The sequence below is a fragment of the Rahnella rivi genome, assembly GCF_019049655.1.
In the GTDB taxonomy this organism is placed as follows: domain Bacteria; phylum Pseudomonadota; class Gammaproteobacteria; order Enterobacterales; family Enterobacteriaceae; genus Rahnella; species Rahnella rivi.
The window spans coordinates 173,015-230,685 of the sequence record NZ_JAFMOX010000060.1 but is presented as its reverse complement, the minus strand read 5'-3'; the positions used below and the strand labels follow the sequence as shown (position 1 = coordinate 230,685).

The 57,671-nt window shown below is 53.5% G+C and carries 52 protein-coding genes and 3 tRNA genes; 26 read left to right on the top strand and 29 right to left on the bottom strand.

All coding sequences use genetic code 11. The annotated features are described in order from the left end of the window. The first annotated feature begins 76 nt into the window (after positions 1-76). Together J1779_RS14085 and J1779_RS14080 are read left to right on the top strand one after the other, a co-directional pair. Entirely contained in the window at positions 77-1,021 is a 945-nt protein-coding gene (locus J1779_RS14085) for a LysR family transcriptional regulator (protein ID WP_122094854.1), read from the top strand. Between the two features lie 191 nt (positions 1,022-1,212). Continuing rightward, positions 1,213-3,006 (top strand): chitinase, encoded by a 1,794-nt coding sequence (locus J1779_RS14080; protein ID WP_217204030.1) that lies wholly within the window; start codon positions 1,213-1,215, stop codon positions 3,004-3,006. Positions 3,007-3,079: 73 nt separating this feature from the next. On the opposite strand, the gene nac is transcribed toward J1779_RS14080, so the two are convergent. Continuing rightward, positions 3,080-4,006, bottom strand: coding sequence for a nitrogen assimilation transcriptional regulator NAC (gene nac / locus J1779_RS14075; RefSeq protein ID WP_217204029.1), 927 nt, complete (start codon positions 4,004-4,006; stop codon positions 3,080-3,082). A gap of 469 nt (positions 4,007-4,475) precedes the next feature. Between nac and J1779_RS14070 the strand changes: the two genes are divergently transcribed. Together J1779_RS14070 and shiA are read left to right on the top strand one after the other, a co-directional pair. After that, positions 4,476-4,551 (top strand) — tRNA-Asn (locus tag J1779_RS14070). A gap of 243 nt (positions 4,552-4,794) precedes the next feature. Then, positions 4,795-6,114: a shikimate transporter gene (shiA, locus tag J1779_RS14065; protein WP_136376860.1), complete on the top strand. Its 1,320-nt coding sequence runs from the start codon at positions 4,795-4,797 to the stop codon at positions 6,112-6,114. Between the two features lie 65 nt (positions 6,115-6,179). On the opposite strand, the gene J1779_RS14060 is transcribed toward shiA, so the two are convergent. Beyond that, positions 6,180-6,821, bottom strand: coding sequence for a glutathione S-transferase family protein (locus tag J1779_RS14060; RefSeq protein WP_217204028.1), 642 nt, complete (start codon positions 6,819-6,821; stop codon positions 6,180-6,182). 91 nt (positions 6,822-6,912) lie between these two features. Here J1779_RS14060 and J1779_RS14055 point away from each other — a divergent pair, with 91 nt between their 5' ends. From J1779_RS14055 to J1779_RS14045, 3 genes are all read left to right on the top strand, one after another. After that, positions 6,913-8,397, top strand: coding sequence for an AMP nucleosidase (locus J1779_RS14055; protein ID WP_256370263.1), 1,485 nt, complete (start codon positions 6,913-6,915; stop codon positions 8,395-8,397). Between the two features lie 114 nt (positions 8,398-8,511). Beyond that, positions 8,512-9,942 carry an EmmdR/YeeO family multidrug/toxin efflux MATE transporter gene (locus J1779_RS14050; RefSeq protein ID WP_056769414.1) on the top strand — a complete coding sequence of 477 codons (1,431 nt, stop codon included), beginning with the start codon at positions 8,512-8,514 and terminating at the stop codon, positions 9,940-9,942. 321 nt (positions 9,943-10,263) lie between these two features. Further along, complete coding sequence (locus tag J1779_RS14045) at positions 10,264-10,974, top strand: YopT-type cysteine protease domain-containing protein (RefSeq protein WP_217204027.1); 711 nt, start codon at positions 10,264-10,266, stop codon at positions 10,972-10,974. Between the two features lie 78 nt (positions 10,975-11,052). Here J1779_RS14045 and J1779_RS14040 read toward each other — a convergent pair whose 3' ends face one another. After that, positions 11,053-11,535, bottom strand: coding sequence for a DUF805 domain-containing protein (locus tag J1779_RS14040; protein WP_217204026.1), 483 nt, complete (start codon positions 11,533-11,535; stop codon positions 11,053-11,055). Positions 11,536-11,586: 51 nt separating this feature from the next. Next, positions 11,587-12,657, bottom strand: coding sequence for a LacI family DNA-binding transcriptional regulator (locus tag J1779_RS14035; protein WP_056769409.1), 1,071 nt, complete (start codon positions 12,655-12,657; stop codon positions 11,587-11,589). Between the two features lie 280 nt (positions 12,658-12,937). Here J1779_RS14035 and J1779_RS14030 point away from each other — a divergent pair, with 280 nt between their 5' ends. Next, complete coding sequence (locus tag J1779_RS14030; protein ID WP_056769407.1) at positions 12,938-14,194, top strand: maltoporin; 1,257 nt, start codon at positions 12,938-12,940, stop codon at positions 14,192-14,194. A 262-nt stretch (positions 14,195-14,456) separates the two neighbouring features. Here the strand turns inward: J1779_RS14030 and J1779_RS14025 are convergent, their stop codons facing one another. From J1779_RS14025 to J1779_RS14000, 6 genes are all read right to left on the bottom strand, one after another. Beyond that, positions 14,457-14,774, bottom strand: coding sequence for a PTS sugar transporter subunit IIB (locus J1779_RS14025; RefSeq protein WP_217204039.1), 318 nt, complete (start codon positions 14,772-14,774; stop codon positions 14,457-14,459). A gap of 74 nt (positions 14,775-14,848) precedes the next feature. Continuing rightward, the gene (locus J1779_RS14020) at positions 14,849-16,912 is read right to left on the bottom strand and encodes a beta-galactosidase (protein WP_217204025.1); all 2,064 of its coding nucleotides are present in this window, start codon (positions 16,910-16,912) and stop codon (positions 14,849-14,851) included. A 67-nt stretch (positions 16,913-16,979) separates the two neighbouring features. Next, the gene (locus tag J1779_RS14015; RefSeq protein ID WP_238485166.1) at positions 16,980-18,131 is read right to left on the bottom strand and encodes a glycoside hydrolase family 53 protein; all 1,152 of its coding nucleotides are present in this window, start codon (positions 18,129-18,131) and stop codon (positions 16,980-16,982) included. Positions 18,132-18,195: 64 nt separating this feature from the next. Further along, on the bottom strand, positions 18,196-19,047 hold the full coding sequence (locus tag J1779_RS14010; protein WP_122094837.1) for a sugar ABC transporter permease: 852 nt from the start codon (positions 19,045-19,047) through the stop codon (positions 18,196-18,198). 14 nt (positions 19,048-19,061) lie between these two features. Beyond that, positions 19,062-20,363: a carbohydrate ABC transporter permease gene (locus tag J1779_RS14005; RefSeq protein ID WP_056769398.1), complete on the bottom strand. Its 1,302-nt coding sequence runs from the start codon at positions 20,361-20,363 to the stop codon at positions 19,062-19,064. A gap of 78 nt (positions 20,364-20,441) precedes the next feature. Continuing rightward, entirely contained in the window at positions 20,442-21,668 is a 1,227-nt protein-coding gene (locus J1779_RS14000; protein ID WP_056769396.1) for an extracellular solute-binding protein, read from the bottom strand. A gap of 275 nt (positions 21,669-21,943) precedes the next feature. Between J1779_RS14000 and J1779_RS13995 the strand changes: the two genes are divergently transcribed. Continuing rightward, positions 21,944-23,047: an ABC transporter ATP-binding protein gene (locus tag J1779_RS13995; protein ID WP_136376448.1), complete on the top strand. Its 1,104-nt coding sequence runs from the start codon at positions 21,944-21,946 to the stop codon at positions 23,045-23,047. Positions 23,048-23,118: 71 nt separating this feature from the next. Here the strand turns inward: J1779_RS13995 and J1779_RS13990 are convergent, their stop codons facing one another. Together J1779_RS13990 and J1779_RS13985 are read right to left on the bottom strand one after the other, a co-directional pair. After that, positions 23,119-23,451 (bottom strand): DUF496 family protein, encoded by a 333-nt coding sequence (locus J1779_RS13990; protein WP_013574907.1) that lies wholly within the window; start codon positions 23,449-23,451, stop codon positions 23,119-23,121. Positions 23,452-23,630: 179 nt separating this feature from the next. Further along, positions 23,631-24,728 (bottom strand): FUSC family protein, encoded by a 1,098-nt coding sequence (locus tag J1779_RS13985; RefSeq protein WP_056769392.1) that lies wholly within the window; start codon positions 24,726-24,728, stop codon positions 23,631-23,633. A 225-nt stretch (positions 24,729-24,953) separates the two neighbouring features. Here J1779_RS13985 and sbcB point away from each other — a divergent pair, with 225 nt between their 5' ends. Next, on the top strand, positions 24,954-26,381 hold the full coding sequence (sbcB, locus tag J1779_RS13980; RefSeq protein WP_217204038.1) for an exodeoxyribonuclease I: 1,428 nt from the start codon (positions 24,954-24,956) through the stop codon (positions 26,379-26,381). A 721-nt stretch (positions 26,382-27,102) separates the two neighbouring features. Here sbcB and J1779_RS13975 read toward each other — a convergent pair. Together J1779_RS13975 and J1779_RS13970 are read right to left on the bottom strand one after the other, a co-directional pair. Then, on the bottom strand, positions 27,103-28,479 hold the full coding sequence (locus J1779_RS13975; protein WP_056769390.1) for an APC family permease: 1,377 nt from the start codon (positions 28,477-28,479) through the stop codon (positions 27,103-27,105). 504 nt (positions 28,480-28,983) lie between these two features. Further along, complete coding sequence (locus J1779_RS13970; RefSeq protein ID WP_217204037.1) at positions 28,984-30,408, bottom strand: glutamine synthetase family protein; 1,425 nt, start codon at positions 30,406-30,408, stop codon at positions 28,984-28,986. A gap of 369 nt (positions 30,409-30,777) precedes the next feature. Between J1779_RS13970 and puuD the strand changes: the two genes are divergently transcribed. From puuD to J1779_RS13955, 3 genes are read left to right on the top strand one after another with little or no spacing between them, the layout of a single operon-like run. Further along, the gene (gene puuD, locus J1779_RS13965; protein WP_056769388.1) at positions 30,778-31,581 is read left to right on the top strand and encodes a gamma-glutamyl-gamma-aminobutyrate hydrolase; all 804 of its coding nucleotides are present in this window, start codon (positions 30,778-30,780) and stop codon (positions 31,579-31,581) included. A gap of 4 nt (positions 31,582-31,585) precedes the next feature. After that, complete coding sequence (puuR, locus tag J1779_RS13960) at positions 31,586-32,143, top strand: HTH-type transcriptional regulator PuuR (protein ID WP_217204023.1); 558 nt, start codon at positions 31,586-31,588, stop codon at positions 32,141-32,143. Between the two features lie 50 nt (positions 32,144-32,193). Further along, entirely contained in the window at positions 32,194-33,507 is a 1,314-nt protein-coding gene (locus J1779_RS13955; protein WP_217204022.1) for an NAD(P)/FAD-dependent oxidoreductase, read from the top strand. A 35-nt stretch (positions 33,508-33,542) separates the two neighbouring features. Here J1779_RS13955 and J1779_RS13950 read toward each other — a convergent pair whose 3' ends face one another. After that, on the bottom strand, positions 33,543-33,737 hold the full coding sequence (locus J1779_RS13950) for a hypothetical protein (protein ID WP_056769381.1): 195 nt from the start codon (positions 33,735-33,737) through the stop codon (positions 33,543-33,545). A 194-nt stretch (positions 33,738-33,931) separates the two neighbouring features. Between J1779_RS13950 and J1779_RS13945 the strand changes: the two genes are divergently transcribed. Continuing rightward, entirely contained in the window at positions 33,932-35,659 is a 1,728-nt protein-coding gene (locus tag J1779_RS13945; RefSeq protein WP_056769379.1) for a potassium/proton antiporter, read from the top strand. Between the two features lie 74 nt (positions 35,660-35,733). Here the strand turns inward: J1779_RS13945 and osmE are convergent, their stop codons facing one another. Further along, positions 35,734-36,066, bottom strand: coding sequence for an osmotically-inducible lipoprotein OsmE (osmE, locus tag J1779_RS13940; protein ID WP_056769377.1), 333 nt, complete (start codon positions 36,064-36,066; stop codon positions 35,734-35,736). Positions 36,067-36,303: 237 nt separating this feature from the next. Here osmE and J1779_RS13935 point away from each other — a divergent pair, with 237 nt between their 5' ends. After that, positions 36,304-36,903, top strand: a complete 600-nt coding sequence (locus J1779_RS13935) for a cupin (protein ID WP_217204021.1) — start codon at positions 36,304-36,306, stop codon at positions 36,901-36,903. A 24-nt stretch (positions 36,904-36,927) separates the two neighbouring features. Here the strand turns inward: J1779_RS13935 and J1779_RS13930 are convergent, their stop codons facing one another. Continuing rightward, positions 36,928-38,556 (bottom strand): methyl-accepting chemotaxis protein, encoded by a 1,629-nt coding sequence (locus tag J1779_RS13930; protein WP_217204020.1) that lies wholly within the window; start codon positions 38,554-38,556, stop codon positions 36,928-36,930. Here J1779_RS13930 and J1779_RS13925 point away from each other — a divergent pair. After that, positions 38,489-38,686 carry a hypothetical protein gene (locus tag J1779_RS13925; RefSeq protein ID WP_217204040.1) on the top strand — a complete coding sequence of 66 codons (198 nt, stop codon included), beginning with the start codon at positions 38,489-38,491 and terminating at the stop codon, positions 38,684-38,686. The genes J1779_RS13930 and J1779_RS13925 overlap by 68 nt on opposite strands. Here the strand turns inward: J1779_RS13925 and J1779_RS13920 are convergent. The 5 genes from J1779_RS13920 to J1779_RS13900 form a co-directional block, all read right to left on the bottom strand. Further along, complete coding sequence (locus J1779_RS13920; protein ID WP_217204019.1) at positions 38,664-39,164, bottom strand: GNAT family N-acetyltransferase; 501 nt, start codon at positions 39,162-39,164, stop codon at positions 38,664-38,666. The two genes, J1779_RS13925 and J1779_RS13920, sit on opposite strands and share 23 nt — an antisense overlap. An 83-nt stretch (positions 39,165-39,247) precedes the next feature. Beyond that, entirely contained in the window at positions 39,248-40,318 is a 1,071-nt protein-coding gene (locus J1779_RS13915; protein ID WP_217204018.1) for an ABC transporter ATP-binding protein, read from the bottom strand. Next, complete coding sequence (locus J1779_RS13910; RefSeq protein ID WP_183847580.1) at positions 40,311-42,080, bottom strand: ABC transporter permease; 1,770 nt, start codon at positions 42,078-42,080, stop codon at positions 40,311-40,313. Before J1779_RS13910 ends, J1779_RS13915 begins: the two co-directional genes overlap by 8 nt. 75 nt (positions 42,081-42,155) lie before the next feature. Continuing rightward, positions 42,156-43,244: an ABC transporter substrate-binding protein gene (locus J1779_RS13905; protein ID WP_056769367.1), complete on the bottom strand. Its 1,089-nt coding sequence runs from the start codon at positions 43,242-43,244 to the stop codon at positions 42,156-42,158. A gap of 197 nt (positions 43,245-43,441) precedes the next feature. Continuing rightward, positions 43,442-44,332: an SDR family oxidoreductase gene (locus J1779_RS13900; RefSeq protein WP_217204017.1), complete on the bottom strand. Its 891-nt coding sequence runs from the start codon at positions 44,330-44,332 to the stop codon at positions 43,442-43,444. Between the two features lie 137 nt (positions 44,333-44,469). On the opposite strand from J1779_RS13900, the gene J1779_RS13895 reads away from it, so the two are divergent. Beyond that, positions 44,470-45,387 (top strand): AraC family transcriptional regulator, encoded by a 918-nt coding sequence (locus J1779_RS13895; RefSeq protein ID WP_217204016.1) that lies wholly within the window; start codon positions 44,470-44,472, stop codon positions 45,385-45,387. Positions 45,388-45,483: 96 nt separating this feature from the next. Here J1779_RS13895 and J1779_RS13890 read toward each other — a convergent pair. After that, a tRNA-Ser gene (locus J1779_RS13890) sits at positions 45,484-45,571 on the bottom strand. 195 nt (positions 45,572-45,766) lie between these two features. Next, positions 45,767-45,854, bottom strand: a tRNA-Ser gene (locus J1779_RS13885). 260 nt (positions 45,855-46,114) lie between these two features. Between J1779_RS13885 and yccA the strand changes: the two genes are divergently transcribed. After that, positions 46,115-46,777 (top strand): FtsH protease modulator YccA, encoded by a 663-nt coding sequence (gene yccA, locus J1779_RS13880; RefSeq protein WP_056769361.1) that lies wholly within the window; start codon positions 46,115-46,117, stop codon positions 46,775-46,777. A gap of 122 nt (positions 46,778-46,899) precedes the next feature. Further along, positions 46,900-47,229, top strand: a complete 330-nt coding sequence (tusE, locus tag J1779_RS13875) for a sulfurtransferase TusE (protein WP_056769359.1) — start codon at positions 46,900-46,902, stop codon at positions 47,227-47,229. Positions 47,230-47,239: 10 nt separating this feature from the next. Here tusE and yccX read toward each other — a convergent pair whose 3' ends face one another. Then, positions 47,240-47,518 carry an acylphosphatase gene (gene yccX / locus J1779_RS13870; protein ID WP_056769357.1) on the bottom strand — a complete coding sequence of 93 codons (279 nt, stop codon included), beginning with the start codon at positions 47,516-47,518 and terminating at the stop codon, positions 47,240-47,242. Between the two features lie 98 nt (positions 47,519-47,616). On the opposite strand from yccX, the gene rlmI reads away from it, so the two are divergent. Both rlmI and hspQ read left to right on the top strand, forming a co-directional pair. Beyond that, a complete protein-coding gene (gene rlmI / locus J1779_RS13865; protein ID WP_217204015.1) occupies positions 47,617-48,810 on the top strand; it encodes a 23S rRNA (cytosine(1962)-C(5))-methyltransferase RlmI in 1,194 nt (397 codons plus the stop codon). Between the two features lie 123 nt (positions 48,811-48,933). Then, the gene (gene hspQ, locus J1779_RS13860) at positions 48,934-49,251 is read left to right on the top strand and encodes a heat shock protein HspQ (RefSeq protein WP_217204014.1); all 318 of its coding nucleotides are present in this window, start codon (positions 48,934-48,936) and stop codon (positions 49,249-49,251) included. 80 nt (positions 49,252-49,331) lie between these two features. On the opposite strand, the gene J1779_RS13855 is transcribed toward hspQ, so the two are convergent. After that, complete coding sequence (locus J1779_RS13855; protein ID WP_056769352.1) at positions 49,332-49,742, bottom strand: CoA-binding protein; 411 nt, start codon at positions 49,740-49,742, stop codon at positions 49,332-49,334. A 191-nt stretch (positions 49,743-49,933) separates the two neighbouring features. On the opposite strand from J1779_RS13855, the gene J1779_RS13850 reads away from it, so the two are divergent. Both J1779_RS13850 and mgsA read left to right on the top strand, forming a co-directional pair. Further along, positions 49,934-50,590, top strand: coding sequence for a YccT family protein (locus J1779_RS13850; RefSeq protein ID WP_136375181.1), 657 nt, complete (start codon positions 49,934-49,936; stop codon positions 50,588-50,590). Positions 50,591-50,711: 121 nt separating this feature from the next. Next, on the top strand, positions 50,712-51,173 hold the full coding sequence (gene mgsA / locus J1779_RS13845) for a methylglyoxal synthase (protein ID WP_056769348.1): 462 nt from the start codon (positions 50,712-50,714) through the stop codon (positions 51,171-51,173). Positions 51,174-51,212: 39 nt separating this feature from the next. Here mgsA and helD read toward each other — a convergent pair whose 3' ends face one another. Next, positions 51,213-53,267, bottom strand: coding sequence for a DNA helicase IV (helD, locus tag J1779_RS13840; protein WP_217204013.1), 2,055 nt, complete (start codon positions 53,265-53,267; stop codon positions 51,213-51,215). 206 nt (positions 53,268-53,473) lie between these two features. On the opposite strand from helD, the gene J1779_RS13835 reads away from it, so the two are divergent. Together J1779_RS13835 and yccS are read left to right on the top strand one after the other, a co-directional pair. Then, the gene (locus J1779_RS13835) at positions 53,474-53,935 is read left to right on the top strand and encodes a YccF domain-containing protein (RefSeq protein WP_056769344.1); all 462 of its coding nucleotides are present in this window, start codon (positions 53,474-53,476) and stop codon (positions 53,933-53,935) included. Positions 53,936-53,991: 56 nt separating this feature from the next. Beyond that, the gene (yccS, locus tag J1779_RS13830) at positions 53,992-56,133 is read left to right on the top strand and encodes a YccS family putative transporter (RefSeq protein WP_217204012.1); all 2,142 of its coding nucleotides are present in this window, start codon (positions 53,992-53,994) and stop codon (positions 56,131-56,133) included. A gap of 34 nt (positions 56,134-56,167) precedes the next feature. Here yccS and J1779_RS25720 read toward each other — a convergent pair whose 3' ends face one another. Together J1779_RS25720 and J1779_RS25715 are read right to left on the bottom strand one after the other, a co-directional pair. Further along, positions 56,168-56,482: a TfoX/Sxy family protein gene (locus J1779_RS25720; RefSeq protein WP_338019864.1), complete on the bottom strand. Its 315-nt coding sequence runs from the start codon at positions 56,480-56,482 to the stop codon at positions 56,168-56,170. Then, a complete protein-coding gene (locus J1779_RS25715; protein ID WP_338019863.1) occupies positions 56,385-56,909 on the bottom strand; it encodes a TfoX/Sxy family protein in 525 nt (174 codons plus the stop codon). Before J1779_RS25715 ends, J1779_RS25720 begins: the two co-directional genes overlap by 98 nt. A 112-nt stretch (positions 56,910-57,021) precedes the next feature. Here J1779_RS25715 and sulA point away from each other — a divergent pair, with 112 nt between their 5' ends. Next, positions 57,022-57,528: an SOS-induced cell division inhibitor SulA gene (sulA, locus tag J1779_RS13820; RefSeq protein ID WP_056769338.1), complete on the top strand. Its 507-nt coding sequence runs from the start codon at positions 57,022-57,024 to the stop codon at positions 57,526-57,528. The last annotated feature ends 143 nt before the right edge of the window (positions 57,529-57,671 follow it).

Below are 57,671 nucleotides of genomic sequence, written 5' to 3'. Positions count from 1 at the left end.
TGAGATTTTTTTACTTTATTTGTAGCATCACAATGTGAATGATGCAGGCTCCATATCTTGATGACGGAGAAAAGTAATGATTTACGATAAAATAAATGAGTTTGATTATAATCTGATCAAGATCATGAATGAAGTGATAGTCTCTGGTAGCCTTTCGCGCGCAGCTGAAAAACTTGAACTCTCCGTTTCTGCGGTCAGTCTTTCCATTAATAAATTACAACGTTTCTTAGCCGTCGAACTTTTTATCAGAACCGCTCAGGGCATGAAACCAACACAAATAGCCCTGGACATTCATGAATCTTTTTCACATGCCATGTGTATAATTGATGACGTGGTTCATAAAGCTAAAAATCAGGAAAAAACCGTCTCTTCAGTTAAAGTCATGTGTTCTGACTTAATCGAAAGTTTTTACTTTCAACGTTTACATCAGCAAGATGATTTACAGGAAACCCTTCTCGCCTTCACTAACTCCACCATATTTAACCATGATGAATGTGTGAGAAATCTGCTGCAATCTGGCAATGACATCGTGCTAAGTAATTTTGCCCTTCACCACCACAGCATCACCTCTGTTGAAATTGATTCCGTGGATGATTTCGTGGTGGTGTGCAGTTCCGGCAGTTTACTGGCGTCACAACCCGCCTTTACGCTTTCACACTATTACACGTTACCCCATGCCGTGTATTGTCACAGCGAAGGCCAGACCATGAAACTGGTGTCGGTCAATAATCGTCATATCCAGAATGAAAAAACCAATATGCGCAAAGTCATTTATAACTCATCGTCTATGAATGGCATCATTGCTGCCGTTGAGCGCAGTGATATGATCGCCATCTTTCCGAGAAAAGTGGCAGAGTATTTTATTGAAAAACGTCACAGCAAATTAGTGACATTTACATTACCCGATGACATTCATCATGAAACTTTAAAAACATATGCAAACTTTGTCACCAGAACGACCAAAGTCCGAGGTGTTAATAATATCATTTCTTCACTCAAGGCCGTTGAAACCTGCTCCTGAAAATAAATGATTATCTCAACGGCACAAAGCAAAATCACACGTAATTAATGATGGGCAATGTTCTTATTTTAATAGTGAAGTAACCCGGTGAAGATTACCCTTTCAATGTTGGTCTGAGACTGACATTGAAAACACAAACTCCTCAGAGTTTTTATTCTTGTACTTATTGCAACGAATGAAGGGTATTCACTATGCATCGATTAAAGCCTCAGTTTTATTTAAATCTTATTACCGCATCCTGTTTGCTGGCTGCAAGTTCTGCCGCGCTGGCGGAGGAAACCCCTGCCCCTTCAGAACCGTACGTTATTAAAGAAAGTGATTTGATCAAAAAAGAAAATTCATTAACGCAAAACCCGCTGATGCAGGAAGTGAAAGCTTCCATCCGCACGCTGGATAATGATTCCGTTGAAAAAATTGCGCCGGGCCGTGCGGCAAACCCGGATAACGTAAAACGCGTTGAGAAAATCCTCAGCAAAGAGCAGTGGGATTATATTTTCCCGCTCCGCGCGCCGGAATACAGTTATGAAAACTTCATTAAGGCGATAGGTAAATTCCCGGCAGTTTGCGGTACTTACACTGACGGACGTGATTCCGACGCGATTTGCCGTAAAGGCCTGGCAACGATGTTTGCGCACTTCGCGCAGGAAACCGGCGGACATGAAAACTGGCGCCCTGAGGCGGAATGGCGACAGGGGCTGGTGTGGCTGCGTGAAATGGGCTGGGCCGAAGGCCAGAAAGGCGGCTATAACGGCGAATGTAATCCGGACGTCTGGCAGGGGCAAACCTGGCCTTGCGGTAAAGACGCGCAGGGTGATTTCGTCAGCTATTTTGGTCGCGGGGCAAAACAACTTTCCTATAACTACAACTACGGTCCGTTCTCAGACGCGATGTTTGGCACGGTCAGAACGCTGCTCGATAAACCGGAACTGGTCGCGGACACCTGGCTGAACCTCGCCAGCGCCGTGTTCTTCTTCGTCACACCGCAGGCACCGAAACCCAGCATGCTGCACGTGATCGACGGAACCTGGCAGCCTAACGCCCATGATAAAGAAAACGGCCTGGTACCGGGGTTCGGCGTGACCATCCAGATCATTAACGGCGGCGTGGAGTGCGGCGGGCCGACCGAAATTGCTCAGGGTGAAAACCGTATCTCCTACTACAAAAGTGAAGCGGAATACCTGAAAGTGCCGGTGCCTGCCAATGAAGTGCTCGGCTGTAAAAACATGAAACAGTTCGATGAAGGTGGCTCAGGCGCACTGCCACAGTACTGGGAACAGGACTGGGGATGGGATCCGAGTACCCCGACAGGCTCGACGTATTCCTGTCAGTTAGTCGGCTATCAGACGCCATTCTCTGCGTTTAAAGAAGGCGACTACAAACGCTGCGTTCAGCACTTCTTTAATGTGTCGATTGTTGATGACTCCGGCAAGGTCGAGCCGGTCACGCCAGCACCGGATCCGACGCCAGCGCCAACACCAACCCCGGATCCAACCCCGGCGGACACTAACGTGGCGCCAGTGGCAAAACTGAGCGGGCCGATTGGTGATGTGGAAAGTCAGGCGAATGTGACACTTAACGCAGCCGCGTCCAGCGATGCGAACGGTGACAAACTGTCTTACTCCTGGCTGCTGCCAAACGGTAACACGCTGGAGGGTACCGACCGTGACAGCATCAGTTTTGTTGCCCCGACGGTGACGGTGAAAAAACAGTACACCTTCACACTGACCGTTTCTGACGGCAAGAAAAGCGATGTGGCTTCTTATACGCTGACGGTGACGCCGCAGGTGCAACCATTGCCGGATACCGGCACGGGTAAAACCTGCGCGAACAACTGGGACGCACAAAAAATCTACTACGGAGGCGAAAGCGTTGTGTGGAAAGGCAAGGAGTATCTGGCTAACTATTGGACACAGAACAATGAACCTGGTAACCCGGAGTTCACTGGCGAATGGTCACAATGGAAGGAAATTAAAGCCTGTAAGTAAACCTTGTTTTAATGGTCACTCCTGACCGGGGAAAATCAAATGGGCGATCGACGATCGCCCATTTTTTCATGGTTCAGCTTGCCACCAGCATCGGTTCAGGAACCGGCGTGCTCTGCTCCGCAACCAGTCCCAGCAGGATTTTCTTCACCGCCATCGCCTCCGGCGACAGTGCCCGCGTTTCTGAGATACATAATGAAAGCGGCACCTGAATGGCCGGGCTGCTGATGCATGACATCCAGGCTTTCGCCGGGCCGATCATGGCACGGGCGGCGGACTCCGGCAGAATCGTCGCACCCAGCCCGCTGGCCACCGCGGCAGTCAGCGTGGCGGAAGATTCAATTTCACCAATGATGTTAGCGCTCAGACGACGCAAAGACATGGCATCGTCCACCAGACGGCGCATGACGTTATAAGCACGCGGCATAAACAGATTCAGCCTGGCCACCTCGCTCAGCTCAACGTATTTTCCCGGATTCGGCACAGCATGCGTGCCCACCAGATACAGATCTTCCCTCATCAGCGGCTGACTGCACAGCCCGGCTTCCGGGCGCGCGCCGTACAGCACTGCCATGTCCATGCGGCCATCCAGCACCCATTCACCCAGCGCCGTGCCAAAGTTTTCATTGAGATACAGCAGAATGCCGGGATGCTGCTCGCGCACTGCCTGCAACAGCGGCAGCGCCAGCTGTGAAGCCGCCGTGCCCGGCGCAAGGCCGACCGACACCTGCCCGCTGAGCGATTGCCCGGCGCTGCTTACGGCGCACTGCGCCTGCTCACACTGACGCAAAATGGCCTGCGCATGGGAATAAAGAATGTGACCGGCTTCCGTGGGCGTGACGCCGCGCTTGGTGCGAATCAGCAATTGTTGCTGCAATTCACCTTCCAGCGTCGCCAGCTGCTGGCTCAGCGCCGGTTGAGCGATATGCAGAACCTCAGCGGCCTGCGTCAGGCTGCCGATATCGACGATTTTCACGAAGTACTTTAAACGCCTGAGATTCATCTCTACCTCCATCTTGCGCGGTAAGGGGTACCCTGAACTGACGTAATGCACGAACAGCGTATTTATAAGCAGCTCTGATAAAAGCAAGATCTGCGCCAATCTCCGGCTGCCAGATGAAAAAACGGGCGCATCCCCGCCAGTCCCCCGGAACATAAGAGAAAATGGTCGGATGGCCCGCACAATAAACGGCTGCGCAGAAAAAAATGCAGTGTGATCGCGCAATAATTTCATCGGGAGCGCACCAACATAATGCATTCTTATGGTTCAGCCTTATCAATTAGCAGGATGAATAACTGGCGGCTTTTATGGGCATCAGACGCTCTATGATTGCAGCCCCAACCCCTCAAACCGGCCTTTTTGACTCTATTCTCAACAACTTGACCAAAGTATCAGCAAACGCACACATTTATGCAGTTTCCCCTTTGACATGCACAGGGGCAGTCGCTATTATTCGCCCCGTTCCAACGATTCCTCTGTAGTTCAGTCGGTAGAACGGCGGACTGTTAATCCGTATGTCACTGGTTCGAGTCCAGTCAGAGGAGCCAAATTAGAAACGCCCGCTTAAGGAAACTTAAGCGGGCGTTTTGCTTTGGTGTTTTGGATATCCTTGCCTGCTTTGCCCCTTTTCTGCATAAAACTCCCCTTTCATTTTGCAAAAGCATTTTAACCTGGCGGTTGACGCTGTAGTCTCAGTAGCGGTTTTTGTTAAGCTTTTTGATAACTCAATAACCTTTTGCCTATTTTAATAACGAAAAAGTTTAGAAATCTGAGGAACAGACAGGACAATTATGGACGCCATGCTCACTGCCCCCCGCCCCGATGAGGAAATACCTTCATATCACCGTGCCCGCCGGGCTGCCTGGGGGAGCTTCGTCGGCGCAGTCGTCGACTGGTTTGATTTTTTACTCTACGGCATCACCGCCGCGCTGGTGTTTAACAGTGAATTTTTTCCGCAAATTGACCCGGCAATGGGCACGCTCGCGGCGTTTGCCACCTTCGGCGTAGGCTTCCTCTTCCGCCCGCTCGGCGGCATTGTCTTCGGCCATTTTGGCGATCGTCTGGGTCGCAAACGGATGCTGATGATGACCGTCTGGATCATGGGCATCGCCACCGCATGCATCGGTATCCTCCCCTCTTTCGCAACCATTGGCTGGTGGGCCCCGGCTCTGCTGGTCACCCTGCGCGCCATTCAGGGTTTTGCCGTCGGCGGCGAATGGGGTGGCGCTGCGCTGCTGGCCGTTGAAAGTGCACCTTCGGGCAAAAAGGCGTTCTACAGCAGCGGCATCCAGATGGGATACGGCGTCGGTCTGCTGCTGGCTACCGGTCTGGTGTCGCTGATAAGCCACCTGACCACCGACGCCCAGTTCCTCAGCTGGGGCTGGCGTTTGCCGTTTCTGTTCAGTGTTGTGCTGGTGCTGGGCGCGCTGTGGGTCCGCAACGGCATGGAAGAGTCGGTCGAGTTCGAACGTGCTCAGGAAGCGCAGCCCAAAGAAGCGAAAAAACGCCTGCCGGTCTTCGAAGCACTGAACCGCCACCCCGGCGCATTTTTGAAAATCATCCTCCTGCGCCTTTGCGAATTGCTGACGATGTACATTGTCACCGCGTTCGCACTGAACTATTCGACGCACAACCTGGGGATGTCGCGTGAGCTGTTTCTCAATATCGGATTGCTGGTCGGCGGGATAAGCTGCCTGACGATCCCGCTGTTCGCCTGGCTGGCAGATCGCTTCGGACGTCGCCGCATCTACATTACCGGCGCATTCGTCGGTGCCCTGAGTGCGTTCCCGTTCTTTATGGCGCTGGAAGCACGTTCCCTTGTCGGCGTGGTGATCTTCTCGTTACTGCTGGCTAATATCGCTCACGATATGGTGGTGTGCGTGCAGCAACCGATGTTCACGGAAATGTTCGGCGCAGGCTACCGCTACAGTGGTGCCGGTGTGGGTTATCAGGTCGCCAGCGTGGTGGGTGGCGGATTTACGCCGTTTATTGCCGCCGCGTTACTGAATTTCTCCGGCGGTGAATGGCATTCCGTCGCCATTTATCTGATGGCGGGCTGTTTGCTCTCGGCCCTGACAGCGATAGTGATGAAAACGCCTCAGCCGGACTGAAAAGTAAGCCATTAAAAAAGCCCGCTTAATGAAAGTTAAGCGGGCTTTTTGCGTCCGGGGCGGCGTTAAACCACCCGCAACTCTTCGTAGGACACCATCACATGCTCCGCAAACGCCGGACGCTGTTTAAGTTTTTCATAATATTGTTCGATGGCCGGGTAAGGTGGTCGATCAATGGCGATATCAAAATAGCGATACAAACTGTGTCCAAACTGAATATCGGCCAGCGTGAATTCACTCCCGGCAAGGTAGCCATATCGGGCAATCTGCGCCTCAGCAATCGCCAGTTTCCTGTTCAGGTTCTGCAATGATTTTTTCAGTGCCTGATGATCCTGATCTTTCGCCGCCGTTCTCACTACCATCCAGAATACCGGCGCGGTGAAATTCATCGCCACCCCGATTTTTGCCCATTCGGTCCATTTATCGATGTGCGCACGCCGTTCAGCATCCTTCGGCCAGAATGTCTCAGCACCGTATTTTCCGGCCAGATAGCGCAGAATGGCGCCGGTTTCCCACAGGGCCTCCCCTTCGCCATCGCGGATCACCGGAACGGTGCCATTCGGGTTCATCGCCAGAAATTCCGGCGTGTCATTGCCGCCGTATTTATGGCCGATGTCAGTTCTTTCATACTGCAGGCCCAATTCCCCGATACACCACATCAGCGCCTGCACATTAGACGACGTTTTTCTGCCCCATACCCGAATCATTCACTGTCCCCTGTTCGTTCATAAAAGCGTCATCCGGTTTTCATAGCCTAATAAAACATTGGCGGCGCTCTTCAGACAAGCCATATTTAGACTGAATGATGATGAACAAAGCACAAAGGAAAAGCGTATGGATAACACGTCCCTCACCGCGGTACAGGCGATTGAGAAGCTCGAAGAAATGTACAACAACTCGGTCGCCGCACTGCGGGATGCGATTAAAGATTTCATTGTTCAGGGCACGCTGCCGGACGTGGCTGACCGCGCGGCGGGATTATTTGTTTACCCTGAACTGCGTGTCAGCTGGGATGGCGTGACGCCTGCCAAAAATCCGACCCGCGCCTATGGCCGCTTCTCGCACCCCGGACGCTATTCCACCACCATCACCCATCCTGAACTTTTCCGTCATTATCTGACCGAGCAGCTGTCATTGCTGGAGGAAGAGTACAATGCGGTGATTGAAGTCGTGCCGTCGCAACAGGAAATTCCTTACTCTTACGTGATCGACGGATCGGATCTGATGCTCGACCGCTCAATGAGCGCCGGGCTGGCGAAACATTTTCCCACCACGGAACTGTCGCAAATTGGCGATGAAACGGCAGACGGCCTGTATTACCCCGGCGATACCTTCCCGCTTTCTCATTTCAATGCGCTGCGGGCTGATTTTTCCCTCGCGCGCCTGCGCCATTACACCGGCACGTTGATTGAACATTTCCAGCCTTACGTGTTGTTCACCAACTACACGCGCTATGTCGATGAATTTGTCAGCTGGGCGTGCGCGCAGATTGCCGATCCGGACAGCCCGTACGAAGCGCTGGCCTGCGCGGGCAGCGTGTTTATCACTGCCGATACACTTTATCCGGAACAGGCGGTGTCAGATCTGGCGTGGAAAAAACACCAGATGCCGGCCTATCACCTGATCGCCCGCGACGGCGCGGGGATCACGCTGGTGAACATCGGCGTCGGTCCGGCCAATGCCAAAACGATTTGCGATCACCTCGCGGTACTGCGCCCGCACGTCTGGCTGATGATTGGTCACTGCGGCGGATTGCGTGAAACGCAGTCCATTGGCGATTACGTACTGGCGCACGCGTATCTGCGTGACGATCACGTGCTGGACGCGGTGTTACCGCCGGATATCCCTATTCCAAGCATTGCCGAAGTGCAGCGCGCGCTGTACGACGCCACCAAAAAGATGAGCGGAATGCCCGGCGAGGAAGTGAAACAGCGCCTGCGCACCGGCACGGTGGTCACGACGGACGATCGTAACTGGGAACTGCGTTATGCCGCCTCGGCGCTGCGCTTTAACCTCAGCCGTGCCGTGGCCGTCGATATGGAAAGTGCGACCATTGCCGCACAGGGTTACCGCTTCCGCGTCCCGTACGGCACGTTACTGTGCGTCTCCGATAAACCGCTGCACGGTGAAATCAAACTGCCCGGTCAGGCAAACAAGTTTTATGAAGGGGCGATTTCAGAGCATTTGCAAATCGGCATCTGCGCCATCGATCTGCTGCGTGCCGAAGGGGATCATCTGCATTCGCGAAAATTACGTACCTTTAACGAGCCTCCTTTCCGATAATTGTTTTTTAACACTTTAATTCAGCCCCTTCTTAAAAAAGACTTTGCATAATGCGAAGTCTTTTACCATCATAATTTAAAACGCTGTTCTACTTTCTGCCACACTGGAATTCTCTTGCAAAACGTCATCGTCTCTTTGCGCAAAGCCATCGAGCGCACGCCCTGGTATCCGAAACGGCGTTCTTACCGCACCCTGTTCTGGCGTGAAATCACGCCCCTCGCTGTGCCCATCTTCTTCGAGAATGCCTGCGTCCTGCTGATGGGCGTGCTGAGCACGTTTCTGGTCAGCTGGCTGGGCAAGGAAGCCATGGCGGGCGTGGGTCTGGCAGACAGCTTCAACATGGTGATCATTTCCTTCTTTGCCGCGGTCGATCTCGGCACGACGGTGGTGGTGGCCTTCAGCCTGGGTAAGCTCGATCACGAACGGGCGCGTGCCGCTGCGCGACAATCGCTGGCGATCATGACCGTTTTTGCCGTACTGCTGGCAATACTTCTGCAATTTTCCGGGCATGTGATCATCGACATGATCGCCGGGAATGCCGAGCCGGAAGTCAAAGAGATGGCGCTCTCCTACCTGCAAATGAGCAGCTGGAGCTATCCGGCGGCGGCTATTGCGTTGATCGGTTCCGGCGCGCTGCGCGGTGCCGGGAATACCAAAATTCCGATGCTGCTCAACGGCGGCATGAACATTCTCAATCTGGTGATCAGCAGCGTGCTGATTTACGGCTGCTTTGGCTGGAATGGTCTGGGCTTTATCGGTGCGGGGCTCGGGCTGACCATCGCGCGCTATATCGGTGCCATCGCCGTCATTGCGGTGCTGATGGTCGGCTTTAATCCGTCGCTGAAAATCTCCCTTAAAAGTTATTTCCTGCCGCTCAATACCAATATTCTGCGCGAAGTGCTGGGCATTGGTATTCCGGCCAGCATTGAATCGGTGCTGTTTAACGGCGGTAAACTGCTGACGCAGGTTTTCGTCGCCGGTATGGGCACTAACGTTATCGCCGGTAACTTTATTGCCTTCTCCATTGCCGCATTGATTAACCTGCCGGGCAACGCGCTGGGCTCCGCGTCCACCATTATTGTCGGCACGCGGCTGGGCAAAGGGCAAATCGCACAGTCTGAGCGCCAGCTGCGCCATATCTTCTGGCTCTCGACATTTGGCCTGTGCGTTCTGGCGTTCATTTCGGTGCCCTTCGCCGGCGTGCTGGCGCGCTTTTACACCAATGAAGAAGACGTCATCGACGTCGTCAAAATACTGATCTGGCTGAACGCCGCGTTTATGCCCTTCTGGGCGGCGTCATGGGTGCTGCCCGCCGGATTAAAAGGCGCACGCGACGCCCGTTTCACCATGTATGTCTCGATGGTGGGCATGTGGGGTTGTCGTATTGTGGTGGGGTATTTCCTCGGTATCGTGCTTGGTTTTGGCGTGGTGGGTATCTGGCTTGGCATGTTCCTGGACTGGATCGTGCGCGGTATTTTCTTCTACTGGCGCATGGCCAGCGGCCGCTGGCTGTGGAAATACCCGAAATCGAAGAGAACGGAATAACGGCCAACGTTAAGAGGTAAGTTCAGGCCTCCGGCGGGCGTAAGTCTGAACCTGGGCGGAAAACGGTCTATATAAATAATTATTTCATATGCATTAATCAAATGCATATGAAATTAATATATCAACACAGTGAATAACATTCTTTTCATACAAAAAAACAAAACAACTTAACTCATCGCCATCCGGCAACCCTCTGTATTTTATAAATAAAATTAGAATAAGATTTGTAGTCATCTTTATAAATTGCTTCCACCTGGCGAATAAATTATATTCCGTGTCGCGTTTTTTATAATACCTTTCCATTAAAATAAGAAGGTTTAAATGCCAGCAGATATCGACAATCTTGTGACTATGCTTAACGGAAAAAGAAATAAATTCCTGCAGGATGATTATATTTCAGGAAACCAATGGGATAATATTAATCCTATGCAACGTCAAGGTGCATGGACAAACAATAATTATGACTCGCAGGGAAATATTCAATACCACGGCCTTGGAGCCGGAGTTTGCCTTGGGCTGTCGAGTGCTTACTTAATTTCTGGTACGACATGGCCTGATTTTATGAACTATATTTCGAGTCCGCTGGGTAAAGTTCAGATTCGCGGCGTGCAGAATTTACTGAAGGAGCTTACTCTCTCGCGGCCAAAAAACCTGTCAACATATAAATGCCAGGGAAATATTAATTCCAAAGAGGTCATGACAACCGTCCTGAGAAATAAAGGAATTTCTTATATCAAAGGGGGCAATATGATGACAAACAAACTATTAGAATCAATAAGAACGGATATACTTCAAAATATGCCCTCCCAAAACGGGTATATTATTATCATAGGTGGCCAGGCAGGACTTCATGCGTTCGCAATAAGAGCAGGAGTAAACGTTTTAAAATTTTTTGACCCCAACCATGGTGAATTTATTTTTCCGACTATGAATGGTCAGGGGGATTTAATGGCACTTTTCTTGTTGACCTTTATAGTTGACCGTTACCCGAATTTTGATAAATGTGATGTTTCTTGTTTTAAACTGAGATGAATTAATTATTTAAATTCTTTACATCATGGGCGCCGAGGAGTTTGCCGCCCGGCAAACTCCTGACTCTCCTAGTACGTCTTATCCGGCAGCGGCCGGCTTTTGTAAATCCACCGGCGTTTTCGACTTCTGGCAGCAGAGGTAGATGATCCCCAGCAGCGGGATCCAGCCGAGCAAAATGCCCAGCACCACATTCAGCACGGCGTAAGTCTCCGGCGAAGCGTACTGGATCAGGATCATATTCAGCAACCGCGAGACGACGCCCGCCAGATAGACACCGCCAAACCACCAGCCTGAACGGTTGATATCATGCATGCGGCGGATGCCAACGGCCAGCAGCGGCAACGCCAGAACCAGGGCAAACAGGCTGTACGCCATTCCGGCATACAGCACGCCGATATAAGGGTCGCCCGACATGGAAAAGAACGAAATCACGCCCATGACCAGCAGGATCATCAACAAAACATTGCCGAGGGTGAAAACCCAAAACGCCTTTCGGGTCGCCCTGCCCGAAAATCTCACATAGCCTTTCCAGCCCTGCAAATAACACTGCCATAAGGTCATTACGTCACTTCCTTTTACTTTCCCAAAGAGTCCGGGGATTTAAACCGTTTCTTACTGGCCGCGCAACCGCGAAGCGAGTTTATCCAGCTGATCGGCAATCTGGTTCAGATCTTTGTCCTGCTCTCCCGGCGCACGGGTGGAGTTACGCACCACCAGCTTCGCCGGTAACAGGGTGGACTCGGTGACGTCATTTTTCGTCGCCAGCAGGCGTTCCACCGCCTCTTTACTTTGCAGATCCAAATCCAGCGACACCGTGGTCAGCGCCGGATGGAAAAACGCGCTGTCGTAAGTATCATCGTAACCGATGATCGACACCTGTTCGGGAATGGCGACGTTATGCTGATGCAGCGCGCTGATAACGCCCAGCGCCATCTGATCGTTGCCCACCAGCATGGCGGTAAACTGCGGCGTCTCACGCAGGATATGCAGCGCATTGTAATAGCCGCTTTTGGCGCTCCAGTCACCGTGGATCACCGTGACCGGTGCCAGCCCCTTCTCCCTGAGCGTGTCCTGCCAGCTTTGCAGGCGCAGGCGCGATGACACCGACTCCTCCGGCCCTGCCAGCAGCGCGAAATCGCGATGCCCTAATTCCAGCAGATATTCCACGCTGGCGCGTGAGCCGTCGGCGGGATTGAAGCAGACGTTAAACACCGGGCTGCCCGGATCCACGTCGAGGAACAGACACAGAATATCGCGGTTATTTTCGTAGATGTGCTCTGCTTCAGCGCTTTCCAGCGGAATGTTGATGATGACGCGGTCGACCCGCTGAGATTTCAGTTCGTTGATCGAGTCCTGAATGCTCTGGTTTACATCTTCATCAATCATCGAGATCAGCACCTGATAACCGGCCTGATGAGCATACTTTTTCACTGACGCTGCAATTTGCGAAGGCGCGTGTAAGGCCAGCGACGTGGTCACCAGCCCCAGCGTGAAACTCTGTTTACCCACCAGCTGCTGTGCCAGACGGTTAGGCACATAGCGCAGCACGTCTATCGCCTGTTCTACCTTCAGGCGGGTGGCTTCGGAAACGTTGGCTGACTTGTTTAACACCCGTGAAACGGTCTGATAAGAGACACCGGCGTAGCGGGCGACATCTTCCAGTGTCGAACTTTTCGATTTCATTCTTTTTCTCTGCCTGCAACCTGTGAACGTAGCTTACCTCCACAATCCTCGGGTCAAACTACGGGATCTCAGATAAAAGTTCAATCTGAGGCGCGCCGCACTGCATAAGTTATACGTTAACATTGCATAATCTTGTGATTTGAATCACTAACGGTTTATTTATAACACACAAGTTCTGGATCTAACTCACAATTCAGAATGTGTAAAATTGATCATTGTTGTTTCTGGGTATCTTATAGATTCCGTAAATGTGAACGTCATACAATCATAAGGAAAAATAATGAAACACAACTTACGCACTCTGGCTGTGGCGGTTTCCCTCGCCCTCACGGCAGGCCCTGCAGTGGCAAATGATATTGATTTTCATGGTTATCTGCGCTCCGGGCTGGGTGTTTCCGGCAGCGGCAGCTTAGAGCAATTCCAGAAAAACAAAGTCGGTCGTCTGGGCAACGAAAACGATACTTACGGAGAAGTGGAACTGGGCAGTGAAGTCTACAAAAAAGACGATGTGAGTTTTTATGTCGACTCGATGGTCAGCATGGTGTCCGACGGCTCAAATGATGATGAAAGTACCCTCAATGACGACGCGCAATTCGGGCTGCGTCAGCTGAATTTGCAAATTAAAGGGCTGGTGCCGTGGGATAAAGATGCGGTGATCTGGGGCGGTAAGCGTTACTACCAGCGCCATGATTTACACATCATCGACACCAAATACTGGAACATTTCCGGTGCCGGTGCCGGGGTGGAAAACCTGAAGTTGGGCGAAGGCGCGCTGTCGGTGGCCTGGATCCGTGGCGATGCCAATGACGTGGATTACCGCGTTGACGGCGATAACGACGTCAACATCAACTACATTGACGTGCGTTACGCCGGGATCAAACCGTGGAGCGGCGCGTGGATGGAGATCGGTGCCGACTACGCCATGCCAAACCTGACGCACGATCAGAAAGAGTACGGTGGCCTGTATGACGCGGATAACGGCGTGATGCTGACCGGTGAAATCAGCCAGGATATGTGGGGCGGCTATAACAAACTGGTTTTACAGTACGCAGACAAAGGCCTGGCGCAGAACATGATTTCCCAGGGCGGCGGCTGGTATGACATGTGGAATTACACCAATGACGCCACCGGTTATCGCGGCATCATCACCGGGCTGTTCCCGATCACCAGCAAATTCAGCCTCAACCACGTGCTGACCTACGGCCACGCCGACAACATCACCGCGTACACCGACACCACTGAACTGGTTTCTCTGGTGGGCCGTGCGCAGTACCAGTGGACGGATTACGTGCGTACCATCGGTGAAGTGGGTACGTTCTATCAGAAAGATGATTACAAGAACGGCTCGAACTATAAACAAGGTGGCCAGAAATACACCCTGGCGATGGGCCTGGCAGCCGGTCCTGAGTTTATGTCGCGCCCTGAACTGCGTGTGTTTGCATCGTATCTGAATGATTCCGAACACGGCGATACCTTTGAAGATCACACGAAATCCGATACCTGGAACTTTGGGGTTCAGGTTGAAGCCTGGTGGTAAATTTCCTTTATTTCTGAAGCTGTCGCTGCGTTGGCTTGCCGACTTGCCACAACTTCACTGATTTTGGAAAGTTGAAGTCATGTTGTACAAAAAAGTCATATCCTCATTGTTATAAAGCGACAGATAAAACTTAATTTCTCTTGTAGGGGATCGTTACGTTTTTTCTCCGCACAGCAGCATCATTATTATTGATTTAAAATAAGAAACAATAAAGGCAGCCTGGTGTCGGGCTGCCTTTATTTTTAGCGTTATTTAAAAAGACTTAATTACTGTTTAAACCAAATTTCTCTGTCATCAATTTCTTCAGGCTGTCGGACTGCTTACCAAATATGGCATGAACTTCCTGACCAATAATGACCACCCCTATCGCCCCCGCCTGCTGGATGGCACCGGAGTTAACCGGTTTAAGCGCTTTCACCTTGACGCGCAGCCTGGTGATACAGGCATCGACATTAATAATATTATCGCGGCCACCGAGCGCCTCAATTAATAACGCCACATCCGTGGACGGTGGTACGTCATCTTTCAGGTTTTTATTCTTCGCCGAGAACACATGCATAAAGTCTTTAATATTGACCATCATTAATCCTCTCTTGCAGAAATGAAAAAACGTGCAACAGGGAATATTCCCCCGTTGCACGCCGGTAATACTTCTTATTGCGCGATTTTACGTGTCAGGATCTGATAACCAAATGCCGGTAACGTCAGTTTGCGCGGTAAATTGCCGCCGTGAACGATATCCTGATAATCCAGCGGCAATGTGACACTCTGACTTTGCGCACTGTAGTTTTGCAGGAAGATAAACTCGCTTTCACCGTCGGTACGCCTTGCGGCGGTCATGCCTTCCGGCAGCGGCGTGTTAATGGCGCGCGGCAGATGCATTTCTTTCGCCAGCGCGGTGAAGAAATCGGCATGGAACTGGGCGTCGTTGCGCGATGCCACGTAGTACGCCTGCCCTTTACCGTACAAATTGACGGTTACGGCCGGAGCACCGGCATAGAAATCATCGCCATAGGTGGCGAGCGCCGCCGCGCCTTCCAGATGGATCACCTCACACAGCTGCGATGCACGGTACGGCCCGCTCAACCCCAGCGCATTACCTTCGACACCGGCGACGCTGTTGTGCTGCTCGTCGGTCAGGCTGTCGATCTCTTCCGCCCAGATCCCGAGCACAGGGCGTAACGGCCCGGGGAATCCGTCGAGGAAACACAGGTCGGTTTCGTTGACGATGCCGCTCCAGTAGGTGGCGACAAAGCGCCCGCCGCTCTGCACGAAATGACTTATCCGCTCGCTGACCCCTTCGCGCACCATGTACAGCATCGGCGCGATCACCAGATCGTAGCCCTGTAAATCGCAGTCGGCGTTGATCACATCGACGGCAATGCCTTGTGACCATAGCGCCCGGTAATGATCGGCAACGGTGTTTTCATAATGCAGCCCGGCGTTGCGCGGCCCCATGGCATCGTCCATCGCCCAGCGGCTTTCCCAGTCAAAAATGATCGCCACTTTGGCTTCCACGCGGCTGCCCGCCACCGGCGCTAAGGCGGATAAAATCGTGCCGAGCTCGGCCACTTCGCGCCCCACGCGGGTATCAATATGCCCGACGTGATCGACCACGGCGCCGTGGAATTTCTCAGACGAGCCGCGGCTTTTACGCCACTGGAAATACTGTACGGAATCCGCACCGTGCGCGACCGCCTGCAGCGAGGAAAGAATGTGCATCCCCGGCTTTTTCAGTTTGCTGGTCGGCTGCCAGTTGGTGAAGCTTGGCGTGGATTCCATCAGCACAAAGGGTTTGCCCTGCTTGAGGGTGCGCATCAGATCGTGGTACATCGCGGTGTACGCCGCGAGGCCGATATCATCCTGACGGGTGTGCCACATCGGGTAGCTGTCCCAGGAGATGAAATCCAGCACCCCGGCGAGCTTCCAGTAATCGTAATCGTAGAAATATTCCATGAAATTGGTGGTCGCCGGCAGCGCCGGGTTTTCAGCTTTCAGCGGGCGGATCTCGTCGCTGCAAAAACGCGTGACCTGGTCGGTATTAAAACGGCGCCAGTCGAGATTCAGGCCGTGAACGCCACTTTCACCCTGCGGCGACGGCGATTCCAGCTGTGACCAGTCCGTGTAAGTGTGGCTCCAGAACGTGCTCCACCAGGCCTGGTTCAGTGCATCAAGGGTGACGTAGCGCGCTTTCAGCCAGTCACGGAACTGCTCCTGACAGGTGTCACAATGACATTCGCCGCCGTACTCATTGGAGATGTGCCAGCCGATCACCGCCGGATGGTGGGCATAACGTTTTGCCAGCTGGCCGTTCATCAGTTGGACTTTTTCGCGATAAACCGGTGAGCTCAGACAGTGGTTGTGACGCCCGCCGTGCAGCGCTTTGACGCGGTCGCGCCCGACGCGCAACACTTGCGGGTATTTCTGCGACATCCACGCCGGACGTGCGCCACTTGGCGTGGCGAGATAGACAAAAATGCCGTTCTCATGCAGGCGGTCGAGCACCTGATCCATCCAGTCAAACGTATAGCGCCCTTCTTCAGGCTCCAGCGCCGACCAGCTGAAAATTCCCACTGACATCACGTTGCAGCGCGCTTCTTTCATCATTTCGACGTCGCGGATCAGCACGTCAGGCGTGTCCAGCCATTGCTCGGGGTTGTAGTCCGCGCCGTGTAACAGGCCGGAAATCTTACTGCTCAGAAGAGGGAATTTCGTCATGCTTAATCCTTTAAATCCTTAAGAAAAAGTCAGTGCTCCCCGGCCAATGTGACCGGGGAAAAGGAAATTACTTGAATACCTGAATGGAAGGCAGAACCTGACCGTCACAGCTGAACAACGCCTGATTTTCGCGGGCATTGCCCTCTTTCCAGTGGTCGTTGATGTAGGTCATGCCCGCCGGCGTGGCCCAGCCTGCACCGCTGACCGGGATCCACGTCGGTTCCCAGTAGAACAGGCCTTTGCCACGGTGATCCGGCACGGCCACCAGACTTTTGATCATGTCGCTGAGGAAGTCTGCCTGCCCCTGCACCGTGCCCGGATAGCCGCCGTCTTTGGCTTCTTTTTCCGTGAAGCTGTTTTCAGCCGCGTCACAGTTTTGGGTACTGTAGCCATACGCCACTTCCACCACGATCACGTCTTTGTTGTAGCGCTTGCTGATGTCGTCCATGTTGGCTTGCAGCGCAGAGATCGGGCCGTTCCAGTAGGTGTAAAACGACAGGCCGATAACGTCGTAAGGCACCTTGCGCTGATTGATTTCATCGAACCACCAGCGGAAGGTATCGTTCTTGGTGCCTTCGGCCAGATGCAGCATGATTTTGATGTCCGACGGATTTTTTTCATCGGCGCGCACACCGGCAATCGCCGCATTCAGCAGCCCGGCCAGACGGTCAAACTCACCGCCGCCCTCGCCCCAGCTTTTGCCTTCCGGCCACAAAATCCCGCCGTTCATTTCATTGCCGACCTGCACCATGTCCGGCACCGTGCCCTGTTCACGGAATTTGGCGATCACTTCGCGGCTGTAATCATGAATGGCCGTTTTCAGCTGCGGATAATCCATTTTCGCCCAGCTTTTCGGCTTGAACTGTTTACCGGGGTCGGTCCAGAAATCGCTGTAATGGAAATCGAGCAGGATTTTAAAACCCTGCGCTTTGGCGCGTTTCGCCAGTTCCAGCGTGGTGGCCAGATCGTTATTGCCGCCGCCGTAAGGTTTGCCATCCGCATCTTTCGGATCCACCCACAGGCGCAGGCGCACATAGTTGAAACCGTTCTGTTTAAGGATCACCATCGCATCGGTTTGCTTATGGTTTTGATCGAAGAACTTGCCGCCGTGCTTTTCCACATCAATCAGCGTCGAAATGTCTGCGCCTTTGATGAAATCCGCCGGAACGTTGGCGACTTTTTTGATCACCACGTCCTGCGCCATGCCGGAAAATGACATCGCCAGCAGCACGCAGGCCATTGCGCTTTTATTGAACATCTTTTTAGAAAAGAGAGTCATCGGATTATCCTTTGGTACTGCCAGCCGTCAGGCCGGAAACGAAGTATTTTTGTAAGGCGAGATAGAAAATGGCGACCGGCACGGCGATCAGCACCGCGCCTGCGGCGTACATGGTGTAATTCGCGCCCATTTTCTGCGCCACCAGGTTGTACAGGCCGATCGGCAAGGTGTACTTATCGGGCGTGCGCAAAATGGTGCTGGAGAGAATGAAATCCCCCAGAGGGCCGGTGAAGGAGAACAGCGCGATCACCGCCAGTATCGGTTTGGAGAGCGGCATGATGATTTCGATGAAAATACGGAAATTCCCCGCCCCGTCCATTCGCGCTGATTCGTCCAGATCTTTCGGAATGGCGTCGAGATAGCCTTTCATCAGATAGGTGTTCATCGGGATCATGCCGCCGACGTAAATCAGCACCAGCGCCAGATGGCTGTTGATTAACCCCAGTAACTGCGCCAGCACAAAGATGGCGATCAGCGCCGAAAACTGCGGGATCATCTGCAATAACAGGAACAGCATCAGCCCGTCTTTGCGGCCCTTGAAGCGAAAACGCGAGAAGGAATAGGCGGTGAAACTGACGCAGATCAGGGTCAGCACCATGGTCAGGAAGCTGATTTTCATCGAGTTCCAGTACCAGCCGACGTAATTCACGTCGCCGCTAAACAGGTCTTTGTAGTGCTGGAACGACACGTTCTCCGGAATAATCGAGGTACTGAGCAGGCTGTTACCGGCATTCAGCGACGCGCCGACGGTCCAGATCAGCGGATAAATAATAATGACCGCCACGATCAGTAACAGGACATAACTCAGCGAAAGGCGGATAAACCGGTTTCTTTTAATACTGCTGTTCTTACTCATCACCCTGCTCCCGCTTACGCCATATCATCTTGTTTAAATGAATTGGTTGAACGGAATTGCCACAGCGCAATACCGACAACAAATATCGACAGCAAAATCGTAATGGTCGCGGCAATGGCATATTGCGAGGATGACATGGTGAGTTTATATATCCATGACACCAGAATATCCGTACCGCCTGCATTCGATCCGGCTACCGCCGGGCCACCGTTATTAAACAGATAGATAATATTGAAGTTATTAAAGTTGAAGGTGTATTGCGTGATAATGATCGGCGCAATGGAATATAAGACCAGCGGCAGCGTAATGGTTTTTAATTTCTTCCAGGTGCTGGCACCGTCCATGGTGGCGGCCTCATACAAATCATTCGGAATGGCCTGCAATACGCCGGTGGTCATCGCAAATACAAACGGGAAACCCAGCCAGGTCTGCATCATGATAAGCGCCGTTTTGGTCCAGAACGGATCCGTCATCCACGCCTTGGGTTCAATGCCTAACGCCGCCAGAATGCCGTTGTTGATCACGCCGAAAGAGTCGTTGAACATCCCGGCAAACACCAGAATAGTCACGAAGCCCGGTACCGCCCACGGCAAAATCAGAACGGTGCGGATAAGCGCTTTGAAACGTAAATCTTTCTGATTGACCAGGATGGCCAGCATAACGCCGACGCTGCATTGCAGCGTGGTCGCCAGCACTGTCCAGACCACCGTCCATTGCAATACGTCCAGCAATGTGGAGCGCCAGATATTGAGCGTGAAGATATTAATAAAGTTTTTGAACCCCACCCAGTCAACTAATTTAGCCGGTGGCGTGTGGTATAAGTTGTAATTGGTGAACGCGATGGAGAAACCGAAAATAATCGGGAACACCACCACAAACACCAGCAATATAAAGCCCGGCGTGATCATTAAATAAGGGAAACCCTCGCGCAGCAATAAATGATACTGCTTTCTGACGCCGGGTAATTCCACGCCCTGATCGCGTCGTTTGCCGTTAACCCAGGCATCGCGCAGGCTCAGATAATAAAAGCCGATACCAAAGGCGGCAATCAGGACGCTGATAATGCCTTTGGCTAATAAGAAGATGGAGTTATCACGCGGCACTTCTTCGCCCAGCGTATATAAGCCCCAAAATCCCTGTTGCAGGAAATCATAAAAGACACCGGCGAAACAAAACAAAATGACAAAAAACAGACTTCCCTTGGCCCATTGTCGGTTATAAAACTGACCAAAACCGGGAATAAGCGCCGCCGCCAGAGCCACCGGTGCATGGTGGCTGGCTGCGTGTGGCGCATGGTTTTCCTCGTGGAGACGCATAGACACAAAGATGTTCCTTTCACTGGTGAGGGCGTGAATTCACGCCCTCCTGTCAGACGTACAAAGTGTGTTACCGGATCACTCGTTGCTGGCTTTCGCCGCCTCGATTTGCATCTGGATATTTTTCACCGCGTCATTCATGGCGGCCTGCACCGGTTGCTTGCCGGTCACGCCCAGCTGAATACCGTTGTTGGCCGGTCCCCACACTTCCTGCATTTCCGGCACGCCCGGCATCGCCGTGGCATGGGTGGATTGCAGCGCCACGGCGTTGGCGCGTTCATCATTTTTAATCATCGGATCGTTAACCAGCGCCGTCAGTGCCGGGATTTCTTTGGTCACTTCATAGCGCACCTTGGCGTATTTAGGCTGATTGATGAAGGTGATGAATTTCTCTGCCAGCGGTTTTTGCTTGCTGTAAGTGGATACCGCGTAGCCTTTCACGCCGAGGAAAGAGCTCATCGGTTTGCCATTAGGTAACAGCGGCAACGGCATCACGCCGTAGTGAATGCCCGCCGCTTCATACGGCTGGAACGCCCACGGGCCGGTGATGACGGCGGCGGCTTTCTTCTCCGTGAACAGGGAATCAATGGCATTCAGTCCGTTTTCGCCGGTGATCCCTGCCGGGAATAACCCGTCGGCATAGAATTTTTTCAGATAGGTCACCGCTTCAATGCTGCCCGGCTTGTTCAGGCCGATGTCTTCGACGTTGATTTCGCCCTTCGCATCTTTACCGAAAATGTACCCCCCCATCGATGCCATCGCGCCATAGGCGTAATAGACTTCGTCAAACTTGGCTAACAGGCCGTATTTGCCTTTCGCCCGCTCTTCTTTGGAGAAGGTGTAATACTCGTCGAGCGTCGCCGGTGCTTTCGGCAGTAAGTCTTTGTTGTAAATCAGCACCAGCGTTTCCACCGCTTTGGGCACGCCGTAGGTCTGGCCTTTCAGCTGGAACGCGTTGATCGCCGAAGGCGTAAAGCTGTCGGTGAAGGCTTTGTCGAGGGTCAGCGGGGCCAGTAACCCCTGCACAACCGCCGTACCGAGCTGATCATTGGGGATCACGACGACGTCGGGGCCAATGCCTGCCGGACCATCCAGACGTAATTTCTCCGTTTGTTGTGCATAAGGCGTTTCCTGCACAACGACTTTGACGTTGTTCTCTTTTTCAAAATCTTTCACCGCGTCGGAAATACCGGAAGATTTCTTAATATCTTCCCAGATAAGTAGCTGTCCCTCGGCTGCCCGGACAGCCTGGCTGCTCAGGCTTAACGACATCAGTACCAAGGCAGTAAGGTGTGTAATTTTCATTGTTGCTCCTGGATGTGAAGGTATAACATTTTTGTGTAGAACCTGACGACACCCAATCAATAACCCGTGTTTAAAACCCTTTAACACCTGACAACACAGTGATTAATGTCGCTTCCGAATTCGTGTTATACGTTAAACTTTGAATCTTAAAATCACTACCAAAAGATGTGTATTGTGTGATCTCCTCTCCAAAATTCGAACCGACCTGTGCAAACGTTTACACAAGGTGGTTATAGTCCGAAATATCAGCGGTATGAATCTTTAAGAGGCCAAACATGTCCAGCATCAGACTTAAGAATGTGGTGAAGCGTTTCGATAAAACGGTCACGCTGCATGACATCAATATTGATATTGAAGACGGAGAATTTACGGTGTTTGTCGGGCCGTCCGGCTGCGGAAAATCCACATTGCTGCGCATGATTGCCGGGCTGGAAGACATTACCGAAGGTGACGTTTACATTGGCGAGCAGCGGGTGAACGACGTTGACCCTTCACGCCGCGGCGTGGCGATGGTGTTTCAGTCTTACGCGCTCTACCCGCACATGACCATTGCCGAAAACATGGGCTACGGACTGAAAGTGAACGGCGTGCCGAAAGAGGAAATCCGCCATCAGGTGGAGATGGTCGCCAAGACGTTACAACTTTCCCATCTGCTGGACAGAAAACCGAAGCAACTCTCCGGCGGTCAGCGCCAGCGCACCGCCATTGGCCGTGCGATTGTGCGCAATCCGCAGGTGTTTATGTTCGATGAACCGCTTTCTAACCTGGATGCCGAACTGCGCGTTGATATGCGTTTACACATTTCCAAACTGCATCAGGAACTGAAAACCACCATGGTGTACGTGACGCACGATCAGACCGAAGCCATGACGCTGGCGGATAAAATCGTGGTGATGAATTACGGCAAAATAGAGCAGATGGGCGCGCCGATGGACCTTTACTACAATCCGGTGAATAAATTTGTTGCCGGTTTTATTGGTTCACCGAAAATGAATTTCCTGCCCGCCGAGGTGCTGAGCTGGCAGCCTGAGCGGCTGGAAGTGCGCCTTACGCCGGAGAAAACCCTGACGCTGGCATTGCGCACCCCCGAACTGGCGAGCGGCGACCGCATTACCCTGGGCATTCGCCCCGAGCATTTGCTGTCAAAAGAAACAGAGAATGCGCTGGAATTTAACTGCGAAGTGGTTGAGCGGCTGGGCAACAGCACCTATCTGTTCGGCCAGTGTTATGGCACCGACGGATTCAAAATGCTGCTGCCGGGCGATATGGCGTTCAACCCGTACCAGAGCCTGACCACCTGGTTTGAGGCCGAACGGTGCATGGTCTTCAACGATCAGGGTTTGCGGATAAGCGCGGCCAGCCTGTCTCATCTGCATTAATCGTCACTCACGCATTCTGGACATAAAAAAACCGGGCTTAAGCCCGGTTTTTGCTTTTGGCGACAACGAAATTACTTGGTTTCGTTGGCTTTGATTTCGCCCATCGCTTTCAGCTTTTTGGACATTTCACGACGTTCTTTCGACAGGTCTGCATTGCGGATGATGTAATCATCAACGCGATCTTCATAGTCGCCGCGCATGCTGGCAATGATCGCCTGAATTTCGTCGATGCTCATGCCTGGTTTGATGTAATCGCTCAGGTTGTCGAGGAGCAGAACGCGCTTCTGGTTGTCGCGGATTTTCTTTTCGTTGTCTGCAATTTCACGCTGTAATTTGTTTTTACGACGGAAAATGCGCACAAACTCCAGAACGTCCTGGAAACTCGGCTTATTGATATTGTCCATTTTAACACCTTCGATTAAGTTACACAGATTCAGTGACTGACTTGTCGCAACCGCTTATTCACATGTGACTGACAGTGAATAACAACTTAGCAAAAAGAGGAGCAAAGTGCGTGCTGCGCGCTCAGATAATCGTCCAATACCGCCATCTTACCCGTTTTAGGCGGCAGAAAAAAATCCCTTCATGCTTTCGGCGTTTTACCGCTGCTTATTTGAGCTTCTTCTTTTTGCATGGTCAGGGTGATCAGATCTCCCATTGACTTCAGTTGTTCCGCCACCTGCGCGCTCAGCCAGACGTAACCATAGACTTGCGCTTCCAGATGGTGGGCGGCATTCATTTCTGCCATCAGCGCTTTCAGCTCTTCTGCGGATTCATTCAGCTGATGGCTGATTTTCAGTTCATCGCCCCGCGTGCCGTTAAGCAACATCAGGCTCAGTTTTTCCAGCGTATCCAGTATCAGCAACTGCGCACTGCGCAAGGTGCGCGCGTTGAGCATCAGGAAATGGCTTTCGCGCGAACTCCAGTAGGCATCGGCCAGCAGTTCGAGCGTACACAACAGATTTCGGCTGAGGGTCTGGACAGCGTCAAACACCTCGCGGGGAATGTGCGATTCTTTGCTGGCGGGCGCAAACAGTGAACGCATTTTCACCATCTGACTCATCGCTGATTTCAGCTTGCCATGCAGGTGCGGGCGTTCAAGCAGATTGGGCGAAAGCCAGGCGCTGTAGATTTTGTTGAGGGACATCAGATAGTCGGCCATCTGCATGCGCCAGTGAATAAAGGCGCGCTGCGGATAAATGCTGGCAAAAAACAGCGCCAGAAATGAGCCAAATATCACATCACCGGAACGCCACAGCGCCATTTCCATATCTCCCGGCCCTGCCCCGCACACCACGGCCAGCGTAATGCCGATCAGCAGCGCCATGTAGGGGCGTTTTCCAAGCGTCAGATAACCGCTGACGAACATCACGATGGCACACCAGACCAGCATCAGCGGCAGCGAATAGAGTTCCAGCCACAAGGCGATGAGGCCCGACGCCGATCCCAGTACCGTCCCGCTGACGCGCTCCATCACCCGCTGAACCACGTTACCCCAAAATGAAATCGGCCCCATCACCACCACCAGCGTGATCAGCGGCCAGGTGCCCTCAGGGATGTGAGTCAGGCGGACGATCAGGAATGTCAGGATAAACGCCAGTGCAATACGCAGCGCATGGGTGATGCGGTAGTGGCGATAGATGACGTTATCCAGCGGGGAAATTTTCTTGTCGAGACGCACGTTTGGCCTGCCATCGGCGATTATTCAATGAGAGCGTTAGTTTAGCCGAGTTAGTAAAGGGGATCACCCCGGTTTGGTCAGGGTTTTGCGGGATGCGTGCGGGAAATTCCGGCGATTTGCGGGGTCTGTTGCGCGACTGAGGATTTTGTCATGACATCGTTGCGTCGGATGGTATCCTATCCGGCGATTCACCCCCAATTCCGCACTGATAAGGTTATCTTCGTCATGTCAGACAAGCCTCAAAAAACGTTTTACTTCCACGATTACGAGACATTCGGTAAAAATCCGGCGCTGGATCGCCCTGCGCAATTTGCCGGGGTGAGGACTGACGAAGAGTTCAATATCATCGAAGAGCCGTTAGTGATTTATTGCCGCCCTTCTGATGATTACCTGCCGGAACCGGAAGCGGTGATGATCACCGGCATAACGCCACAGATTGCGCTGGAACGCGGCCTGAGCGAAGCGGAGTTTACCGCGCAAATTCACCAGGCGTTCAGCGTGCCGGCCACCTGCATCGTCGGCTATAACAATATTCGTTTCGACGATGAAGTCAGCCGCAACATTCTTTACCGCAACTTTTACGACCCCTATGCCTACAGCTGGCAGAACGGCAATTCGCGCTGGGATCTCCTCGACGTGATGCGCGCCTGCTATGCGCTGCGCCCGGAAGGCATCAACTGGCCGGAAAACGACGAAGGCTTCCCCAGTTTCCGCCTCGAACATCTGACCAAAGCCAACGGCATCGAACACGAAAATGCCCACGACGCGATGGCCGATGTCTACGCCACTATCGCCATGGCGAAGCTGGTCAGGCAGGCACAACCTCGCCTGTTCAGCTTCCTGCTCGAGCATCGCAGCAAACATAAACTCAATACGCTGATCGACATACCCTCGATGGCGCCGCTGGTGCACGTCTCCGGCATGTTCGGTGCCGCGCGCGGCAACACCGCGTGGGTTGCGCCGCTGGCGTGGCATCCTGAGAATAAGAACGCCGTGATCATGTGCGATCTGGCCGGTGATATGTCGACGTTGCTGGATCTCACTCCTGATGAAATGCGCGAGCGCCTCTACAGCCGCCGCGACGCGTTGCAGGCGGGGCAATCGCCTTTGCCAATTAAACTGGTGCACGTCAATAAATGCCCGGTGCTGGCGCCGGCCAAAACGCTGCTGCCGGAAAACGCCGAGCGGCTGGGGATTGATCGTCAGCGCTGTCTGGAAAACCTGCAACTGCTGCGCCAGAACCCGCAGGTGCGCGAGAAAGTGGTGACGATGTTCGCCGAAGCCGAGCCGTTTACGCCATCAGACGACGTTGATGCCCGCCTTTACGACGGTTTCTTCAGCGATGCCGATCGCGCCGCCATGCGCATCATTCTGGAAACCCGCCCGGAGAATCTTCCTGCGCTGGATCTGACGTTTAATGATTCCCGCATCGAACCGCTGTTGTTCCGTTTCCGCGCACGCAACTACCCCGAGACACTGACGGATGCCGAACAAAAGCGCTGGATGTTACATCGTCAGACCAAGCTCACTGACGAGCGTTTTCAGAATTATGCATTAGAGCTTGAAGCGCTCTATAACTTGCATGAGGGAGATGGGGAGAAGATGGCGCTTCTCGGGGCACTGTTTGAATACGGCAAGAAACTGGTCGGGTGATTTAGTTCGGGGCTGCCCCAAATCCCCCTTTTCACTGCGTATCGAGATAATTTCGGTTTCTTACGTGCAGTGATCAATTCATACACTGCGCCGAAACCGCCCAAAGGAGGGAAGTGCTTTCCCTCCTTTGGATTCCTCCCCGCTTTTTACTGCGCGCTATCGCTGGCACGGCGGACATATCCTGTGGCAACAGTGAGTGGCGCAAAACCCTGCCGCTGCGCGGTGCCCTCTCCCGGTCTTCGAGCCTAAGGTCTCGAAGCCGCTCCGTTCGGCAGGATTTTTTGATCGCGCCCTCTCACCTTTTTTCAAAATCAAAACCAGATGAATGATGATTTCAAAATCAATATCAGATGAATGTTGAGCAACGCGTTTTGCTTTTAAAATGATCCGAACGGGTGAAGTTGTGACCCGGGAGCCAGTAGCCGCGTTCAAAAATCACGCCGGAGGGAGAGGTGAAAAACCGCGTTTTTTTGCGCGGGTTGTAACCCGACCGGAGGGAATCGCGCAGCGACGGGATTTTGCGGCAATAGCAGGAATACCTGAAACATAGCCTGTCTGCATGGCACGGGTTTGAAAAAGCGAGGGGAGTGCAGAGGGGAAAAGTCTTTCCCCTCTGCTCGGTTTCGTCGCAAAAATTCAGGTAATCGCAGACAGTGAGAAACCGAAATATCCTCAATCTGCGTCAGCAGTAAAAAGCCGCCATTGCAGCGGCCCTCTGCCATTACGCCTCGGGGGCGATTTCCCCGCTCATCTGCGGTGGCTGCTTCCTGAAAGCATTGGTAATAAACGCCAGATAACCCAACCCGATAGCGCCCCACACCAGACCCAGCGTCATGGAGCTGGATTCCAGGTTCAGCCACAACGCACCCACGGTCAGCGCACCAATCACCGGCAGGATCAGATAGTTGATGTGATCTTTCAGCGTGCGGTTACGTTTTTCACGGATGTAGAACTGGGAAATCACCGACAGGTTTACGAAGGTGAATGCCACCAGCGCGCCGAAGTTGATCAGCGCCGTCGCCGTGACCAGATCAAAGGTCACCGCAGACATCGCCACCACGCCAACCAGCAAGACGTTGAAGGTCGGGGTACGCCATTTCGGATGCACATAGCCAAACAGTTTTTCCGGGAATACGCCGTCACGGCCCATCACGTACAGCAGACGGGAAACACCGGCGTGCGCCGCCATGCCGGAAGCCAGAACGGTTACGCAGCTAAAGCACAGAATGACGGACTGGAAGAACTTACCGGCCACGTACAACATGATTTCAGGCTGTGAAGCGTCCGGATCTTTAAAGCGTGAAATGTCCGGGAAGTACAGTTGCAGGAAGTAAGACACCACAACAAAGATGATCCCGCCGATAAGCGCGGTCAGGAAAATCGCTTTCGGGATGACCTTGCCCGCGTTCGGCGTTTCTTCTGACAACGAGCTGATGCCGTCAAAGCCGAGGAACGAGAAGCACAAAATGGTCGCACCGGTGATCATCGGCACCACGTGCGCGTTTTCACTGAAGAACGGCTTGGTGGTCGCCAGCGTCCCCATGCCCTCGCCCATGTAAACACCACGGACCAACAGCCCCAGGAACACCACCATGATCGCCACCTGCACCACCACAATAATGCTGTTGAGGTTAGCCACCACTTTGATGCCGCGCAGGTTGAACGCAGTCATCATCGCCACCAGCGCGGTAACGAATATCCACGACGGCACGCCGGGGAAGATCGCTTCCAGGTAAATTTTCGCCAGCAGGATGTTGATCATCGGCATGAACAGGTAGTCCAGCAGTGATGACCAGCCCACCATAAAGCCGACGTGCGGGCTGATGGCTTTTTGCGCGTAAGTATAAGCAGAACCGGCAGACGGGAAACGCTGCACCAGTTTGCCGTAGCTCACGGCGGTAAACAGAACGGCGATCAGCGCGAAGATGTACGCGGTCGCGACGTGACCATCAGTCAGGCCGGAAACGATGCCGAAGGTATCGAAAATGGTCATCGGTTGCAGATAGGCAAGACCCATCATCACAACCTGAACCAGCGTCAGGGTTTTACGCAGTTGAACGCGCTGAGTGGCCGGAGCGGCAGATGTATTAGCAGACATGGCTCAGTCCTCCCTGAATTGCAGACACCGGGCGCTTAAACGCCTCTGAACGCAACGTACAGGGAAAACTTCGTGAGTTATTACCAGTAAACGGGGGATAGATCTTCACATCGCTGGATACGCAAGTGAAGGCTGAGCGAATGTGGCCGCAGCGGAAAGAAGCACCGGCAGGCACCGGTACAGGTTTGAAATATTGCCCCATGTTACATTTCCTCATAGTGGCGACCGTTGTTAATTTGGGATCGCACACGAACCTTGTTATCTATCCGGATCTGGGTCCGGCCTCTGTTGAATTAGTTTGGGTACTGCACATACAAAAAAAATAACCGGCGCCTTTAAGCGTCGGTTATCTGCAGTGCGGCGTATTTTGCACAAATCACGCATGAATGACAAGATTCATAGGCTTTCAGTTACAAATTCTTTTCCAGATTTAAACATTCGTGCATGGATTTCCTCAAAGTGCGGGCGCTGATAACGTAAAAATGGCGCCCGTTGCGAAGGAAATCAGGCGTTACGCAGCATCCAGTCGATTTCGGTTTCCGTCACACGGCGTTCAAACTGCAACAGCTCATCGGATTTACAGGCGTGATAGACCTGCGAAAAACGTTCGCCGAGGTACTTTTTCAGCGCCGGTTGTTCATCAAAATCATACAGGGCATCGCTCTGGCGGATGGGCAGCGGAATACCCTCCTGCTCCAGACCGTTCCCGGTGACCGGTTCCGGCAACGGCAGAACGTTATCAAGCCCGAACAACATGCCCGCCAGCACGGTGGCGACCACTAAATAAGGGTTGGCATCCGCACCGGCAACGCGGTACTCAACGCGATGATCGGCCACGCCGCCGCAAGGTACGCGCAGCGCGACGGTGCGGTTGTTGTGCCCCCATGAGGCCTGCGTCGGCACATACATGCCCGGCTGGAAGCGGCGGAACGCGTTGACGTTCGGCGCTAAAATCGCCATCGACGCGGGCATCAGTGCGATCATCCCGGCCAGTGAGCGTTTCATCAGTTCTGAATCCTGACCATCTGTATTGGCAAACAGGTTTTTGCCATTGTCATCGAGCACGCTGAGGTGGATGTGCATCCCGCTGCCCGCGTAGTCGTCGTAAGGTTTCGCCATAAAGGTGGCGTCCATCTCATGATTTTCCGCCACCAGGCGCACCAGACGCTTAAGCATCAGGGCGTAATCACAGGCGCGCAGAATATTTTCGCTGTGCTGCAAATTGATTTCAAACTGTCCCGGTGAGGACTCCGCCACGGCACCCGAGGCCGGTAAGCCCTGAATGTGTGCCAGACGGTCAATGTCACTCAGCACATCGGCGAAGTGATCGAGATTATCCACGGAATAGACCTGCGTATGCATGCTGCGCTCTTGCGTACCGGGCGTGCACGGCGGCTGGATATAGCCTTCCGCATCGCGCTGCCTGTCGAGCAGATAAAACTCCAGCTCTACCGCTACCACCGGGAATAATCCCCGCTGGCGCAATGTTTGCCAGATATGATTCAGCACATTGCGGGGTTCAACGTCAAAGGGAGTGCCATCTTCGTCAAGCATGGTCAGCAACAGCTGGCCGGTGTGTTCGGGGTCAGACGCTGACGGCGTTAAGGTGCCGGGGACGGGAATACAGTTACGATCGGGTTCGCCAAGCTCCTGCCCAAGACCCGCTTCTTCCACAACATTCCCGAGAATGTCCATGGCAAAAACCGATGCCGGGAAATAACAGCCTTTTTCAAGTTTGCGCAGGGCGGAGATGGGAACGCGTTTGCCGCGGAAGGAACCATTGAGATCAGTGAGCAGGACGTCGACGTGAAGGGTTTGCGGGTGACGCTCCAGGTACTGGGTTACTTCATCCTGGAACGCGCTACTTCGCTCTTCAATGTGCTTAGCAAGAGAGGTGTTCTCGCTAATCTCTTTCTTAATTTCATTCATCAGTTCAGTCGCTTGCATAGGTTTTCCGCCATTTGCTGGATTCCGGCGTCAACGGCACCACCATGATGCCTGCCGGTTAAGCCTTACCGTTTGGTTGCTCTGTTCAACGCAGTTTTCTCATTTGTCATCTTCTTCTGGTGTGTCTGTTACCCGCCCGGCCATGCTCAAAATATAGGCCATATGATTAACCCTAGCCTTAACATAAATTTTTTGCAACACATACAATTCAGTAACAACTCTGTTTGAAAAGCCATCATGGCGCTGCTAAATTGGACAGAAGAAGGCCATCATCACTGATCAAATGCGTTAAAACAGCGTGCGGGGAGGCACGACCTGTTATTCCATTCACTTACTCAACGAGGCGGGACTATGGGCAATATATTTTCCACGGCATCAGCGGGGAAACAGACCAGCTACAGACCGATCATTGGGGTAGTCATGTGTGAGAATTCTGTTGATGAAAACCCTGCACTCACCGTTCACGAAAAGTATCTGGACGCCATTTTCAACGCCGACGCCCTGCCCGTCTGCCTGCCGCATGAGCTGGCAGCGCGCGAAGGCGCGATAGACCAGATCCTGCAAGGCCTTGACGGCATCTTCCTCACCGGCAGCCCCAGTAATATTGAGCCTCATCAGTACGGTGAAGAAGGTGTCGAGGAGCTTGCCGATCCGGGTCGGGATCGCCTGAGTCTGCAACTTATCCGCGCCACACTGGATAAGAAGATCCCGCTGTTCGCGGCCTGCCGCGGTTTGCAGGAGTTAGTGGTGGCCACCGGCGGCACGCTGCATCGCAAGGTACAGGAGGTGCCGGGATATATGGATCACCGCGAAGACACCACCCTGCCGCATGATGATCAATACAACGTTGTGCATCCGGTTCACATTGCACCGGGGGGATTACTTTCGGAATTGTTACCTGATTATCAGCAGTTTCAGGTGAATTCCCTGCACGGTCAGGGGGCGAAAAGTCTGGGCGCAGAACTGAATGTGGAAGCCCGTGCGCCGGATAATCTGGTGGAAGCCGTGAGTGTGCGCGACCATCCCTTTGCTCTGGGTGTGCAATGGCACCCTGAATGGCACAGCCTGACGGACCCGGTGTCCCGTCAGTTGTTCAACGCATTTATCAATGCCTGCCGCAAAGGCCATCAGGCCCGGAGCGCTCGCGAGGAATAGACGGATGAGCGAAGTCAGTCTGGCGCCTGGTCGCCGGCTTTCTGAAATTCGTCAGCAACTCGGCATGTCCCAACGCAAAGCCGCCGAGTTGTCTGGCCTGACACACAGCGCCATCAGCACCATCGAGCAGGATAAAGTCAGCCCCGCCGTGAGTACGCTGCAAAAGTTATTACGGGTATATGGGCTGTCGTTATCGGAATTTTTTGCTGAAACGCGGGAAAGTGACAAACCGAGAATTGTCATTGATTCGGCGCAATTGATTGAAATCGGCAGCCGGGGAGTGTCCATGAAAATGGTGCACAACGGCACGCCAAACCACGCGGTCGCCATGCTGCTGGAAACCTATCAGCCCGGCAGCACCACTGGCGACAAAATCAAACATCAGGGAGAAGAAGTCGGTACGTTATTAGAAGGAGAAATCATTTTAACCGTCAACGGTCAACGTTATCCGCTGCGTGCGGGGCAAAGCTATGCCATTAACACCGCTAACCCCCACAGCTTCAGTAATATTTCTACGCGGATTTGCAGGATAGTCAGTGCACATACCCCTAATACCTTCTAGTTGTCACCGGCTCCGGGCGTGGCAACGGGAACCCAAAGAAGGATGTCATTATGAGTGCTCAAACAGGAAGTCCCCGCGCCGTCGGCGCGCCTCACACCGACAGCTACTACGCCAGCTCCGTCAATGCGCATGCGCCCTGGCCGGAGCTGACTGACAATATTGAGTGCGATGTCTGTATTGTCGGCGCCGGTTACACCGGCATCTCTTCCGCCTTATACCTTTGTGAAGCCGGTTATGACGTGGTGGTGTTAGAAGCCGCCCGCGTCGGCTGGGGCGCCAGCGGGCGCAACGGCGGCCAGGTGGTCAATTCCTACAGCCGTGATATTGATGTGATTGAAGATCGTTACGGGCGGCAGACCGCAGATATGCTCGGCAGCATGATGTTTGAAGGCGCGAACATTATCCGTCAGCGCATCGACCAGTACGCTATTGACTGCGACTATCGCCCCGGTTGCGTGTTTGCCGCGCTGAGTTCACGCCAGCTGTCAAAACTGCGTGACCAGCAAAAGCTGTGGAACCGTTACGGGCATACCGAATTAACCCTGCTGGATGAAAGTGCCATCCGCCGCGAGATCGCCACCGACCGTTACGTCGGCGGGCTGCTGGATAAAAATGGCGGCCATATTCACCCGCTCAATCTGGTGCTGGGCGAAGCCGAAGCGGTGCGCCGTCACGGCGGGCGTATTTATGAAGGCTCGGCGGTAACGCGCATCGATCACGGTGACCCGGCGTTGATCCACACGGCGAAAGGTCAGGTCAAAGCCAAATATGTGATCCTGGCGGGCAATGCGTATCTGAGCCAGCAACTGGCTCCGCGCCTTACGCGCCTCAGTATGCCGTGCGGTTCGCAAATTGTTGCCACCGAACCCCTGTCGGACGATATGGCGCTCTCCCTGCTGCCCAATAATTATTGCGTGGAGGACTGCAATTATCTGCTGGATTATTTCCGCCTCACTGCCGACAACCGCCTGTTGTACGGCGGGGGCGTGACCTATGGCGGCAAAAATCCGCCGAATATTGATTCAGTGATCCTGCCCAAGCTCAACCGCACCTTCCCGCAGCTTAAGGGCGTGAAGATTGATTACCGCTGGGGCGGCAATTTCCTGCTGACGCTCTCGCGCCTGCCGCAGTTCGGACGGCTGGAAAATAATATCTACTATATGCAGGGAGACAGCGGGCACGGGGTGACGCTCACGCATCTGGCCGGAAAGCTCATCACCGAGATGTTGCGCGGCGACGCCGAACGGTTTGACGCGTTCGCCCGTCTGCCGCACATGCCCTTCTTCGGTGGCCGCAACTTCCAGGTGCCGTTCACCATGCTCGGTGCCGCTTACTATTCACTGCGTGACCGTTTAGGCGTGTAAAAAAAGCGTTCCCCGCGCGTGCGCGGGGCGGGGATTCAGCCTTTGCCGGACACCGGAAATTCCTCAGAGGTGCCCACTTCGGGCAACTCATCGAGTTCCGGCTGGATCCCTTGCGAAATGTAATCTTTTGCGGCCATTGCCTGCTCATTGCCCGCTGCATCACGGATAACCACATGTTTGATGCTGCCATCTTCCAGCACTTCACGGTGTACGCCGGTAAATTCACTCATTTGCTGCTCCTGTTGACTGATTGCAGATAGACTTCTCTCATCATTAAGCATAGTTTTTTATTCTTAAGTGCAACTAATAAAAATCCGAAATGACCCCAGCAAGGGGCTCATTTTCCTGATAAATTAGTCACCTCGTCACTGATGATGAAACCGCACTTCCCCCGCGCCACTCATGCTTTACAAGGAGAACACTCTTGGACGCCAGCACGATCAACACACTTTTCTTTATTGGCGCCCTGTTAGTCGCAGCGAGCATTTTGCTCAGTTCGTTCTCTTCTAAGCTTGGCATCCCTATTTTAGTCATTTTCCTCGCCATCGGTATGCTGGCGGGAGTCGACGGCATCGGCGGGATCGCATTCGATAATTATCCGGCAGCGTATCTGGTCAGTAACCTGGCGCTGGCGGTGATCCTGCTCGACGGCGGGATGCGCACACGGGCTTCGTCGTTTCGTGTCGCGCTGTGGCCTGCCCTGTCACTGGCCACCGTCGGCGTGCTGATCACCGCCGGGCTGACCGGCATGGCGGCGGCGTGGTTATTCCACATCGATCTGATGCAGGGCCTGCTGATTGGCGCGATTATCGGCTCGACCGATGCCGCCGCCGTGTTCTCACTGATTGGCGGTAAAGGCCTCAACGAGCGTGTCAGCGCCACGCTGGAGATAGAATCCGGCAGTAATGACCCGATGGCGGTGTTCCTGACCATCACCCTGATCGACATGATTTCCAAAGGTGAACACGGGCTGAGCCTGATGTTTATCGTGGATGTGGTGCGCCAGTTTGGCCTCGGCATTGTGTTTGGCCTCGGCGGCGGCTGGCTGCTGCACAAACTCATCAACAAAATCACCCTGGCCGCCGGTTTATACCCGCTGCTGGCCTTCAGCGGTGGCCTGCTGGTATACGCCGCCACCATGGCGCTGGAAGGCAGCGGCATTCTGGCGGTTTACCTGTGCGGGCTGATGCTGGGCAATATGCCGATCCGCAACCGCCACGGGATTATGCAAACCTTCGACGGGCTGGCGTGGCTGAGCCAGATTGGCATGTTCCTGGTGCTGGGATTACTGCTGACGCCAAGCGATCTGTTGCCCATCGCTGTCGCTGCCCTGGCGCTCTCGCTGTGGATGATCCTGCTCGCGCGGCCGCTGTCGGTTTTCGTCAGTCTGATCCCGTTCAAAAACTTCACCCTGCGCGAACGGTTCTTTATCTCGTGGGTTGGCCTGCGCGGCGCGGTGCCGATCATTCTGGCGGTGTTCCCGATGATGGCCGGATTACCGAACGCCACGCTGTTCTTCAACGTCGCCTTTTTCATCGTGCTGGTTTCCCTGCTGGTACAGGGGACGTCGCTGGGGTTTGCGGCGAAAAAAGCGAAGGTACTGGTTCCGCCGCAGCCGACGCCGATTTCCCGCCTCGGGCTGGATATCGATGTGTATAACGACTGGGAACAGTTTATTTATCAGCTGGGCTCGGAGAAGTGGTGCGTCGGCGCAGCGCTGCGTGATCTGCAAATGCCGAAGGAAACCCGAATTGCCGCCCTGTTCCGTGGCAAAGAGATGTTGCACCCCACCGGCAGTACGCGGCTCAAAGAGGGCGATATTCTCTGTGTCATTGGTCAGGAAAAACACCTGCCGGAGCTGGGTAAATTGTTCAGTGACAGCAATAAAGTGGTGCTCGACGACCGGTTCTTCGGTGATTTTATCTTGCAGGCCGATGCCCCTCTGGACGCGATTTCACAGCTTTACGGACTGAATCTGGAAGAAACGGTGGATCAGTCGCAGTCGCTGGGGCATTTCGTGATCAGGTTACTGGGCGGTGAGCCGGTGATCGGTGACCATATTGAATGGGATGGTCTGACGTGGACGATTGCCGAAATGGACGGTCATCAGGTGAGTAAGGTTGGTGTGAGGATTGTGACGGAGAAAGCCTGAGGTCTGATTCTTTCCCCTCTTGCGAGGGGAAAGCCGGGATGGCCGGTGAGCCTTCCCAGATAATTCAAAGCAGATTACTGAGCAGCTTGCGGGTCTTTGTCGTAGTCAGAACAAGACTGGTAGCCTTTGTTCATGACATGACCGGTGTCGTTATAGCTGACGAAGTAAGTCTGTGCTTTACCATCACGCGGAGCCACTGCATACGTCTGGCAAGTGCCTTTCGCATGGATAAGCGTCGCTTCTGTTGATGGTGGCCCTGCAATAGCGCGAACCTGCGTTTTCGTCATACCGACTTTCACATCGCTGACCACAGGCTCTTTAACGTAGCTCGCTGCGCGGTCGTAAGTCTGACACCCTGCCAGTACAGAAACGGCTGTCGCCACCACAAGTAACATTTTCTTATTCATAACATCTCCTCCTGAGTACTTTTTCTATTTTTGTATAAGCAAGTTAAGCATAGAAGAGATAAGGCATTTATCCACTGAATATGACTTCTATTTGTTGAAAGCTACAGTTTTTAAGTTTTATCTGATAAGCCGCCTGCGGGTTTCCCCTCTTAAATCTGTCTGACGAAGATGATTTTCAGACAGTTATGTTCTATACATGAAAGAGGTAAGCCATTGAGAGAAAAGGAGCCCGGCCTGATGCCTGTGGATCGACGTCGGTTTGTCACGTTGCTGGGTGTCATCGCTCTGATGCCACTGCCGCGTATTGGATTTGCCACCCCACGGGAGGTTGCGATGGAGACTTTGCTGATTGATAAGCCGTCAGGCGGCGTGCCTAACAACCGGCTGCCGGTGATGATTTATCATCGCGTTATTCCGCCCAACGTTGCCGATAATGCCGACTATCTCGAGCACCTGTTCCGTTCCAACGGCTGGCCACCGCAGTGGCGCTACCCGGTCTACACCTTCACTCACTTCCATTCGAATACCCACGAAGCGCTGGGCGTGTTCGCCGGTTCCGCCACGCTGCAACTTGGCGGGGAAAAGGGAAAACTGATTGAGGTGAAAACCGGCGATGTGTTGCTGCTACCGGCGGGTATCGGTCATAAACAGATTTCCGCCGACGAGGATTTTATGCTGGTGGGCGCCTATCCGCCCCAGGTGAAAGCCGATCTCTGCCATGATGAGCCGTCACAGCTGACGGCGCGCACCAAAGCGGTCAGCGCCGTACCGCTGCCTGCCACCGATCCGGTGACCGGGCACAGTGAAGGCAGCATGATTACCTGGCACACGAAATAAGCGGAATGTGCGCGCGGCAGAGGCTTATCCGCCTGCCGCCAGCGCAAAGCGCGCCACCGCTTTTTCCAGCCGTTGCGACTGACTCAGCAGTTGCCGCGAAGAGGCCGCGGCGTGATCCGCCAGCTTACCGTTTTGCAAAGTGACCTGATTGAGCGCGGAAATGCGTTCGGAGACATCGTGAACACTTTGCCCCTGATACAGGGTGGCGGCTGAGATCTCTTCCACCAGCGCGCTCAGGCCATTAAAGATGGCGATAATTTCTTCCAGGCTTTTCCCCAGCACCGTCACCGAGGCCGAACCGCGCCCGATTTGCTGCACGGAGTCATCAATCAGCTGATGAATGCCGCGTGTTGAATGGCTGCTTTTCTGCGCCAGCAGGCCAATTTCTTTCGCCACCACCGCAAACCCGCGCCCGTGCTGCCCGGTGTGCGCCGCTTCAATTGCGGCGTTCAGCGCCAGAATATTGGTCTGAAACGCCACGTTATCGATCATCGAGACAATTTCACTCATCTGTGAAGACTGGCTGACAATCTGCTTCATCGCCGTGTCTACCTGCCCCATCACCTCACCGCCGCGTGTCGCCACGTTTTTAGCCTGCCCTGCCCGCTGGCTGGCCTGCTGTGCGTGGGCGGCGTTTTCTTTCACCCGTTCGTTGAGCTGGGTGATATGCCCGGTGGCCGCATTCAGCTCCTGGCTCTGGATCGCCGCCTGTGCCGACAGCGCTTCGTTGCCCTCGGCCATCTGATTGATGTTCACTAAAATATGCGCCGAGGCATCGCGCACTTCGCTGACCAGCTTTTGCAGGCCGCGTTGCATATCGCGCAGGCTCACGCCCAGTTCGCGCATTTCGGTGACCCGCGAGTGATCATCTTTCACCTCGCGGGATAAATCCCCGGCGGCCAGCACGCTGATGTGGCCAATCATCCGCTGTAACGGGCGGATAACCCAGGCGGAAACACCCCGCCAGACCAGCACCGCGATCACCGCCAGCACGGCAAGGGCAGCCATAAACAGGGTTTTCGCCTGAGTCAGCGCGTTAAGCAGCCGGTCGCTGAGTGAAACGGCGGTGTGCTCGTTCACGGCCAGATAGGCGTAATACTTCTGGCTAAAATCGTCCTGAAATGCCTGAACCGGCACTTCAAAGAAGGCATCAATATTGTTGTTTTTTTGCAGTCCGTCCGACTGTTCGCGCAGCCCGTCGTAGAACATCTGATAGCTGGCTTTCAGTTCTGTGGCGGCCTTGTCACTCTCTTTCGTCATCTTGCCGAAGCGGGCGAAGGCTGTCCGGGAGGCGCTGAGTGACGCGAGCGATTCCTCCAGCAGGCTGTTCCAGCTGCCCACTGAGCCGCTTTCTTTATCCTGCATGTAATAAATACCGGCGCGGTTCAGCTTGTCGCTCGCTATCAGCAATTCCATGCGGGCTTTGTCCATCACGGCTTGTTGCTGACGCAGACTTTCGGTGGCAATGACGTTGTTACGGGCATCCCTGAGGATGTTGGTGAGCACCAGCGTGGAGAATATCTGCAAAGCAGAAAACAGGGCGATAACGCAAATTACCCCGAAAAGTATGCCGCGCGGGCGCTGAGTGAAAACGGATCGAAATAATCTGCTGAATCTGGCTTTGCCAGGCAAAGAACTGAGCGTTAATATCATGATTATTCTGCATTATTTTAAGGAAGTGGCAGAATTTTACGCTCAGGAAATGACAGAAATATTTCACGGACAGCAGGAGACTGTCCGCAGAAGAAAGGAGGCAGCCGTCAGTTCAGAGGGCGCTGCATAATACTGACCCGCTCGCCGTTCACTTCTCGTTGTTCCACTTCCTGCCAGCCGAGACGCCCGTATAATCCCTGCTGATCGGGGGTATACAGCCACAGCGTATCAATGCCGGCCGCGCGTGAACGCGCAATGCAGGCTTTCACCAGCGACGTGCCGATGCCTTTTCCGCGCAAATGATGACAGGTAAACACTTCGCCCAGCCAGTATTTGCGTTCCGCGACATCGCTGAGTTCATAACGCATCACGCCCGCCGTGCCCACCACCTGCTCTTTCTCATCAAGTGCGATCAGCACGCACTGACGGCCACGGCTGCCAATCCGTTGCACAAGGCGTTGGCGGATATAATCTTTTTGTGCCCAGTGTGCGAAGTCAGACCATTCGCCGTGCAGATATTCGGTGACCGTCTCGAGGTAATGCGGAACATCGGCAAGGCTGGCGATTTTTACGGTGTCGTTGCCGTCGGGAGAGGTGTTTTGAGTCATGGAGAAACCGTTTTAAACAATCAGGGGGAACCAATTTGCGGATTCCCCCTGAGCCTGTCAAGTCGTTGCCTTAAGTTAACTCATTAAACTCTAGGGAAGATCCACACATGCTGTTCCGGTAAGGCCAGATGGCAATGCTGCGGATCGCGCACTTCTGCACCGTAGGCACGGATAACGAAGTCATCTCCGGCAGTGCGGAACAGATACTCCCAGCGGTCACCGAGGTACATGCTGGTCAGCAGCGGTAATTCCAGCTGATTATCCCCCGGCCCGCTGGCCAGCACCACGCGCTCGACGCGGATCACTGCCGTCCCCTCCTGCCCGCTTTGCACCCCTTCGCCCGCCTGCCCCCATAATACCCAGCCTTTCCCTTCTATCCGCGCTTTGCCGTCGCGGACTTCGGTCACTTTGCCGTGCAGACGGTTGTTGCTGCCCATGAACTCGGCGGTAAACAGCGTTTTCGGCGAACCGTACATTTCCTGCGGTGTGCCCTGCTGTTCGATTTTGCCGTTATTGAGCAGCAGAATGCGATCCGAAATCGCCATCGCTTCGTTCTGATCGTGAGTCACCATCAGCGCTGACAGCCCGAGTTTGATGATCAGTTCGCGCAGGAAAACCCGTGCCTCTTCGCGCAACTTGGCATCGAGATTCGACAGCGGTTCATCAAGCAAAATCACCGGCGGGTTGTAAACCAGTGCGCGGCCAATTGCCACCCGCTGCTGCTGCCCTCCGGAAAGCTGATGCGGATGGCGTTTGCCCAGATGCCCCAGCCCGAGCTGATCCAGTACCGCCTGCACGCGCCGGGTAATTTCCCCGGCAGAGATTTTGCGCAGCTTCAGCGGATAGGCCACATTCTCAAACACGGTTTTGTGCGGCCACAGCGCATAAGACTGAAAGACCAGCCCGAGATTGCGCTCTTCGGCAGGAATTTCGCTGCGCGGTGTGCCGTCGTAGACTCTGTTTTTGCCGATGATAATGGTGCCCTGTGTCGGTTTTTCCAGCCCGGCAACCGCACGCAGTAAGGTGGTTTTGCCACTGCCGGAAGGCCCGAGCAAGGAGACCACTTCGCCACGTTTCAGATCCATCGACACGCCTTTGAGCACCGGATTGTCGCCGTAGGTTAAGTGCAGATTCTCGACCGATAATTCAATCATGTAATTTGACTCCAAAACGAAGGGCAATACCCAGACCTAACACCACCAGCAGGATGTTAATAAAGGAGAGCGCGGCGACGATATCAATGGCACCGGCCGCCCACAGGGAAACCAGCATCGAGCCAATGGTTTCGGTACCCGGCGAAAGCAGATACACACCGGTGGAATATTCACGCTCAAAAATCAGGAACATCAGCAACCACGAGCCGATCAGCCCGTAACGGGACAGCGGAATGGTGACGTGGCGGGTGATTTGTCCGCGGGTCGCACCGGCACTGCGCGCAGCCTCTTCCAGCTCCGGCCCGACCTGCAACAGCGTCGAGGAGATCAGCCGCAACCCGTATGCCATCCACACCACGGTGTAGGCCAGCCAGACGCTGAAAATGGTGCTGCGCAGCGATCGCAGCCAGACCACCAGATTGTCACGCAACCACTGCGACCACGGCATACCGGAAAGCCAGCCGGATTTGAGGGCGTTATCGAGCCACATCGGCAGGAACAGGAATACCCACAGGAAAGCCAGACCGGCCAGCAGGCCCGGTACGGCACGCGGCACCAGCACGCTGTAATCGAGGAAGCGGGTGACACCGTCCGGTTTACGGTGCATGGCGATGCCTATAAACAGGTAACAGGCCACCGCCAGCGCGCCGCCGATAACACCAATTGCCATTGAGTTGACGATGGCGCGCAGCAGGTTCGGCTGCTCCCAGATGGTACGGAAAGTATTGAGCGACAGCTCATCCCACAGCGACACGCCCACCCCCCAGTTGGAGATAAACGCGCGCAGAACCACACCCAGCAACGGCACGCCAATGGTGACCGTCAGCCAGAATGCCACCACCGCACCGGCCACCCAGCGCCATTTGCCGAGCGGCAACGCGCGTGCCTGCGACGCTTTACCTTTCACGGTGACAAAACGGTTGGCGGTGCGCATCAGGCGGCGCTGCAACATCACCAGCGGGATAGTGATGCAAATCAGCACGACCGCCACGGCAGCCATCAGGTGATAAGACGGCGTCCCGAGCTTGTTGGTCAGCTGATACAGGTAGGTCGCCAGCACCATGTTGCCTTCCGGATCGCCCAGCACCAGCATCAGGCCGAACACTTCCAGCCCGAGGAAAAACAGCAGCACGGTGGCGTAAAGAATCGACGGGCGCACCATCGGCAGACTGACGGCGGTCATCACCTGGAGCGGCGAAGCACCGGCGGTTCGCGCGGCTTCCTCAACATCCGACCCGACGCTGCGCAGCGCCGAGGAAATATAGAGATAGGCGTGCGGCACGTGCGTCAGACCCGCAATCACCACGATGCTCGACATGTCGTAGATGTTCCACGGCACGAAACCGAGGATCGCCTGCGCCCACAGCGAGAAGAACCCGACCGGCCCGGCGGCAACCACGTAACCGAAACCCAGGACCATCGGCGAAACGAAAATCGGGACCAGGATCAGCGGCTCAATCAGACGTCTGCCGGGGAGATCGGTACGCACCATCAAAAACGCCAGGATGCCGCCGAGTGGAATGGCGATCACCACCAGCCCGAACGCCAGAATAAAGCCACTTTTCAGCGCCTTATAGAAATCAGGATCGGTGAAGATAAATTCAAAAGACTCAAGGCTCCATTCTTTGGACGGGGAAAAGAACGGCGCGGAGAGAAAACTTTGTATCACGATGAACGACAACGGAATGTAGATAACCAGAGCGGTTATCAGCACCACGATGCCACGCGGCAGGCTTTGCCACTTTCTGCGCAATGCATTCATGTTACTTCCCTTCGGTTAGCAGCGAAATCAGGCAAGAGAAAGGGAGGCGCGCAGAGCTGATGCGCGCCCCAACTGCTATTTTTGGGCAGCGGCGCGCCACTCTTTGATGTAATCGAGGCGTTTTTTCTGTTGCAGGTATTCCAGCAGGGTTTCGTCCACCGGAATGGGCTTGAGGGCGTTACCTAACATTTTGGTCATGCCGTCGATGTCGTTTTTACCTTCGATATCGTTACGGATGGACGGAATGTCGGCCTGATTCGCCAGAATGCTTTGGCCTTTTTCCGACAGCACATAATCCAGCCACAGTCTGGCGGCGTTACTGTTTTTCGATTCCTGGCTGATGAAGGAAACGCGGGAAAGCACCAGGGTGTAATCCTTCGGATAGGAGATGCCGAGCGACGGATCCGTTTTGGCGCGGGCTTCTGCGTAAGAACCGAGGATGTTAAAGCCGATCAGGTTTTCGCCGGAAGAAACGCGCTCCATCATGGTGCCGGTTGACGACTGCACCGCTAAACCGCCTTTGGCGACGTCAGCCAGCGTTTTGAAATAGTTCGGATCGGCTTTGAAATCCTGCACGGAGAGCATGAAGCCGAGGCCGGATTTCTCGATGTCGTACGTCGTGACCTTTTTCCTGAATTTATCGGTCTGGCTGGCAATCAGTTTCGCCAGCGCTGCGTGGGAATCTGGCACGTCACCGGCCGGGATCAGACGCTTGTTATAGATAAACACCACAGGTTCGTAAGTCGTGCCGTAGGCTTTGTCTTTCCACACCGCCCACTTCGGCAACTGACCCTGTTCCGGCGATTTATATTCCTGCGCGTAATCGGTGGCCAGCTTCAGCGCGGTGTCCATGGAGGAGCTCCAGACCACATCGCCGCTGGTACCGCCCGCCGCCTGTTCGCTGATATAACGGTTGTACAGTTCGGTGCTGTTCATGTCGTTATATTCAACTTTAATGCCGGGATAGGTGGCCTCAAAGCCCTGAATCAGCGGGCCTGCCGCTTTGGTGTCGGTGGTGGAATACACCACGACTTTGCCTTCTTTGGTCGCTGCATCGACGATTTTTTGATAGTCGGCCGGATAGCCCTGAGGTAATGCAGACATGGCAGAGGAAGACATCATTACAGCCGCAGCAATCAGAGAGAATCGTAATTTGTTCGTCATTATTGTTAACCTCTAGTTACATTTGGGAAACTAAAAATTAACATAGCGCATAACATCTGGCAGGCAATAGGGTAAATTTTTTATCTTCCCGAAGTGTGATTCGGGGCGTTTTTTAGGCAATTAACTCCATTAACACCACGACAAAAAACGCAAACAGGTCAGCGGCGTGACCTGATGTGCGTGGCTATAAAATACGATTATTTGAAATAGCCGGCGGTGTCGATATCAGTCAGGAGATCCTGATGTTCAGGTTTCCAGCCCAGAACGTCGCGGGTGATCTGGCTGGAAGTCGGGTTGTTCAGCGAGGCGAAATGGGTAAACCAGCCAAAATGTTCTCCCGCCTCCTGCGCATTTTTACTCACCACCGGCAGGTTCAGGTGTTTGCCAATCAGGATGGCGATCTCACGAAACGGCACGCCTTCTTCTGAATTCGCGTGATAAATGGCGTTCGATGCGCCCTTTTCCAGCGCCAGCACAAACACGCGGGCGGCATCCAGCCGGTGAACGGCTGGCCAGAGATTTTGCCCTGCATCGATATAGGCGGATTCGCCCTTTTCCCGCGCCATGGCAATGATCATCGGCACAAATCCGTGGTCACCCGCGCCATGCACCGACGGCGGCAGACGCACCAGCGAGACGTGCACGCCCTGCTCTGTCAGCGCGGCGGCCGCCCTATCTGACGCTATGCGCGGGTTTTGCCCCTGCGGATCGGGTAAATCGTTTTCCGTCGCCAGGTGACCGTTACTCACCAGCGCAGTGCCCGAGGTCACGATCAGGGGTTTATCCGTGCCTTTCAGCGCGGCGCCTAACGCGCCAATCGCCAGCCGGTCTTTTTCGCAGTTCTCCAGAAATTGTGAAAAGTCATGGATAAACGCGGTGTGGATCACGCCGTCGGCCAGTGCTGCGCCTGAGGCCAGACTCTGCAAATCTTCTAAGCTGCCGCGATGCACGTCGGCACCCGCGTCGGTCAGCGCCTGCGCCGAGGCCTCCGAACGCGCGAGCCCCAGCACCTGATGACCGGCCTGCAGCAATGCCTGCACGACCGCAGAACCGACAAAACCTGTAGCACCTGTAACGAATACACGCATCTCGAATTCCCCTGTTGTTGGCTAAATTTGCTGTGGCTGAAAATGGGTATGCCTGAGTGAGCAAACTATAGGCGCTGGAGAAAAGACGATCTATGCGCTAATGTCCGCATTATCTTTGCAATCGTCCGGAGCCGCTGATGGACCCTCTTTCTGATGTGTTGTCACTGCTGAAGCCACGCAGTTATATGTCCAAAGGTTTTGAAGCCGGTGGCGCATGGTCGGTGCAATTCCCCGATCATTATCAGTCGATTAAATGTAACGCGATCATTACCGGTGAATGCTGGCTGGCGGTCGATTCCGTGCCAGGCGCCGTGCATCTGAAAGCCGGAGACTGCTTTGTGTTACCGGCCGGCCGCCCGTTCCGGCTCGCCAGCGATCTGTCGATTCCGCCCGTTGATGCCGGGCCAATTTTCCTGCAGGCGCGGGATGGCGGAACGGTTTCCTGCAACGGCGGCAAGGATTTCTTCCTCACCGGCAGCCGGTTTGCGGTCAGCGGCACCCACGCCTCTACTCTGCTGGCGATGCTGCCGCCGGTGGTGCACATCTCGAAAGAATCTGACAAAGCCAGTTTGCGCTGGGCGGTTGAGCGGATGATGGAGGAGTTGCGTGAGCAGCGGCCAGGCGGATTGCTGATCGCGCAGCATATGGCGCACATGATGCTGGTGCAGGCGCTGCGGATGCACGTCGATAACGCAGCGGAAGGGGAAAGCAGCGGCTGGTTTGCCGCGCTGGCTGACAGGCAACTCTCCAAAGCGCTGAATGCAATGCATGAAAACCCGGCGCAACGCTGGACGGTGCAAACGCTGGCGGAGCAGGCAGGCATGTCGCGCTCGGTGTTCTCGCAGAAATTCAAGCTGGCCGTCGGCAGCGCGCCGCTGGAATACCTGACCCGCTGGCGGATGTTGCTGGCCGGTGACCGGCTGACAAACAGCAAAGAACCGGTATCGGCGGTGGCGTTGTCGCTGGGTTATGAATCAGAAAGCGCCTTCAGTACGGCGTTCAAACGCACGCTCGGGTGTTCACCAAGGCAGTACGGGCAGCAGCAAGCGGGCTGACATACTGCTAAGACAACGGGAAGTAACGAATGGATGTGCCGGATTACAGGCACAAAAAAAGCCGCTAATTGCTTAGCAGCTTTGATGTGTTGTTTATGGCGGAGGAGGAGAGATTCGAACTCTCGAATGGTTTCCCATCGCCGGTTTTCAAGACCGGTGCCTTCAGCCGCTCGGCCACCCCTCCGTAAACAACAAGCACTTTGCGACGTCAGTCGTTCAGTACGGGGCGTAGTATACAAGACCGGAAAAAAGATGCAAACATTATTTTCAGCCTAGTTTGTTGATTTTATGAGCATTTAAAACGCATACCCTGACGCGAGCCTGAATAACAGGCACAAAAAAAGCCGCTAATTGCTTAGCAGCTTTCTTGTGTTGTTTATGGCGGAGGAGGAGAGATTCGAACTCTCGAATGGTTTCCCATCGCCGGTTTTCAAGACCGGTGCCTTCAGCCGCTCGGCCACCCCTCCGCAACGAAGCGAACTATAAACAGTGCCGATCCGCTTGTAAAGCCTGATTCTGTTCGTTTGCCTGAAAAACAGGCATTCTGTTCATAAGCGGCGATTTAAGCATCATTTCGGTGATTCTGACGTCAGGAAACCGCGCCCCGCACGCCCTGAGCAGGTAAAGAAGGGTAAAACGTCTTTAATGACGCGGCGCAACTACTTACACTCCAATCTGACTGTATTTTCACCGACTCCAATCCTTTTATAAGAGTGAGAATTTTATTATGGATCGTTACGTTGCCTCTTCGTCATCGCGCGCAGGCTCGTTGTTAAGCACACACCGGGTATTGCGTAACACCTATTTCCTGTTAGCCCTGACTCTCGGCGTTTCGGCGATCACTGCGACGGCGAGTACGGTGCTGAGATTGCCTTCTCCCGGCTTTCTGCTGACGATCGTCGGGTTTTATGGCCTGATGTTCCTGACCTACCGCACGGCTAACAGCCCGGCAGGTATTCTTTCCGCTTTCGCGTTGACCGGCTTTATGGGTTACACGCTGGGGCCATTGTTAAGTTCACTGCTGGCCGCCGGTGCCGGTGACATTATTATGCTTGCCCTGGGCGGTACAGCGCTGGTGTTCTTCTGCTGTTCGGCCTACGTGCTGACCACGCGCAAAGACATGTCGTTCCTGTCAGGCATGATGATGGCGGGCTTTGTGGTGCTGCTGGTGGCGGTTGTCGCCAACCTGTTCCTGCAAATTCCGGCGCTGTCTCTGGCGATCAGCTGCCTGTTCATTCTGTTCTCCGCAGGCGCGATTTTGTGGGAAACCAGTAATATTATTCATGGCGGCGAAACCAATTACATTCGCGCTACCGTGAGTTTGTATGTCTCGCTGTATAACGTGTTTGTCAGCCTGCTGAGCATTCTGGGTCTGTCATCCCGTAACTGATTGCTTTTCTTTGTTGTCGTCCGATGTAAATTGCAGCCCCGCCTTCCGGCGGGGCTTTTTATTTTTTCAGGCAGACCTTTTTTGCTAAACTGCCTGCTGCATTTTTACAGGTTTGAGGTTGTATGCTGGAGTTTGACGGTCAGGTTATTGAAACCGACGCTCAGGGTTACCTGAAAAACAGTAAAGACTGGCAGGAAGGCATGGCGCCACTGCTGGCAGAAGAAGAAGGGATCGTGCTGACAGATGCCCACTGGGAAGTCGTGCGTTTTGTGCGGGATTTTTACCTGGAGTTTAATACCTCGCCCGCCGTGCGGATGCTGGTCAAAGCCATGGCGCAAAAATATGGCGAAGAGAAAGGCAACAGCCGTTATCTCTTCCGGCTGTTCCCCAAAGGCCCGGCCAAACAGGCGACAAAAATCGCGGGCCTGCCTAAACCGGTAAAGTGCCTGTAACCCCCGCGCCTCAGTATTTGATTTTGAACTCTTTATAATCGCCGGGTGCGGTCGGCTCACTGAGCACACGATCCACCCGCGCATGTGTCGGCCCGCCGGCTTTCAGCCAGACTAACAGCTGTTCCACCTTTTCCTGCTCCCCGCACGCCACCACTTCGACGCTGCCGTCATCAAGGTTTTTGGCGTATCCGGTCAGCCCCAGCGCGGTGGCCTGATGTTGTGTTGAAAATCGAAAACCGACACCCTGCACCATGCCGTAGACCCAGGCGGCTATACTGACTGTTGACATAATTATCTCTCCGTTAGCGGTATGGTTCGTTGCAATTTCACCTGCATGACCGGACAATGTCGCTCTTTTTTGTCTCCGAACCGACAGAACCTAATTTTATGACTGCACGTTTAATTCTGGCCAAAGGCCGCGAAAAATCTCTTCTGCGCCGCCATCCGTGGGTGTTTTCCGGTGCGGTTTCACGCATCGAAGGTAAAGCCAACCCCGGCGACACTATTGATATTGTAGACAGTCAGGGGAAATGGCTCGCGCGCGGCGCTTATTCTCCGTCGTCGCAAATCCGCGCCCGTGTCTGGACTTTCGAACCGCAGGAAGAGATCGACATCGATTTCTTTATCCGCCGTCTGCAGCAGGCGCAAAGCTGGCGTGATTATATCGCCAAACGCGACGGGCTTGACGGTTACCGCCTGATTGCCGGTGAGTCTGACGGCCTTCCCGGCGTGACGATTGACCGCTTCCAGAATTTCCTGGTGTTGCAATTACTTTCTGCCGGGGCTGAATATCAGCGTGCACCGCTGATTGCCGCCCTGCAACACTGCTACCCGGAATGCGCCATCTGGGATCGTTCCGACGTCGCGGTGCGTAAGAAAGAAGGCATGGAAATGGTGCAGGGTCACGTGCTTGGCGATGAGCCGCCTGCCCTGCTGCCTATCCAGGAGCACGGCATGAGCCTGCTGGTGGACATCAAAGAAGGTCATAAGACCGGTTTCTATCTCGACCAGCGCGACAGCCGCCTGGCTGCACGCCACTATGCGGCAGGCCGTGAAGTGCTGAACTGCTTCTCCTACACCGGCGCCTTTGCTGTGTCAGCGCTGATGGGCGGCTGCACGAAAGTCACTAACGTTGATACCTCGCAGGCAGCGCTTGATGTGGCGCGTCAGAACGTTGAGCTGAATAACCTGGATCTGTCGAAAGCAGAATTTGTGCGTGAAGACGTCTTCCAGTTGCTGCGTAAATACCGCACCGAAGGCAGACTGTTCGACATGATAGTGATGGATCCGCCTAAATTCGTAGAGAATAAAAATCAGCTGGCGAGCGCGTGTCGCGGCTATAAAGATATCAATATGCTGGCGCTGCAACTGCTGCGTCCGGGCGGTATCTTGCTGAGCTTCTCGTGCTCCGGTTTACTGCCCACTGACCTGTTCCAGAAAATCCTGGCCGATGCCGCGCTGGATGCGCATCGCGAAATTCAGTTTGTTGAGCAGTTCCGACAGGCGGCCGATCACCCGGTCACGGGCGCTTATCCGGAAGGTCTGTACCTGAAAGGTTTTGCCTGCCGGGTGACTCACTGATTGATCACGGTGTGCCCTGACAGGCGCACACCGGAGAATCTTTAGCGGATTAAGTGGTCAAAACTTGAAACAGCGCGTTTTATCTCCATATAGAAGATAAGACGCTAATTTCAGGAGATGACTATGATTGCCAGTAAATTTGGTATCGGCCAACAGGTCCGCCACAGAATGTTGGGCTATTTGGGTGTGGTAATCGATGTCGATGCGGAGTATTCGCTGGACAAACCTGACGTCGCTGAACTTGCCACTGATGACACCCTGCGTGCGGCCCCCTGGTACCACGTGGTGATGGAAGATGAGGAAGGCCAGCCAATCCATACGTATCTGGCCGAAATACAGATCGATCACGAAGCGGCACGGGCGCATCCGGAACAGACGTCTCTGGATGATTTAGCTGCCTCGGTGCGCAGTCAGCTTCAGGCCCCTCGCCTGCGTAACTGATTTCTTCGATTACAAATGTGAAAAACCGGCCTTTGCAGCCGGTTTTTTTACGCCATTTTTTGTGCGTTACCGCAAAAAATTTATTTAATCCCCAGTCGCGGGATTTCAATTTTCGGGCAACGATCCATAACCACTTTCAGCCCGGCTTCTTTCGCCAGAACTGCAGCCTGTTCGTTGATGACGCCGATTTGCAGCCAGAGAACTTTGGCTTTTATCGCGATCGCTTCCTGCGCGACGCCGTAAGCGGCTTCAGCATTGCGAAATACATCGACCATATCCACCGGATGCGCAATGTCAGCCAGCGTGGCGACCACCTTCTGCCCCAGCAACTCTTGCCCTGCGAGTTTTGGGCTGACAGGCGTCACCTGATAACCCTGCGAAAGTAAGTACGCCATGACGCCATAACTAGGACGACCCGGATTATCGCTGGCGCCGACCAGCGCGATGGTTTTCACATCCTGCAGAATGTTGCGAATATCATTATCTTGCACGGGATTTTCTCCTTTGACCTGTCTGAGCTAAGTGTAACTCAGCATTGTTATTCCGGCAGGCTGGCCGACAAAAAAGCCAGAAGACCGTCGTTGTGCGCCGTGTGAATTTAAAACATTTTGTAAAACTTTGACACACAATCACCGTTACTGAATAATAGAGGATGAACAACGTTGTGTTTGAGGAGAGAAGAATGAAAGTCTGTCATGCGCTGGTCGCATTAGCGAGTCTCAGCCTGATGGCGTCAGCTTCGGCGACCTCACTCAAACTTTCCCCAGACGTTGACGTGCTGGTGATCGACGGCAAACTGATGTCAGGCGCCATTCTCAAGGGGGCGGAAAGCCTCGAACTTGACGGCGGACAGCATCAGATCCTGTTTCAGGTCAGTAAAAATATTCATACTGCCAGCCCGCAGCCGCCTCAGCTTTATCACTCTCCGGCCTTTATTGTGACCTTCAGCGCACATGATAACCGCTCAGTCTCCTTTGTTCTGCCATCGCTCAGTAATGAAAAAGAGATGGCGCAGTTTAGCCACGCGATGAACTACCAGCTGGTGAATGAACAAGGACGTCAGATTAAAACCCAGCGTGATGTGCTGAATATGTTTAATGCAGAACGCCTGGCTGACGCTGAAAAATTGATGATGACCTATAACCTTTCCGGCGCACGCGCCGCGGTGCCTGCTTTTGCCAAAAACAATTCAGACAGAAAAACGGCAATGACGCACGAACGCCCTTCACAAATCGAAATGACCTATCTTCATCCGCTCTGGACCCGTCTCGCCGCCAATGCGGGTATCGAACAGTTTCTGCTCTGGTTCAGACAACCAGAAAAACAAGAACGGGCGTAGTAACGTCATCTGCATCACGCATTTTCTTCCTTAACGCCAAATTCTTGCCCCCGCGCTATGCAGTAAAACCCAGTTTCAGTATTCTGTGAGCCACTTTTACTTTCGCGTTGAAGGGAATTAGATGGAATTCACAACCCGCACGATCGCCAGCCAAAAGCATATTGCGCTGGTCGCCCATGACCACTGCAAAAATACGCTGATGAAATGGGTGGATAAAAACGTCGCTGAGCTTTCAAAGCACATTCTTTATGCCACGGGTACCACCGGAAATCTGGTTCAGCGTAACACCGGAATTAACGTCAAAAGTATGCTGAGTGGTCCGATGGGTGGCGATCAGCAGGTCGGCGCGCTGATCGCGGAAGGCAAAATTGATATGCTGATTTTCCTGTGGGATCCGCTCAATGCCGTTCCGCATGACCCGGATGTGAAGGCGCTGCTGCGTCTGGCGACGGTATGGAATATTCCTGTGGCGACGAACATTTCTACCGCTGATTTTCTGATTCAGTCGCCGATGTTTCAGTCGGAAGTTGAAATCACCATTCCTGACTATCAGCGCTATTTGTGGGCACGCCTGAAAGAATGAAGGATAAAAGGCCCGGAGCCAGTACGCCGGGCCTTTCGTTCAGGGCTTTCTCTGCACCGGTACGCCGATGTCTTCAAGCTGCTCAACAAACACCGAAGGACGCGCTTTATCCTGCAGCAACCAGACCTGATGTTTCGCGCGGGTCATCGCCACATACAGTAAACGCCGCTCTTCCGCGTCCATGAAGTTCTCAGGTTCGGGCAGTAAAACCTGCTCCAGCACCGATTCGCGGGCTGGCGCAGGGAATCCATCATTGCCCTCATGCAACCCGACGATAATCACATAATCAGCCTGCTGACCTTTGCTGGCATGGATAGTCATAAACTCAAGATTGAGTTTCGGCCAGCGCGTGGCGGCTTTCTCCAGTATTTGCGGACGCAGATGGTGATAACGCGCCAGCACCATAATCTGCTCCTGCGCCGTGACGTACCCGCTGAGTTTATCCAGTAATTTTTCCAGCTGATCCTCAGGAAGAATAACGACATTTTTCTTGTTGCCCTTCGTCAGGCTGTTTAACGGTTTTTTCAGCTGATAAGGGTTTTGCTGGACAAATTTATTCGCGATTTCACCAATACGATCATTGAAACGGTAGGTGGTATCGAGCGCACATTGCGCGCCTTCACCGAAGTTTTCAGCAAATGCGGTAGTCAGCGAAAGCTCAGCACCACTGAACCGGTAAATGGCCTGCCAGTCATCACCGACGGCAAACAGGCTGGTGTGCTTGTTGAGTTTACGCAGGGCAGAAAGAAGCAGCGCACGCTGTGGCGAAATGTCCTGAAACTCATCCACCAGAATGTGTTTCCACGGGCTGACAAACCGCCCTTTATCCAGAATATTGACGGCCTGATGAATCAGCCCTGAGAAATCCACTGCGCCCTCTTCTTTAAGCGCTGTTTTCCAGGCTTTCAGAAACGGTGCCATCAGGCGAATACGCTTCTGGAAAATTTCTTTTACCTCTTCAGGGGCCGCGTCGATCATCTCTGCCTGGCTGCCGCCATGCATACGCATCAGGCCGAGCCAGCGTTCAAGACGGCTGCACAATCTCTCGGCCAGCGCTTTGTTCTTCCAGTAATCCCCCTCCGGAACGGTCCATTCAAGCTCATCAGTCATCCACTGCCGCCAGCCGCTGGCCTGGACTTTTTTCTCTGCACATTGCTGCTGCCAGGTCTTGATCAGTAAACTGCGGCGCGCTTTGGCATCCGTCTCCAGTTTGCTGATTTTCGGCGTTTTTTTGCTGCCTTCCGAAATAATCTGTAATGCCAGCGCATGGAAAGTCTTGGCTTTGATGCCCTCGGTATGCAGGCGCTCTTTTATACGGGTGTTCATTTCATCGGCGGCCTGACGTCCGAACGCCAGAAGCAGGATTTGCTCCGGTTGCGCTTCCTGACGCCGTAACAGCCAGCCAGCGCGCGCCACCAGTACCGACGTTTTGCCGCTGCCCGCACCTGCCAGCACCAGCACAGCATCTTCCCCGTTGACCACCGCCCGGCACTGGCTGTCATTGAGCGGAGACACTTCGACGGTATCGAAGAAGTCACGATTATCGGCAATCACCCGATCAGTCCACGCCAGATTTCGTCTGTCGACGCTGCGTTTACCCTGCTCGAGCCAGCGCAGACAGGTTTGATAATCGTCACGGCAGTTCTCAAATTCGTTCAGGCGCTCAACCGGAACCGGTATCGCGGCAAAAGCTGCGGCGATGTCTTTCTGCACATCAGCCAGATCGACACGCTTGAACCATTTGTCCTGCTCTTCAATGCGCTCGATTTTTTCCACCTGCCCGTGCAACACGCCGGCACTGACGTCGCTCATTTCATCGCTCCAGCTCTGCCAGGCTTTAAGCAAATGCTGATAAAAACGCTGAGTTTCCTGCCACTCCGTGCCATGCAGACGCACGACTTTCTCTTCAGGAAGCTCGAATTCAAGCTCACCCCAGACAATGCCGCGTTTGCAGCGGATCTGGATCAGCTGATTGAAAGGGATCAGGTAGTGATGTTTGTCGCCGCTGACTTCAACGCCCGCGTTAAGCATGCGCACCCGATTGTAAGGGTGCTGAGCCAGATGTTTCCCGAAAGAGGTCGATTTCAATTCCATATCATCACACCGTGTCTTTTCTTGATTCCTGACGGAAAAATAGTATGCGTTATTTTACATGTTCGGATTCGAAAGAGTATTTAGGAGTTCACCTTTGATAACCAGAGGCGATCCGGCCCACGAAACAAGGTAGAATAAAGCAGGTGTTTCCATTTAGTGAACATGAAATCTTTTAACATTTTTAATAACTTCGGGAAGATCCCAACATGCGCACAGTGCTCAATATTCTTAACTTTGTTTTAGGTGGCTTTTTCACCACTCTCGCCTGGCTGTTTGCCACGCTGGTCAGTATTGTGCTGATTTTCACCCTGCCTCTGACCCGTTCATGCTGGGAAATCACCCGTCTGTCGTTGCTGCCGTTCGGTAATGAAGCAGTACATGTCGATGATTTATATCCTGAGAGACGTAACGCGCTGCTTGCCGGTGGCGGTACTCTGCTGAATATCTTCTGGCTAATTTTCTTCGGCTGGTGGTTATGTATTTCCCACATTGTGGCGGGGATTGCTCAATGTATCAGTATTATTGGTATTCCAGTGGGCATCGCGAATTTTAAAATCGCCGCTATCGCACTTTGGCCGGTGGGCCGTCGGGTAGTTTCCGTTGAGCTGGCAAAACAAATGCGTGAATCCAATGCTGCGCGCCAACTTAATGACCGTCGCAATCGCTGAGCAACCTCGTTCGGCCAATTTTTTTAATCACTGATTATGTTTAACGTGGGGTTTTCGTGCTCTCTATTGCACCAGGGTTAAGGCGTTATGCCTATAACAGCAATGTTCTTTATCACATCAGGATTTTCATTGCGCTGACCGGTGCTGCTGCGGTGCCGTGGTGGCTAGGCCAGACAACGTTGACTATTCCGCTGACGCTGGGTGTGGTGGCCGCTGCGCTGGCCGACCTTGATGACCGGCTGGCAGGGCGTCTGCGTAATTTGCTGATCACCCTGGTGTGCTTTTTCATTGCCTCGGCATCAATAGAGTTGCTGTTTCCCCATCCGTGGCTGTTTGCGCCAGGACTTATGCTCTCGACGTGCGGATTCATTCTGCTTGGCGCACTCGGACAACGTTATGCCACTATCGCGTTCGGCGCGTTGCTGATCGCGATTTATACCATGCTCGGCACCAGCATGTATCACATCTGGTATCAGCAACCCTTGCTGCTGCTGGCGGGGGCAATCTGGTACAACGTATTGACGCTTGCCGGGCATTTAATTTTCCCCATCCGCCCGCTTCAGGACCAGATTTCCCGCTGTTTCACCCAACTGGCCGCCTATCTGGAAGCCAAGGCAACGTTGTTTGACCCCGATCAGGAAGATAACAATCAGCAACTGGTGGAACTGGCAATGGCCAACGGTCAGCTGGTTGCGACGCTCAATCAGACCAAGAATACGCTGCAGACCCGGCTTAAAGGCGACCGGGGTCAGAAAGGAACGCGACGCACCCTGCACTATTACTTTGTCGTACAGGATATTCACGAACGGGCCAGTTCCTCTCACGTGAAATACCTGAAACTCAGCGAACAGTTCCATCACAGCGACATTTTGTTCCGCTTCCAGCGCCTGATGAGTATGCAGGCGCGTGGCTGTTTACAGCTTTCTCAGTGCATTCTTTATCGTCAGCCCTATACGCATAACAGCCAGTTTGAACGCGCATTTGCACGGCTGGAAGAGGCACTTAAGCGTCTGGAAACGCAGGGGGAACACCGGGAGATGTTGCAGGCGTTGCGCCACCTTTTGCGCAATCTGCATGCGATCGATGCGCAGCTGGCGAATATTGAATCCGAGCAATCGCTGCCGGAAAATCAGGCCGGGAAAAGCCCGTTTGTTGAAGACCGCCTCACCGGCCTGGATGATATCTGGCTGCGGATTTCACGTCACTTCACGCCGCAATCGGTATTATTCCGTCATGCAATCCGCATGTCCGTCGTGCTGTTTGTCGGATATGTATTTATCCAGGTCAGCGGGCTGAATCACGGTTACTGGATTTTGCTGACCAGTCTGTTCGTATGCCAGCCTAACTACAGCGCAACGCGCCGGCGGTTAGCGCTGAGGATTATCGGGACCCTGGCCGGTATCGCGCTGGGCATACCCATTCTGTATTTCGTTCCCTCAGTGGATGGTCAGATGATCCTGATCGTAATCAGCGGGTTGCTGTTCTTCGCGTTTCGCACCGTGCAATACGCCCAGGCCACCATGTTTATCACCTTGCTGGTCTTGCTGTGCTTCAATTTGCTGGGCGAAGGGTTTGAAGTCGCAATCCCGAGGATTATTGATACGCTCATTGGCTGCGCCATTGCCTGGGCCGCCGTGACATTTATCTGGCCTGACTGGAAATTCCGCCAGATTGACCGGGTAGTCAGTAAAACCTTTCAGGCCAACTGCCGTTATCTTGATGCCATTCTGGTGCAATATCATCAGGGCAAGGACAACAGTCTTGATTATCGCCTTGCGCGACGTGATGCGCATAACTGCGATGCTGAACTGGCGTCCGTTGTCTCCAATATGAGCTCGGAGAAAAACAATGAGACGGCGACGCTTGAGGCAGCCTTTCGCCTGCTGTGCCTCAATCACACTATGCTCAGTTATATTTCAGCGTTGGGTGCCCACCGCGAAAAACTCCAGGATGCCGAAACCCTGCGCTTACTGGATGATGCAGCATGCTGCGTGGATGGCGCCCTGAATCATATGACAACCGAGACAGACCGGGTACAGCGCGCACTTGATCACCTGACCTCGCGGATTCAGATGCGTACGACAGAATCAGACAGTAAAGAGCAACTTGTACTGCAGCAAATCGGATTGCTGGTGGCTCATTTACCTGAGCTCACCAGCCTGAATAACAAGATCTCGCCGGAACAGCATCACTCCTGATACCGCTAAGCGCCGGGCATTCACTCCAGTCCCATTAATGTGGATCCTGGAGTGGGTGTTCCGATTGCTCTTGCTGATGCCTGTACCATTGAATTAACGACTCACGAGATGACATCGGCAGAGCAGCCTCATGAAATCCAAGAATTGCCCCTTCCAGCGCCATTAATATGTTAATACCCAGATCTTTTTTCACGGTACAGAGCTTTTTGTACGTCAGACATGATCCCAGCGATTTAAGATCGCCCGAGTTTTCAATACCCACCTCCCAGAGTAATTTTTCCAGCGCCAGCGTCAAATTGGGGAGATCTTTTAACCGCCCTGCCTCGTTTTTTACGTTTATTGATATCATGCTGCATTCCTGTGAGAGAAAGCATGGCCATCTGGCGCAGTTTTCTGGGTTTCTCCCACTGAGCTTTGCTCACTTTGAAATAACGAAGAAAAACGGGCATTCCGCGTTTACGATAAATCAGCCTTTCCATTCCTAGCTCGCAAAAATATTGCTCAGTTTCATCACTGGCGCGCAGGTACAACTCGCCGTCGGACACAAGAGCAAACATCACGCGGTCAGCCGATAAACTGTACCCACCGAACTGCGAGCGTGCACGTATGTTGCCCAATGAGGCAAAGAGTTCCGTACATTGTAGAATCCGTTTTTTTGACTGGCTTATCATTGCGTTATCCTTTTCATATTCATTCCATAGAACCATTTCTGGGTTAGCTAAACAGCTAAAATCAAAATACGCAATGTGGAGCACTGCGCCAAATACAAAATGCATTTGCAGTCAGTTACCTTCAAAATTTGCGAGATATCTTGGAAAAATTGGGTTGATCTTTGTGCACCGCCAGAGTACTGTACATTCATACAGTAACTCACTGGGGTACATCACTATGCGAACTCAACACCATGCAAATCATCATTTTAGTCAGCTTGCTTTGCCGGTAGATCATCAACAGGTAAATACGTCTGCGTCTCTGAATAATGGTCTGATCACTGAGTTCGTCTATAGTGCGAGCCAACCGGCGTTTGCCCAACTGTTACTGCCTCTGCTTCAACATCTCGGCACGCAATCACGCTGGTTATTATGGCTCACGCCACAGCAAAAATTGAGCCGTATCTGGTTATCAGAATCGGGTTTGCCTGTAGATAAGATGGTGCAGGTAAATCAGATCACCGCGATGTCGACAGTGGACGCGATGGAGAAGGCATTACAGACCGGAAATTACAGTGTGGTATTAGGTTGGCTACCTGAATTGAACGATCTTGAGAGGGAAAGACTGCAAATTGCAGCCCGTCAGGGGGAGGCTTACGGGTTCGTGATGAAGCCCACAAATGAGCAGAGTTCAGCCAATGGACATCACTCAACCGTAAAAATTCACTCATTTGTATATCATTAGTTCAAATTAGGAATGTTCCGATGAAAATAATGCGGAACTTAGTGATTTGTGCTGGAACTGGCCCCAAAGCCAGTAAAAATGGGCATTCCTGACGCAGATATCCTCCAAGTTTTGTCAACAAAAGGTCAAACACGTTAAGAAAT

Excerpts from the sequence above, each read along its gene's own strand:
- J1779_RS14005 (WP_056769398.1), bottom strand. The coding sequence starts at position 20,363 with ATGCGTCTCCACGAGGAAAACCATGCGCCACACGCAGCCAGCCACCAT.
- J1779_RS14010 (WP_122094837.1), bottom strand. The coding sequence starts at position 19,047 with ATGAGTAAGAACAGCAGTATTAAAAGAAACCGGTTTATCCGCCTTTCG.
- shiA (WP_136376860.1), top strand. The coding sequence starts at position 4,795 with ATGGACGCCATGCTCACTGCCCCCCGCCCCGATGAGGAAATACCTTCA.
- J1779_RS14030 (WP_056769407.1), top strand. The coding sequence starts at position 12,938 with ATGAAACACAACTTACGCACTCTGGCTGTGGCGGTTTCCCTCGCCCTC.
- J1779_RS13950 (WP_056769381.1), bottom strand. The coding sequence starts at position 33,737 with ATGAGTGAATTTACCGGCGTACACCGTGAAGTGCTGGAAGATGGCAGC.
- J1779_RS14080 (WP_217204030.1), top strand. The coding sequence starts at position 1,213 with ATGCATCGATTAAAGCCTCAGTTTTATTTAAATCTTATTACCGCATCC.
- J1779_RS14060 (WP_217204028.1), bottom strand. The coding sequence starts at position 6,821 with ATGATTCGGGTATGGGGCAGAAAAACGTCGTCTAATGTGCAGGCGCTG.
- J1779_RS14015 (WP_238485166.1), bottom strand. The coding sequence starts at position 18,131 with ATGTCATTTTCCGGCATGGCGCAGGACGTGGTGATCAAAAAAGTCGCC.
- J1779_RS14035 (WP_056769409.1), bottom strand. The coding sequence starts at position 12,657 with ATGAAATCGAAAAGTTCGACACTGGAAGATGTCGCCCGCTACGCCGGT.
- J1779_RS13915 (WP_217204018.1), bottom strand. The coding sequence starts at position 40,318 with ATGATTGAATTATCGGTCGAGAATCTGCACTTAACCTACGGCGACAAT.
- J1779_RS14040 (WP_217204026.1), bottom strand. The coding sequence starts at position 11,535 with ATGACCTTATGGCAGTGTTATTTGCAGGGCTGGAAAGGCTATGTGAGA.
- yccX (WP_056769357.1), bottom strand. The coding sequence starts at position 47,518 with ATGTCAACAGTCAGTATAGCCGCCTGGGTCTACGGCATGGTGCAGGGT.
- yccA (WP_056769361.1), top strand. The coding sequence starts at position 46,115 with ATGGATCGTTACGTTGCCTCTTCGTCATCGCGCGCAGGCTCGTTGTTA.
- J1779_RS13835 (WP_056769344.1), top strand. The coding sequence starts at position 53,474 with ATGCGCACAGTGCTCAATATTCTTAACTTTGTTTTAGGTGGCTTTTTC.
- J1779_RS13910 (WP_183847580.1), bottom strand. The coding sequence starts at position 42,080 with ATGAATGCATTGCGCAGAAAGTGGCAAAGCCTGCCGCGTGGCATCGTG.
- J1779_RS13850 (WP_136375181.1), top strand. The coding sequence starts at position 49,934 with ATGAAAGTCTGTCATGCGCTGGTCGCATTAGCGAGTCTCAGCCTGATG.
- J1779_RS13930 (WP_217204020.1), bottom strand. The coding sequence starts at position 38,556 with ATGATATTAACGCTCAGTTCTTTGCCTGGCAAAGCCAGATTCAGCAGA.
- J1779_RS14025 (WP_217204039.1), bottom strand. The coding sequence starts at position 14,774 with ATGGTCAATATTAAAGACTTTATGCATGTGTTCTCGGCGAAGAATAAA.
- sbcB (WP_217204038.1), top strand. The coding sequence starts at position 24,954 with ATGTCAGACAAGCCTCAAAAAACGTTTTACTTCCACGATTACGAGACA.
- hspQ (WP_217204014.1), top strand. The coding sequence starts at position 48,934 with ATGATTGCCAGTAAATTTGGTATCGGCCAACAGGTCCGCCACAGAATG.
- J1779_RS13955 (WP_217204022.1), top strand. The coding sequence starts at position 32,194 with ATGAGTGCTCAAACAGGAAGTCCCCGCGCCGTCGGCGCGCCTCACACC.
- osmE (WP_056769377.1), bottom strand. The coding sequence starts at position 36,066 with ATGAATAAGAAAATGTTACTTGTGGTGGCGACAGCCGTTTCTGTACTG.
- rlmI (WP_217204015.1), top strand. The coding sequence starts at position 47,617 with ATGACTGCACGTTTAATTCTGGCCAAAGGCCGCGAAAAATCTCTTCTG.
- J1779_RS25720 (WP_338019864.1), bottom strand. The coding sequence starts at position 56,482 with ATGATATCAATAAACGTAAAAAACGAGGCAGGGCGGTTAAAAGATCTC.
- J1779_RS13995 (WP_136376448.1), top strand. The coding sequence starts at position 21,944 with ATGTCCAGCATCAGACTTAAGAATGTGGTGAAGCGTTTCGATAAAACG.
- J1779_RS13905 (WP_056769367.1), bottom strand. The coding sequence starts at position 43,244 with ATGACGAACAAATTACGATTCTCTCTGATTGCTGCGGCTGTAATGATG.
- puuD (WP_056769388.1), top strand. The coding sequence starts at position 30,778 with ATGGGCAATATATTTTCCACGGCATCAGCGGGGAAACAGACCAGCTAC.
- tusE (WP_056769359.1), top strand. The coding sequence starts at position 46,900 with ATGCTGGAGTTTGACGGTCAGGTTATTGAAACCGACGCTCAGGGTTAC.
- J1779_RS13990 (WP_013574907.1), bottom strand. The coding sequence starts at position 23,451 with ATGGACAATATCAATAAGCCGAGTTTCCAGGACGTTCTGGAGTTTGTG.
- J1779_RS25715 (WP_338019863.1), bottom strand. The coding sequence starts at position 56,909 with ATGCATTTTGTATTTGGCGCAGTGCTCCACATTGCGTATTTTGATTTT.
- J1779_RS13970 (WP_217204037.1), bottom strand. The coding sequence starts at position 30,408 with ATGAATGAAATTAAGAAAGAGATTAGCGAGAACACCTCTCTTGCTAAG.
- J1779_RS13920 (WP_217204019.1), bottom strand. The coding sequence starts at position 39,164 with ATGACTCAAAACACCTCTCCCGACGGCAACGACACCGTAAAAATCGCC.
- J1779_RS14020 (WP_217204025.1), bottom strand. The coding sequence starts at position 16,912 with ATGACGAAATTCCCTCTTCTGAGCAGTAAGATTTCCGGCCTGTTACAC.
- nac (WP_217204029.1), bottom strand. The coding sequence starts at position 4,006 with ATGAATCTCAGGCGTTTAAAGTACTTCGTGAAAATCGTCGATATCGGC.
- puuR (WP_217204023.1), top strand. The coding sequence starts at position 31,586 with ATGAGCGAAGTCAGTCTGGCGCCTGGTCGCCGGCTTTCTGAAATTCGT.
- mgsA (WP_056769348.1), top strand. The coding sequence starts at position 50,712 with ATGGAATTCACAACCCGCACGATCGCCAGCCAAAAGCATATTGCGCTG.
- helD (WP_217204013.1), bottom strand. The coding sequence starts at position 53,267 with ATGGAATTGAAATCGACCTCTTTCGGGAAACATCTGGCTCAGCACCCT.
- J1779_RS13935 (WP_217204021.1), top strand. The coding sequence starts at position 36,304 with ATGCCTGTGGATCGACGTCGGTTTGTCACGTTGCTGGGTGTCATCGCT.
- J1779_RS14085 (WP_122094854.1), top strand. The coding sequence starts at position 77 with ATGATTTACGATAAAATAAATGAGTTTGATTATAATCTGATCAAGATC.
- J1779_RS14000 (WP_056769396.1), bottom strand. The coding sequence starts at position 21,668 with ATGAAAATTACACACCTTACTGCCTTGGTACTGATGTCGTTAAGCCTG.
- J1779_RS13975 (WP_056769390.1), bottom strand. The coding sequence starts at position 28,479 with ATGTCTGCTAATACATCTGCCGCTCCGGCCACTCAGCGCGTTCAACTG.
- sulA (WP_056769338.1), top strand. The coding sequence starts at position 57,022 with ATGCGAACTCAACACCATGCAAATCATCATTTTAGTCAGCTTGCTTTG.
- J1779_RS14045 (WP_217204027.1), top strand. The coding sequence starts at position 10,264 with ATGCCAGCAGATATCGACAATCTTGTGACTATGCTTAACGGAAAAAGA.
- J1779_RS13895 (WP_217204016.1), top strand. The coding sequence starts at position 44,470 with ATGGACCCTCTTTCTGATGTGTTGTCACTGCTGAAGCCACGCAGTTAT.
- J1779_RS13900 (WP_217204017.1), bottom strand. The coding sequence starts at position 44,332 with ATGCGTGTATTCGTTACAGGTGCTACAGGTTTTGTCGGTTCTGCGGTC.